Origin of the sequence: Nostoc sp. 106C (assembly GCF_002154725.1) — a bacterium.
Taxonomy (GTDB): Bacteria; Cyanobacteriota; Cyanobacteriia; order Cyanobacteriales; family Nostocaceae; genus Aulosira.
The window spans coordinates 1-57,671 of the sequence record NZ_MTAW01000129.1; the positions used below are offsets into that span (position 1 = coordinate 1).

At 40.4% G+C, this 57,671-nt stretch carries 47 protein-coding genes (1 of these 47 running past the window's edge); 26 read left to right on the top strand and 21 right to left on the bottom strand.

Translation table 11 applies throughout. From position 1 onward, the window contains the following. Positions 1–161 precede the first annotated feature (161 nt). The 4 genes from BV375_RS19715 (at position 162) to BV375_RS19730 (ending at position 5,649) form a co-directional block, all read left to right on the top strand. Positions 162–518, top strand: a complete 357-nt coding sequence (locus tag BV375_RS19715) for a Spx/MgsR family RNA polymerase-binding regulatory protein (RefSeq protein WP_086763418.1) — start codon at positions 162–164, stop codon at positions 516–518. A 384-nt stretch (positions 519–902) separates the two neighbouring features. Next, the gene (locus BV375_RS19720) at positions 903–2,423 is read left to right on the top strand and encodes a GUN4 domain-containing protein (RefSeq protein WP_086763420.1); all 1,521 of its coding nucleotides are present in this window, start codon (positions 903–905) and stop codon (positions 2,421–2,423) included. Positions 2,424–2,603: 180 nt separating this feature from the next. Continuing rightward, positions 2,604–4,076 (top strand): TldD/PmbA family protein, encoded by a 1,473-nt coding sequence (locus BV375_RS19725; RefSeq protein WP_086763421.1) that lies wholly within the window; start codon positions 2,604–2,606, stop codon positions 4,074–4,076. A 232-nt stretch (positions 4,077–4,308) separates the two neighbouring features. Next, complete coding sequence (locus tag BV375_RS19730; RefSeq protein WP_086763423.1) at positions 4,309–5,649, top strand: TldD/PmbA family protein; 1,341 nt, start codon at positions 4,309–4,311, stop codon at positions 5,647–5,649. Between the two features lie 174 nt (positions 5,650–5,823). Here BV375_RS19730 and BV375_RS19735 read toward each other — a convergent pair whose 3' ends face one another. Both BV375_RS19735 and BV375_RS19740 read right to left on the bottom strand, forming a co-directional pair. Further along, positions 5,824–6,267, bottom strand: a complete 444-nt coding sequence (locus tag BV375_RS19735) for a pentapeptide repeat-containing protein (RefSeq protein WP_086763425.1) — start codon at positions 6,265–6,267, stop codon at positions 5,824–5,826. 458 nt (positions 6,268–6,725) lie between these two features. After that, on the bottom strand, positions 6,726–7,229 hold the full coding sequence (locus BV375_RS19740) for a hypothetical protein (protein ID WP_086763427.1): 504 nt from the start codon (positions 7,227–7,229) through the stop codon (positions 6,726–6,728). Positions 7,230–7,805: 576 nt separating this feature from the next. Here BV375_RS19740 and BV375_RS19745 point away from each other — a divergent pair. The 4 genes from BV375_RS19745 (at position 7,806) to BV375_RS19760 (ending at position 13,678) form a co-directional block, all read left to right on the top strand. Beyond that, on the top strand, positions 7,806–7,988 hold the full coding sequence (locus BV375_RS19745; RefSeq protein ID WP_086763528.1) for a hypothetical protein: 183 nt from the start codon (positions 7,806–7,808) through the stop codon (positions 7,986–7,988). Positions 7,989–8,054: 66 nt separating this feature from the next. Further along, entirely contained in the window at positions 8,055–8,840 is a 786-nt protein-coding gene (locus tag BV375_RS19750) for a haloacid dehalogenase (RefSeq protein WP_086763429.1), read from the top strand. A gap of 450 nt (positions 8,841–9,290) precedes the next feature. Further along, positions 9,291–10,466, top strand: coding sequence for a DNA double-strand break repair nuclease NurA (locus tag BV375_RS19755; protein ID WP_086763431.1), 1,176 nt, complete (start codon positions 9,291–9,293; stop codon positions 10,464–10,466). 470 nt (positions 10,467–10,936) lie between these two features. Next, entirely contained in the window at positions 10,937–13,678 is a 2,742-nt protein-coding gene (locus BV375_RS19760) for a PAS domain S-box protein (RefSeq protein WP_086763433.1), read from the top strand. A gap of 212 nt (positions 13,679–13,890) precedes the next feature. Here BV375_RS19760 and dacB read toward each other — a convergent pair whose 3' ends face one another. The 3 genes from dacB to BV375_RS19775 form a co-directional block, all read right to left on the bottom strand. Then, positions 13,891–15,360 (bottom strand): D-alanyl-D-alanine carboxypeptidase/D-alanyl-D-alanine-endopeptidase, encoded by a 1,470-nt coding sequence (gene dacB / locus BV375_RS19765; RefSeq protein ID WP_086763435.1) that lies wholly within the window; start codon positions 15,358–15,360, stop codon positions 13,891–13,893. A 274-nt stretch (positions 15,361–15,634) separates the two neighbouring features. After that, entirely contained in the window at positions 15,635–16,033 is a 399-nt protein-coding gene (locus tag BV375_RS19770) for a TIGR02588 family protein (protein ID WP_086763438.1), read from the bottom strand. Continuing rightward, a complete protein-coding gene (locus BV375_RS19775) occupies positions 16,030–16,917 on the bottom strand; it encodes a TIGR02587 family membrane protein (RefSeq protein WP_208099152.1) in 888 nt (295 codons plus the stop codon). Before BV375_RS19775 ends, BV375_RS19770 begins: the two co-directional genes overlap by 4 nt. 263 nt (positions 16,918–17,180) lie before the next feature. Between BV375_RS19775 and BV375_RS19780 the strand changes: the two genes are divergently transcribed. Next, positions 17,181–17,363, top strand: coding sequence for a CsbD family protein (locus tag BV375_RS19780; RefSeq protein ID WP_086763442.1), 183 nt, complete (start codon positions 17,181–17,183; stop codon positions 17,361–17,363). Between the two features lie 135 nt (positions 17,364–17,498). Here BV375_RS19780 and BV375_RS19785 read toward each other — a convergent pair whose 3' ends face one another. Continuing rightward, complete coding sequence (locus tag BV375_RS19785; protein WP_086763444.1) at positions 17,499–17,771, bottom strand: GlsB/YeaQ/YmgE family stress response membrane protein; 273 nt, start codon at positions 17,769–17,771, stop codon at positions 17,499–17,501. A 311-nt stretch (positions 17,772–18,082) separates the two neighbouring features. Between BV375_RS19785 and BV375_RS19790 the strand changes: the two genes are divergently transcribed. The 8 genes from BV375_RS19790 to BV375_RS38230 all read left to right on the top strand — a co-directional run bounded on the left by BV375_RS19790 (position 18,083) and on the right by BV375_RS38230 (position 30,522). Continuing rightward, entirely contained in the window at positions 18,083–18,811 is a 729-nt protein-coding gene (locus BV375_RS19790; RefSeq protein WP_086763446.1) for a phytanoyl-CoA dioxygenase family protein, read from the top strand. A 677-nt stretch (positions 18,812–19,488) separates the two neighbouring features. Then, positions 19,489–20,754, top strand: a complete 1,266-nt coding sequence (locus BV375_RS19795; RefSeq protein WP_086763448.1) for a response regulator — start codon at positions 19,489–19,491, stop codon at positions 20,752–20,754. A 61-nt stretch (positions 20,755–20,815) separates the two neighbouring features. Next, positions 20,816–21,331 (top strand): chemotaxis protein CheW, encoded by a 516-nt coding sequence (locus BV375_RS19800; RefSeq protein WP_086763450.1) that lies wholly within the window; start codon positions 20,816–20,818, stop codon positions 21,329–21,331. A 177-nt stretch (positions 21,332–21,508) separates the two neighbouring features. Continuing rightward, on the top strand, positions 21,509–25,045 hold the full coding sequence (locus tag BV375_RS19805) for a GAF domain-containing protein (RefSeq protein WP_086763452.1): 3,537 nt from the start codon (positions 21,509–21,511) through the stop codon (positions 25,043–25,045). A gap of 323 nt (positions 25,046–25,368) precedes the next feature. Continuing rightward, complete coding sequence (locus tag BV375_RS19810; protein WP_086763454.1) at positions 25,369–28,359, top strand: hybrid sensor histidine kinase/response regulator; 2,991 nt, start codon at positions 25,369–25,371, stop codon at positions 28,357–28,359. A gap of 49 nt (positions 28,360–28,408) precedes the next feature. After that, on the top strand, positions 28,409–28,870 hold the full coding sequence (locus tag BV375_RS19815; RefSeq protein ID WP_086763456.1) for a chemotaxis protein CheW: 462 nt from the start codon (positions 28,409–28,411) through the stop codon (positions 28,868–28,870). 167 nt (positions 28,871–29,037) lie between these two features. Continuing rightward, positions 29,038–29,592 (top strand): retropepsin-like aspartic protease, encoded by a 555-nt coding sequence (locus tag BV375_RS19820; RefSeq protein WP_086763458.1) that lies wholly within the window; start codon positions 29,038–29,040, stop codon positions 29,590–29,592. Positions 29,593–29,703: 111 nt separating this feature from the next. Continuing rightward, positions 29,704–30,522 (top strand): GH25 family lysozyme, encoded by an 819-nt coding sequence (locus BV375_RS38230; protein WP_086763460.1) that lies wholly within the window; start codon positions 29,704–29,706, stop codon positions 30,520–30,522. Between the two features lie 64 nt (positions 30,523–30,586). Here the strand turns inward: BV375_RS38230 and BV375_RS19830 are convergent, their stop codons facing one another. The 3 genes from BV375_RS19830 to BV375_RS19840 all read right to left on the bottom strand — a co-directional run bounded on the left by BV375_RS19830 (position 30,587) and on the right by BV375_RS19840 (position 34,480). Continuing rightward, on the bottom strand, positions 30,587–31,714 hold the full coding sequence (locus BV375_RS19830; protein WP_086763462.1) for a Gfo/Idh/MocA family oxidoreductase: 1,128 nt from the start codon (positions 31,712–31,714) through the stop codon (positions 30,587–30,589). 516 nt (positions 31,715–32,230) lie between these two features. Beyond that, positions 32,231–32,932, bottom strand: coding sequence for a trypsin-like peptidase domain-containing protein (locus BV375_RS19835; RefSeq protein ID WP_243713988.1), 702 nt, complete (start codon positions 32,930–32,932; stop codon positions 32,231–32,233). A 273-nt stretch (positions 32,933–33,205) separates the two neighbouring features. Next, positions 33,206–34,480 (bottom strand): M28 family peptidase, encoded by a 1,275-nt coding sequence (locus tag BV375_RS19840; protein ID WP_086763466.1) that lies wholly within the window; start codon positions 34,478–34,480, stop codon positions 33,206–33,208. Positions 34,481–34,601: 121 nt separating this feature from the next. Here BV375_RS19840 and BV375_RS19845 point away from each other — a divergent pair, with 121 nt between their 5' ends. Then, positions 34,602–34,853 carry a hypothetical protein gene (locus BV375_RS19845; protein ID WP_086763468.1) on the top strand — a complete coding sequence of 84 codons (252 nt, stop codon included), beginning with the start codon at positions 34,602–34,604 and terminating at the stop codon, positions 34,851–34,853. A gap of 104 nt (positions 34,854–34,957) precedes the next feature. Here the strand turns inward: BV375_RS19845 and BV375_RS19850 are convergent, their stop codons facing one another. Continuing rightward, positions 34,958–35,449, bottom strand: a complete 492-nt coding sequence (locus tag BV375_RS19850) for a DUF6174 domain-containing protein (protein WP_086763469.1) — start codon at positions 35,447–35,449, stop codon at positions 34,958–34,960. A gap of 475 nt (positions 35,450–35,924) precedes the next feature. Between BV375_RS19850 and BV375_RS19855 the strand changes: the two genes are divergently transcribed. After that, on the top strand, positions 35,925–36,950 hold the full coding sequence (locus BV375_RS19855) for a tetratricopeptide repeat protein (protein WP_086763471.1): 1,026 nt from the start codon (positions 35,925–35,927) through the stop codon (positions 36,948–36,950). Positions 36,951–37,102: 152 nt separating this feature from the next. Here BV375_RS19855 and BV375_RS19860 read toward each other — a convergent pair whose 3' ends face one another. Together BV375_RS19860 and BV375_RS19865 are read right to left on the bottom strand one after the other, a co-directional pair. After that, positions 37,103–37,615: an outer membrane beta-barrel protein gene (locus BV375_RS19860; RefSeq protein ID WP_086763473.1), complete on the bottom strand. Its 513-nt coding sequence runs from the start codon at positions 37,613–37,615 to the stop codon at positions 37,103–37,105. 263 nt (positions 37,616–37,878) lie between these two features. Next, positions 37,879–38,361: a hypothetical protein gene (locus tag BV375_RS19865; protein ID WP_086763475.1), complete on the bottom strand. Its 483-nt coding sequence runs from the start codon at positions 38,359–38,361 to the stop codon at positions 37,879–37,881. A 696-nt stretch (positions 38,362–39,057) separates the two neighbouring features. Here BV375_RS19865 and BV375_RS19870 point away from each other — a divergent pair. Further along, complete coding sequence (locus BV375_RS19870) at positions 39,058–39,819, top strand: M48 family metallopeptidase (RefSeq protein WP_086763477.1); 762 nt, start codon at positions 39,058–39,060, stop codon at positions 39,817–39,819. A gap of 102 nt (positions 39,820–39,921) precedes the next feature. Here the strand turns inward: BV375_RS19870 and BV375_RS19875 are convergent, their stop codons facing one another. Next, positions 39,922–41,262, bottom strand: a complete 1,341-nt coding sequence (locus BV375_RS19875) for a dihydroorotase (protein ID WP_086763479.1) — start codon at positions 41,260–41,262, stop codon at positions 39,922–39,924. 84 nt (positions 41,263–41,346) lie between these two features. Beyond that, complete coding sequence (locus tag BV375_RS19880) at positions 41,347–42,699, bottom strand: histidine phosphatase family protein (RefSeq protein ID WP_086763481.1); 1,353 nt, start codon at positions 42,697–42,699, stop codon at positions 41,347–41,349. Positions 42,700–43,064: 365 nt separating this feature from the next. Here BV375_RS19880 and BV375_RS19885 point away from each other — a divergent pair, with 365 nt between their 5' ends. The 5 genes from BV375_RS19885 (at position 43,065) to BV375_RS19900 (ending at position 47,258) form a co-directional block, all read left to right on the top strand. Further along, entirely contained in the window at positions 43,065–43,676 is a 612-nt protein-coding gene (locus BV375_RS19885) for an NIL domain-containing protein (RefSeq protein ID WP_086763483.1), read from the top strand. Between the two features lie 114 nt (positions 43,677–43,790). Beyond that, complete coding sequence (locus BV375_RS19890; RefSeq protein WP_086763485.1) at positions 43,791–45,143, top strand: selenium-binding family protein; 1,353 nt, start codon at positions 43,791–43,793, stop codon at positions 45,141–45,143. A gap of 189 nt (positions 45,144–45,332) precedes the next feature. Further along, positions 45,333–45,482, top strand: a complete 150-nt coding sequence (locus BV375_RS37005; RefSeq protein WP_166507483.1) for a hypothetical protein — start codon at positions 45,333–45,335, stop codon at positions 45,480–45,482. Between the two features lie 69 nt (positions 45,483–45,551). Further along, positions 45,552–46,724 (top strand): alcohol dehydrogenase catalytic domain-containing protein, encoded by a 1,173-nt coding sequence (locus BV375_RS19895; RefSeq protein ID WP_086763487.1) that lies wholly within the window; start codon positions 45,552–45,554, stop codon positions 46,722–46,724. Between the two features lie 210 nt (positions 46,725–46,934). Further along, the gene (locus BV375_RS19900) at positions 46,935–47,258 is read left to right on the top strand and encodes a 2Fe-2S iron-sulfur cluster-binding protein (protein ID WP_086763488.1); all 324 of its coding nucleotides are present in this window, start codon (positions 46,935–46,937) and stop codon (positions 47,256–47,258) included. A gap of 42 nt (positions 47,259–47,300) precedes the next feature. Here BV375_RS19900 and BV375_RS19905 read toward each other — a convergent pair whose 3' ends face one another. The 4 genes from BV375_RS19905 to purE form a co-directional block, all read right to left on the bottom strand. After that, positions 47,301–47,708, bottom strand: a complete 408-nt coding sequence (locus BV375_RS19905) for a hypothetical protein (protein WP_166507484.1) — start codon at positions 47,706–47,708, stop codon at positions 47,301–47,303. A 262-nt stretch (positions 47,709–47,970) separates the two neighbouring features. Then, complete coding sequence (locus BV375_RS19910) at positions 47,971–49,389, bottom strand: ammonium transporter (protein ID WP_086763530.1); 1,419 nt, start codon at positions 49,387–49,389, stop codon at positions 47,971–47,973. 472 nt (positions 49,390–49,861) lie between these two features. Further along, positions 49,862–50,185 carry a YnfA family protein gene (locus BV375_RS19915; protein ID WP_086763492.1) on the bottom strand — a complete coding sequence of 108 codons (324 nt, stop codon included), beginning with the start codon at positions 50,183–50,185 and terminating at the stop codon, positions 49,862–49,864. Between the two features lie 688 nt (positions 50,186–50,873). Next, a complete protein-coding gene (purE, locus tag BV375_RS19920; RefSeq protein WP_086763494.1) occupies positions 50,874–51,392 on the bottom strand; it encodes a 5-(carboxyamino)imidazole ribonucleotide mutase in 519 nt (172 codons plus the stop codon). Between the two features lie 78 nt (positions 51,393–51,470). Between purE and nagA the strand changes: the two genes are divergently transcribed. Continuing rightward, a complete protein-coding gene (nagA, locus tag BV375_RS19925; protein WP_086763496.1) occupies positions 51,471–52,646 on the top strand; it encodes an N-acetylglucosamine-6-phosphate deacetylase in 1,176 nt (391 codons plus the stop codon). Between the two features lie 34 nt (positions 52,647–52,680). Here nagA and BV375_RS19930 read toward each other — a convergent pair whose 3' ends face one another. The 3 genes from BV375_RS19930 to BV375_RS19940 form a co-directional block, all read right to left on the bottom strand. Next, positions 52,681–54,783, bottom strand: coding sequence for a PAS domain S-box protein (locus BV375_RS19930; protein ID WP_086763498.1), 2,103 nt, complete (start codon positions 54,781–54,783; stop codon positions 52,681–52,683). A 233-nt stretch (positions 54,784–55,016) separates the two neighbouring features. After that, on the bottom strand, positions 55,017–56,294 hold the full coding sequence (locus BV375_RS19935; protein ID WP_086763500.1) for a hybrid sensor histidine kinase/response regulator: 1,278 nt from the start codon (positions 56,292–56,294) through the stop codon (positions 55,017–55,019). 30 nt (positions 56,295–56,324) lie between these two features. After that, on the bottom strand, positions 56,325–57,671 hold the 3' portion of the coding sequence (locus tag BV375_RS19940; protein WP_086763502.1) for an ATP-binding protein. 540 nt of this gene lie beyond the right edge of the window; the window shows 1,347 of its 1,887 coding nt (coding positions 541–1,887); its start codon lies off the right edge, out of view; the stop codon is at positions 56,325–56,327.

Genomic DNA, 57,671 nt, shown 5'->3' on the forward strand with positions numbered 1-57,671 from the left:
AGGGGGGAAAGAGGAAACTATAGTACCCAACGTATTAAATTTAACTGCAATTGCTTTGTTTAACTTTTCGTTACATATTTAGGAATTTTCCTGCCCACTTACTTATAGTCTCCTTTCCTATTAATAAAAGACACCTTCATCCGCTATTAATCAACTTTTTTATGCCCATTCAAATTTATGGAATTCCAAACTGCGGAACTTGTAAGAAAACTTTTAAATGGCTTCAAGAAAATAACATTGACTACGAGTTTATCAATACCAAAGAAACTCCCCCAAAGCGTGAGATGATTCAAAACTGGGTGGAGGTTTTGGGTTCTGCTGCTATGCGAAATACCTCTGGTCAATCCTACCGTGCTTTAGGTGATGAAAAGAAGACTTGGAACGATCAACAGTGGATTGACGCATTCACTAATGACGCAATGCTTCTGAAGCGACCCCTGTTTGTCAAGGATGCAAAGGCAGTGCTAGTAGGCTTCAAAGACAAAGAGGAACTAATTCGAGAAAAATTAGGGCTATAAGAAGCTGATACACATTTGACTTACATATTGTTGATTTTGGAGGAAAAGCGTTAATCGTTATCTTCTGCAACTTTCACCAGCCTCAACAGCTCAATTGACCTAACTGAACAGTATTGCGGGTCTTTGTATTACCGTGTCTTCATTATGGCTATTTTTAGTCCGGAAACATCTGACTAACAGCCGTAGAAGGAGTTGTTTGTATCGATATATGTAGCACGAAATACAAAGTGTTCCTATTCTCAGCCCTAAGATTTATGGAACCTAGATCGTGAATCTAGGATTTTTAATAACTGGCAGGGGTTGAACCACTTTCAGGAAAATTCCCGAAAGTACTGGGTTAGGAGCAATCAAACTCTACTTGCAGTGGCAACAATCTAAAGTGAGATGGTGAAAAACTGGGCGTTGGTTATCGGTATTAATCATTACGACTTCTTGCAACCGCTCAAGTATGCGAAGCGGGATGCAGAGTTGATGCAGAATTTGCTCCGCAATGAAGCAGGTTTCGAGCGGGTTTTCTTATTTTCGGATGACTCACCCAGTATTGGTGGTGAACTGACTCGTCCTTACCGCGCTAATTTATTACGATTCTTACAGCAGTTATTTGAACATCCTTTTCTAGAACCAGAAGATAACTTCTGGTTTTTCTTTAGCGGTCACGGGATAATACATGTTCATCAAGATTACCTCATGCCTGCTGATGGTAATCCAAATGACATCGAAAACACAGGAATTTCCCTGCAATATCTGACTGAATGCCTTCGCGGTTGTGGCGCTGAGAATATTGTGATGATGTTAGATGCTTCTCGCCATCAGCACAACCAGCTTGGTGAAAAAATTGGGCACCAAACACAACAGTTGGCAAGCCAAATCGGAGTCATCAGTATTTTGTCTTGTAGTCCTCATGAATTCTCTTCTGAAATCGATGCGTTGCAACAAGGTGTCTTTACCCATGCAATCTTAGAAGGTTTAGGGATTCAGGGACAATGCGCCACTGTGAAACGGTTGCACCAATATCTCAGTTTCCGTGTGCCAGAACTTTTGGGACACTACAATTATCCTCTGCAAACACCTTATATAAGTGCAGAGCCAGTTGCTAAGTCGCACCGAGTTATTATACAGAAGTACGCCAATTTACATGAGATTGCCAATGACCACATAAATTCCTTACCAGCAGAAGTTAATCATAGTAAGGAATTGGCAGAATTAGAGCAGCTATGGATACGAACAATTACAGCAGCTTCTAGTTCAGATACGAATGCAGTCAAGGACATCCATAGAATTGCTCAATATGTAGGAGGAGGTGAAAATTTTGCCCCAAAACCTGCTGTTTATGTTTCTCCTATAAATGCAATTGCACAACCTCAACATAAATCAACAGCAAAAATCCCAGAACCAGTTATTGATTACCTGAGTTCGGAACGGGGAGTAGACTATCAGCGATTATCCGAATTACTAGCAGCTGGTGATTGGAAAGCCGCAGAGCGGGAAACTCTCACCCTCATGCTGAAGGTGGCGAGGCGAGAAAAAGTAGGCTGGCTAGATATGGAAGCGATTAACAAATTTCCCTGTAGCGACTTTTGCACCATTGACCAACTTTGGGTCAAATATAGCAAAGGTCGTTTTGGTTTTAGCGTGCAAAAGCGCATTTGGGAAAGCATTGGTGGTCAACCTGATGCTGATTATGAAACATGGAGCAAATTTGGCGATCGCATCGGCTGGCGCATAAATAATCATTGGCTGTTCTACTCCGACCTGAATTTTACAGACAATGCACCTGCTGGCCATTTTCCGGCAGCTGCGTCTGTCGATCTCCTAAGCGTTCACCAAGGTTGGGTAGTGGGTTTATTTGGTTGTCTGGTGGGATTTTCGGGTCTCACCTCGCGATTAGCAATATGTAACCTATGAAGCAAATTAGCGATCGCACATCGGATCTAATTACGGTTTGCGATCGCCCAAGTTTAAGGGTAAAGGGTGAGGAAACCTCTACAGCCTAACTGGCGACTGCGGCTTTCACTGATTTGTTAGACTGAACACACTAGGAATTTTCGGTCAAATCTCTGAATACGCCGGCAGACGAGGCTATCCATGCTTACAAGTACGCTACTTCTCTCGAACCAACTCCCCAATCTCCAATACTCTTCCACATCGGAACGATTCGATGACACATGGGAAGCCCCATTGGCTACCCTTTTGGGATTAGGACGCGCCGCTGGTGCTGACTTTATCGAATTTTACTTAGAGCGTCGCAACTACATTAGTTGCCTTGCTGAAGATGACGCTATTACCAGTATTTCACCAAGTCTCGCTACAGGTGCGGGAGTTCGAGTATTTCGTGGCAAAGCTGATTGCTACGTCAGCACCAATAATCTTTCGTTTTCCGGTTTGAAAGCAGCCTTAGAAAAAGGGCTTTCTATCCTGGGATTGCAATTACCCGCACCCAACGCTTTTATCCCAGAAATCAATTTAGAATTACTCAGAGACTACGCCACAAAAAGAGGTAAAGATGGGTGGTTACCTCTGTGTAGCTCAATCCGCGAAATGGGAGAAGTTCTACTTGATGGTACTGCTCAACTAAAGAGAAAAGCTAACCATGTACAATCCCGCCGCGCTACTTATTTCCGCGATTGGCAAGAAGTATTAGTTGCAGCCAGTGATGGTACTTTTGCCCGTGATATTCGCCTCACCCAATCTGTAGGATTTAACCTTCTGTGTGCAGATGGAGCCAATCGCGCCTCCATTGGTGAACGTGCTGGTAATACCAGTGATGCTAACTTCCTGAGAACTTGGGATTACCAACAAGCCGCCGAGCAAATATCCGAATCTGCTGGTAAGATGCTCTACGCTGATTATGTAGAATCAGGCACTTACCCAATTATTATGGCCAATCACTTTGGCGGGGTAATCTTCCATGAAGCTTGCGGCCACTTATTAGAAACTACTCAAATTGAACGTAATACTTCTCCCTTTGCTGATAAAAAAGGTGAGAAAATTGCCCACGAAAGTCTCACAGCTTGGGATGAAGGGCGAGCCGAAAATGCCTTCGGAACAATTGACATGGATGACGAAGGTATGCCTGCTCAAAGAACTCTATTAATTGAAAAGGGCGTTCTTAAGAACTTCTTAGCAGACAGAACTGGTTCTTGGCGTACTGGACAACCCAGAACTGGAAGCGGACGCCGCCAAAATTATACCTTTGCCGCTGCTAGCCGGATGCGCAATACTTATATTGCTACTGGCGAATACAATTTTGATGATTTATTTGCCTCAATTGATAAAGGCATTTACTGCAAAAAAATGGGTGGTGGTAGCGTAGGTGCTACAGGTCAATTTAACTTTGGCGTTGATGAAGCTTATTTGATTGAAAATGGCAAAATCACCAAACCTTTAAAAGGAGCGATTCTAATTGGTGAAGCTAAGGAAATTATGAATAAAATTTCCATGTGTTCCCAAGACTTAGAACTTGCGCCTGGGTTCTGTGGTTCTGTTAGTGGCAGTATCTACACTACAGTAGGACAACCCCATATTAAGGTTGATTCTATTACTGTAGGCGGACGCTAATATTTACTACCTTATCGCTACAAGATTACTTTTTTATTTCTTTCTTAGTGGCCTTTGCGTCCTTTGTGGTTCGTTAAAGAATCTTTAAGTAGTCTTGCATGAGATAGCAGTAATTCGCATTTATTAGAACCACAGATGAACACAGATAAACACAGATGAAGATATTATCTATCTGCGTTCATCTGCGTTTATCGGCGGTTAGAAATCCAAAATCTAAAATTGACTATTGACTATGCCAACTATCAATGAGATTGCAAATTATGCCAAGGAAAATGCAGAAAAACTTGGCATTAAGAAATTTGACATTTATGGCTCGACTGTAGATGAAACTAGTGTACAAGTAGATCAAGGTGAGCCAAAACAAGTTAAAGCCTCTAATCGCTCTGGCGTTACTGTTCGTGTTTGGAATGAAGACAATACAATGGGTGTCACCAGCACTACAGATGTAGATCCTAAAGGATTAGAATTAGCTTTAAAAACTGCTTACGAAGCTAGTTTCTTTGGTGTTAAAGAAAATGTCCCTGATTTTAGTCCAGAAGCTACTGTTCCTATCGCCAATACACCTCACGATAAAGCACCCCAAGCACCTGTTGCTGAACTAATAGAAAAATTAGTGGTAGCTGAAAAAGAATTATTGTCAGCGCACCCAGCAATTAAAGGAGTGCCTTATAACGGCTTGGCGCAAAGAGATATTGACCGATTCTATCTCAATAGTGAGGGCGCGACCAGAACTGAATCTCACTCTTTAGCATCGGTATATCTTTACAGCAAAACAGAAGAAGAAGGGAAAAAACCACGCAGTGCTGGTGCTTTTAGAATCAACCGTGGTGTAAATAATTTAGACATTGATGGTTGTATTCAAGAAACTGCTGAGAAAACTATCAGTCACCTGAACTATGAAAAAGTCAAGTCTGGTAAATATTTAGTTGTTTTCTCTCCAGAAGCTTTCTTAAGTTTGTTGGGCGCTTTTTCTAACTTATACAATGCCCAAAGTATTTTGGACAATCAAAGCTTATCTACTCCTGATGACTTAGGTAAGCAAATTGCTTCCCCTCTACTTTCGGTAGTTGATGATGCACTACATCCAGCTAACGTAGGTGCAGAAAGTTTTGATGGTGAAGGAACTCCTACGCGTCAAGTTTCTCTAATTGAAAAGGGCGTTTTAACAGGCTTTCTGCACAGTGCGGGTACTGCTAAAAGAATGAATGCCCAGCCGACAGGTAATGCCAGTATTGGCGCAAAAGTTAGCGTTAGCCCTAACTTTTTTCATGTATTTAGAGCCGCAGAGCCAGAGCAAGAATTAAGCTTGGAAACTGCGGAAAATGTGATTTTAATTGATGATTTACAAGCTCTCCATGCAGGAGTTAAATCTTTACAAGGCTCGTTCTCTCTACCCTTTGATGGTTGGCTAATCAACAAAGGTGTGAAGACAAGTATTGAGTCAGCCACCGTTGCTGGCGATTTCTTGGAACTTCTAAAGTCGATTATTTGTGTAGAAAAAGAGGTTGAGTTAACACCAGGGGGAGTTTGTCCCCGAATTTGGGTTAATGAACTCTCTATTACCGGAGAGTAAAACTTAAACTTATGAGTTAGAAATTAGAGTTTTTTTTAGTAAACTTCTAATTTCTAACTTTTGACTAAGTACAGCTTTGCGTAAAATAATGGCGAATTGAGGGTTGAAATTTAAACGCAAAGGTGCGCAGAGGGACGCGAAGAATTCGCCAACGAGAAAGGACAGACCTACTTCTCATTCGCCGCCGCCGATACCAAGATTGATATCAAATCCATCAGCACCTGTAATATTAGTCCCAATCATGACAGCACCATCTACTTGAGCGTTATGTAAATGAGCTTCGGTTAAGTTGGCATTAGTTAAGTTAGCGTTATTGAAGGTAGTACCACTAGCGAAGACTTTTGTTAAATTAGCAGCCTCCAGATTAGCGCCTTCTAAATCAGCACCTTCTAAATTAGCACCTCTTAAATTAGCACCTCTTAAATTGGCATTTCTTAAATCCGCACCAATTAAGTGAGCACCGCTAAGATTTACACCTCTTAAATCACATCCAGAACATACTCCGGTTTCTAGAAGACGTTTGACTTGGGCTTGGTTTTGAGATGCTTGAGTGGGAATTGGAGCAGCTAGAGATAGGGTGCTGATTAAAGCTACTGCGGTCAACAATACCTGTCTCATAATTTTTTCCTCCCATGATTATCCAGAAGCTAATCAATCATTGGAACAGTGGTAGACCTAGTTAACTACTTCTAAGCTTTTGGCAAATGACTTTAGTTAGTCTACGCAAATGTAAGGTTTGATTGGTAGCATAATTAACTTACCACAATTTTATTGTCTCACATTCTGGATTTATTTCTTCATGCAATGGGAGTAATTTATTACTTAATTTATATTTAAGTGTTAATACTTGAGTTAGAGTCGAAAAACCATACTTTTGATATTTTACAAGTATTTGGGGTTAGGATTAGAAATTGCTGTCTATGTATTTACTCTGAGTAAAAAACAAAATATACACTTTACTTTAAAAGTATTTTATAGAGTTGGTATGTAATACAGAATGCTATTGCTAATAAAGCAGCAATGTAGGAATCGCTCAGTTTTGCCAGGACTAGCGATCGCTGCGATTTATAATTTGTCTATTGATTGTACAGACCATAAGATGACTTGACTTCCCATTCCTTCCCAGTTCTTTCCAGATAGAGTAGGCTACCATACTGAGGTGGCCCCGCTGGACAATGGGCCATTATCTGAACCAGTGCTTGGGAAAAGTCCTGCGAAAATCCTGGTCGAGTTAACCAATAAAAAATTGACCACCTCTGGCTGTGTTCATCATAAAGTTGGTCAAACTTTGCTTGGGAAATCAGCGTGACTTGAGGATTTGCAATCAATGGAGTTAATAAGCAGGATTGATTGTTACTCAATACCCAATTGTCATAAGTCTGTTTTTGGACGTTGTAGGAACCGTCAAAAAACGATCTACAGACTGAGAGTTTTGCAAAACTAATCTTGTCCCAGGAAATTACTTCCCCCATACCAGTTGGAGAAAAAATTTTACTAGAGCTTTCGATTAGATATTCTCCCTGTATCAGACAATCTTTAATTACAGCAGAGAAAACCTGTGATTCATGTTGCGATCGCATATTCTCATTTTTGAACTAAAATCTGCATACCAGATTTATAAACTATGCAAATATATATGACAATTAATGATTAGAAATGCTGTAATATGCTGCCAATGATATAAAAATGTCCCGTTACCCACCCTTCTCATTTTGAAGGCTTAAACCAAGTATTCATACGGAAAAATTTCAGTAACATCCGTATGTATTTTAGTAACTTATATAACTTTATTTTTGTGTCTTGGATTCTTTTATTATTGTCCGGATAATTTGTGTTGGCATTATTATCTATTTCTAGACATATTAGATTCACTTCTCATCCGAAAAAACTGATGTGAGCCAAGTAAACTAAACAACACTCAGTATAACTAAAAAATAGTTTAAATAGTTATAAACTATACCATTACACTTATTTCAAAACATCTATTTTTTTGATGAGAGGAAACTTGTAAATATCTCTTATTCCTTGCAGTCAAAGCGTTTGGGAGTTTACATTTTGGATAATTTGATGTTGAGCAGAATACTTTTCCAGCAACCTTTAGCACAGATAATCTAACATGGTACTAGACACCACAATCATTAATGGTAGAGGTATCGATGGACGCTTTAGTGGAAACCTTAGACACAAAATTGCGTCAGTGGCAGCCTGATGTTGCTGAACAGGTACGGCAATATGTAGCAGCAATCATTGAAATGGCAGACCAAGATGCGCTAGATATTCTTAGTTCAAAGGATGTTGAACAAGAAACTTTGGACTTTTCAGATAAATCTGAAAACTAGCGCTGATATAGAAAAATATTTGTAGGATCGGATAAGCTAGCCAAAGCAGTTTTCATCCTCAAAACCATGACCGCAAGTAGTCCCACAATTTTAGCCCTAGACTTTGATGGAGTGATTTGCGATGGATTAATTGAATATTTTGAGGTAGCATGGCGCACCTATTGTCAACTTTGGTCGCCTGCTAACAATACCCCAGCCAATGATTTAGCTTCGAGATTTTATCGGCTGCGACCTGTTATTGAAACAGGTTGGGAAATGCCTGTTTTAATCAAAGCTTTAGTAGACGGAACTTCTGACGAAAAGATTCTTCATGAATGGGTAACTATTGCCCCACAAATTTTGTTAGACCAAAAGCTACAAGCACGAGAAATTGCTGCAAAACTTGATAATTTACGAGATAAATGGATTGCTACAGATTTAGATGGGTGGCTAAGTCTGCATAGATTTTATCCAGGTGTGATAGACAAAATCAAAGCAACTTTTGCTAGTACAGCGAATTTATACATCGTTACCACTAAAGAAGGGCGTTTTGTTCAGCAACTATTGCAACAACAAGGAGTAGATTTACCATCAAAAGCAATTTTTGGGAAAGAAGAAAAGCGTCCTAAATATGAAATTCTGCGAGAATTAATCCAGACAGCAGATCAAAAACCAGTTAGTCTCTGGTTTGTAGAAGACAGACTCAAAACATTGCAGTTAGTTCAACAGCAACCAGACTTTACAAATGTGAAACTCTTCTTGGCAGACTGGGGCTATAATACCCAGCACGATCGGGAAACTGCCCAAAATGACCAGCAAATTCAGCTATTATCACTTTCTCAGTTTGCTCAAGATTTCTCTGCTTGGTATTAAAAAGCGATTTGGAAAGTCAACAGTTAGTTTGGGCTAACACCTTGGATATAATTAGCTGAAACCCTTGTTTTGCAAGGGTTTTTCTGAATATTATTAATATAATTTTGATGCTACAGATACATCCTTTGGAATTTTATTCAAATGTTTTATAATGACGCGTAGGCGTAGCCCGTTGTAGGCATCGCTAACCCCAGAATTATGTTTTCCTACCCTGATTTTGGGAAAATTTTAAGCACTATTACTTATTAATCAATTGTTACTCACTTTAACTGAAAATTGGTGAGACTGATTCCACAAAGCCTTGCTTATGCTTTCTGCAATAATTGTTTACCAGTCCTTAGTTCCTTAAACTTGAAAATATGCATAATTTTATCACCCGCAACTTAAGTTATTAGTAAGCTGGTCTTTTTGAAATTTACAATTTTCGCTTAAGATGATATTTAAAATCCTATGCTTGACTTAACAAAACTAGCGCGGCAAATGCAAGGTTTAAGCCAGCATCTTACCTTAGAAGCCAGTGCAAGCCGCCAGCGTTTAGAATTAGCGCAACAACATCTTAAAAAAGCTTACGAATCTCAAAAAGATTTAATCGACCGTCAAGAGAAATGGCGCGATCGCATTCTCTTTGCTAATGCTACCCCGATTGAACCACTCCAAACCTGCATTGATATCCCAGTTCCCCCGAAAATTCATACTGTAATTGCAACTGATGGTTCCCAAATTGCGCCTAACCACCACGAAATTGCTTACTGCTATCTGCTAAATATTGGCAGAGTTGTTTTGCACTACGGACAAAACCTCCATCCACTGCTAGATAGTTTGCCAGAGGTATTTTACCGCCCAGAAGATTTATATATGTCTCGGCAGTGGGGAATTAGAACCGAGGAATGGATGGGTTATCGCCGCACCGCTAGTGAAGCCACAGTGTTGGCAGAATTGGCTTGTACTGTGAAAACAGAAGCGCCAACTCTAGCAATGGTAGATGGTTCCTTAATTTACTGGTTTTTGGAACAGTTACCCATTGATGCCCGCGATCGCATCTTACCACCCATCCTCGAAGCTTGGCAGCAGATGCGTGATGCTCAAATTCCTCTGATGGGTTATCTTAGCGCCTCTCGCAACGTTGAAGGCATGAACTTTTTACGCTTGTTAGCTTGTCCCCATGCAGTACCAGACTGTATAAGTTATTGCCCCAATCAATTAGAAAAGATACCTTGTAAAATCTTTGAACCTTTGCGTGATACTTCTCTATGGGCAACTCAACTCAAACCAGGACAGCGGGGCCCATTGTGGCGGAGTAATGCCCGGATTTTAGATTTGTATGAAGGCCAAACTATCTACTTTTGCTACATCCATGTAGGCACTGAAATTGCTCGGATAGAAGTCCCGCAATGGGTAGCAGAAAATACATCTATGTTTGACCAAGCCTTAGGACTGATGCTAGCACAGGTGCAAAAAGGATATGGTTATCCGGTAGCGATCGCAGAAGCGCATAATCAGGCTGTAGTACGCGGCGGCGATAAAGCACGCTTTTTTGCTCTCTTAGAAAAGCAAATGATTAGAGCAGGCTTGAAAAATGTCGGCACTTCTTACAAAGAAGCGAGAAAGCGAGGAAGTATAGCATAATTACCGACAACTCAATATTTATTAATGAAAAATTTACGGTTTTTCCACATTAGTGCTGATTAAATTAATACAAACTCAGCTAGTAGTGGCTTTGATGAATTGCTAGTTTGATTTAGTTAAATCTTTAAAATCAAAAATTTTGAGTTGGACTGCATAACACCACATTCAAGCTAAGTTGCGTAACACTTCTTATCTTAAATACCCAAATTCAACGTTTGCTTGAAGGTTTTTTAGGGAAATATATATTTATATAGAAGATTAGGTGCATAGCAAGCTAGTCCATTGGGTAGGACATAAGCTGATTTTTAACTACAACATCAAATTTATTGCGTACTTGGTAGCATAAAAAAGTTTTTCGGCAAATAGACAAATATCTCATAAATAAAGCTGGTGCAGGAATAGATAACCTATTACCTGTTCACCTCTCGATATTGACAAAATTCAAAATATAAATCCTGGACAATTTTAATATGATAAAAGAATTGGAAAAACAACACTCTCGATTTTTTTCACTTTCTTTAGATTTACTTTGTATTGCTGGCTTTGATGGTTATTTTAAGCATTTAAACCCAGCTTGGGAAAAAACTCTAGGCTGGTCAAATAAAAAGTTATTAAGCCAAGCATTTCTTGAATTTGTTCACCCAGAAGACCGCGAAAATACTATTATAGCAGCTCAAAAAATTGCTACTTCTGGAGATGCAATTTACTTTGAAAATCGCTATGCTTGTGCCGATGGCTCTTATAAATGGTTGTCATGGAATGCAACTTCTTTCGGTGAAGAAAATTTGATTTATGCAGTAGCTCGTGACATTACCATTTATAAAGAAAATGAAATAGCATTACGGAAATCTATTCAAGAATTAGAAACTTTAAAGTTTGCGTTAAATGCTCATTCTTTGGTAGCGATCACTGACAAAAAAGGAATTATAACCTATGCAAATGATAAATTTTGTGAAATCTCTAAGTACTCTAGAGAAGAACTATTAGGACAAGATCATCGTATTATCAATTCTGGGTATCAGACTAAAGAATTTTTTGCTCAATTGTGGAGGACTATTGCTCAAGGAAAAATCTGGAGGGGAGAAATTAAAAACAAAGCCAAAGACGGCTCTTTTTATTGGGTAGACACTCTGATAGTACCAACATTGTCACCAGAAGGTAAACCAGAGCAATATGTAGCGATTCGTACAGATATTACCCAGCGAAAGCTTTCGGAGTTAGCTATTTTAGAGCGATCGCGTCTATCTCTCTTAAGCGCAGAAGTTAGTCTAGCCTTAGCTCAAAGCGGTACCCTTACAGAAATTATTCAACATTGTACAAATACAATATCGCAATATATTGATATTGCCTTTGTAGGTATATGGACTTGTGATAAACAAGCAACAAACCTGCAATTTCAAGCTGGGGTGAATTGTACGGATACTACCTGTAATACCTTAAGTACGATTCAAGATTTTCCTAATCAAATGGTAGTAGTCAATGGCGTTATTGACACAATCGCTAAAAACAATCAAGCTATTTTTAACCAAGAGATTAAAACTAAATATCAGCAAAACTTCTTTGATAATACATTTCCAATATTATATTTTTCTGCCTATCCTTTGATAGTAGAACAAGAATTGATTGGGATAATGGCTTTGTTTTGCAAGCAAGTTTTGACCGAAACTACTCATAATCTTTTAAATTGGATTGCTAATAATATTGCTGTGGCTATTGACAGAATATGGGCCAGAGAACAACTACTCAGCCGTCGAGAAGCCTTACTGCTGCGTTTAGCTAGCCAAATCCGCAGTTCTCTTGAACTCGATACTATCCTGGAAACTGCGGTCAATGAAATCCGTAGCTTATTGCAAATTGATCGTTGCTACTTTCTGCGTTACCAGCCATATTCTTCTCAACCTAGCTTGACTATTACCCATGAAGCGCGTCACTCTGACATACCTAGTATGTTAGGCATCATACCGCTACAAAAATGCAGGTTTATGGCAGAAACACTGCTTAATCAAGAACTATTTTGTATCCACAATATTCATAGTGATTTTCATCTCGATCAAAATATCCAAGAACTCTTAACTGAGTTTGGCATTACTTCTCAACTGCTGCTACCGGTTAAAAGTCATTCTGGGGAATTAGGCGCAATTGTTTGTAGCCATTGTAGTGGTGAACGGGTTTGGAGTAACAGTGAAATTGGATTGCTGCAAGCTGTTACAGATCAACTAGCAATTGCCATAGACCATGCACAACTTTATACCCAAAGTCGATCTGCTACCTTAGAAGCTCAAACTCATGCAGAAAAACTCACTGAAGCATTGCACAAATTACAAGAAACCCAAGCTCAACTAATTCAGCAAGAAAAGATGTCTAGTTTAGGGCAGTTAGTGGCTGGTGTTGCTCATGAAATTAATAATCCAATTAATTTTATTCATGGCAATCTATCCCCTGCTGACGAATATGTTCAAGAATTGTTAGAGCTATTAAAACTGTATCAAGAGCATTATCCTCATCCCGATTTAGAAATTCAGGATTTCTCGGAAGCAATTGACTTGGAATTTATTGCTGGTGACCTAACAAAACTTCTATCTTCTATGAAAATTGGTACTAATCGTATCCGTGAGATTGTTTTGAGTTTACGCAATTTCTCACGCCTAGATGAAGCAGATATGAAAGAAGTTGATATTCATGAAGGTATTGACAGTACGCTACTCATTTTACAGAATCGCTTGAAAGCTAAGCCAGAGTTTGTAGGAATTGAAATTATCAAAGAGTATGGTAATTTACCTTTAGTAGAGTGCTATCCAGGACAGATAAATCAGGTATTTATGAATATTATTAATAATGCCATTGATGCCCTAGACAATTACAATACTCAGCATAATCAGCAAGATAATTTCAGAAATACCAGCCAGATTATAATTCGTACCGAACTTGCCAACCATAATCGCGTAATAGTAAGAATTGCTGATAATGGACCAGGTATAACGCAAGAGGTAATAGGAAAGCTATTTGACCCATTTTTTACAACTAAGCCTGTAGGTAAGGGAACAGGCCTAGGTTTATCGATTAGTTACCAAATTGTTGTGGAGAAACATTGTGGAGTTCTCAGATGTGAGTCAGAACTAGGGAAAGGTACAGAATTTTGGATTGAAATTCCTTTGCAACAGAAGGAAAACCAGGTTTTATCTCCAACTAAATCAGCCATGCAGATAGCTTGAAGCTGATACGAAGAGTCGGTGAAATTTTATCGGTTGTTTGCAAAAATCAGAATTAGAGTAAAAGGAACCACAGGTAAACACCAATGCACACAGATAAATATCGGTGTTTATATGTCTTGAAAAGTTCTGAGCAGCAGAAGCCTCCGCTCAGAACTTTTGGCTGTGTTTATCTATGGTGTAATATCTAAAAAACCTGCCTCTTAGTCGATAAGTTAACAACGCTGCAACTGCGTTAATAAAACCACAACTTCATCAATTGCTTGTCGTAAATTGCTTGCTGGCTGTTCGCTTTGATTTACCATAATACTGAAAACTAACGGTTCATACTTAGGTCCGTTCACGTATCCAGCAAGGGAAACTGCACCACTCAATGTGCCTGTTTTTGCTTGCACAATCCCCTCAGCCGGAGTGTTGCGAAAGCGATTTTTCAAAGTACCGCTTTTCCCTGCAACAGGTAAAGATGCTCGATAAATAGCTGCGGCTGGTGTTTTCGCCATTAAGCGCAAAGTTTGTACTAAACCTTCTGGAGATACTAAGTTACGACGTGATAATCCAGAACCATCTACTAAAATATAAGTTGCTGGATCAACTCCTAATTGAGTTAAACTCGCCTTCATAACTTCTAACCCAATATCAGCAGTATTTTTATTTTGCACTCTCGGTTGTTTAATAGCTAATGCTCTCAGTAGTGCCTCGGCATAGAGATTATTACTATTTTGAAGAGTTTCCATTAACAATTCAGATAAAGGAGGCGAATCTATAGCTGCTATTTCTTGTTGATTATTACCACCATTTAATACTAATGTTTGTCCTAAAGTAATTTTCTCGGTTGTTAAAGCAGTACGGAAGCGGCGCAAAAAGTAATAGTTAGGGTCAACTACAGGTAAGGTTACTAAATAGGGTTCAGAATTCTCTACTAGTTGCCCTTGAATTCGCAAAACTGTTCCTGTTAAATCACGGGTAATATTAATGTAGCTTGGTTGATTTTTACTAACTGTTCTAGATTGATTAATTATCCGCCACTGTCCCACCTCGTTGGCATCATTCCAGGCAATTTGTAAAGGTTTACTTACAGCTTGTGGCACAAGCTTGAAGCTAAAAACATTTTGATTCAAAATAAAACTGCCAACGGGTGCGCCATAATCTGACTGCACATCTTCCCATTGCCAGGTAGAGTTAACTATATCTCCTTGAATATAACTATCATCAACAATTAATTGTTTAATTTGACTAATCCCTTTCTGTTGCAATCGCTGTGCTAATTTTTGCAACTGAGTATCACTTAAGCTCGGATCTCCTCTACCAACAACACGTAAAACTTCATTAGGATTCTGATAAATAGAGGTGCGAATGCGAAAATTTGCTCCTAACTGCTGCAATGCAGCAGCTGTGGTTAGCAGTTTTGCATTAGAAGCTGGAGTAAAGTATTTGTTAGCATCTCGACTGTAAAGAGTTTGCCCAGATGATACAGGTTGCACTAATATTCCCCAGCGCACTCGACTGAATAGGGGACGATTAATGACAGCATCTATAGATGCTCCCAATTGTGCGGGGCAAATTGCTTTTGCGGTAGTGGCTGGTGCTACTGCTGTTGGTAGTTGTGCTTTAGCTGTTTGCTGGGTAAGACTAATATGGCTACCGAGAAATAATAGCATCAAACCAACAGTAAATTTTTGAGTCATCATATAGTGCTAAAAACTACTCGATGATAATAACTTGCGGTTGTGCTTTTTGTGTTTTCAATATCCCATCAGAGTAGAGTTACATAAACCAAGCCCCAGTATGATTACATATCGTTGCGCTCTTGCAAAAATCCTAGCTTATTATTTAGAAATATAAATATTTATCTATGTAATCTGCACGAAGTGGCTACGCGTTTACATCTGTGTTGTGAATTTTATCAAATTAATTTTTGCAAGACATTGAATCAAAATCTATTTTTAACTAAGCTCTAATCTAGGGCAATTTATAACTAGCAACTCGTATAGTCAACTGACCTTGGTTGGGATTATGGCTAAACACAAATGCGCCTTCTTCCTTTTCACCACCAGATAAAAAGTCAATCTGTTGTTCCCCTGTTTCCGTCATGTCGTCAATTTGTAACTCAGCCATTATTTGAACTGACTCAGCTGTATCTCCACCAGTATTAACGACTTCAAATGGAACATAAAATTGTCCATCGATTTCGCGAATTGTTTGTTTCTTAGTAACAGATACGATGGGAGGTTGATTTTTGTCGTTTAGCCAAGTGTATCCTACTAAGCCAACAATCACTACTAGGATAAAAGAAGCAGCAGTGAATGTCACCCATTCAGCAAGCGATCGCTCTTGATGTTGATTTTCTGTATTGTTCATATTGCTAACCTACCAGCTGCACCGCCAATAGTTGCAGGTAATCCCAGCATCAAGGTGTGATCCAACCACATAGTCCAAGGATCGCTAAGAGTCAACTTTTGAAAGAACCACAGCATCATCGCGGCTGCTAGCAGTGATACCAAGTAGGACATAATGGTTTCGCTTGATGGTCGTTGAAAAATTCCTTTTTGCTGTCTGCGCTTTTGCTGGTCTGAAAAGCCTGCTTGAAATACTATCCCATAGGAAATTACTAAAGATGTAGCAATAATTCCTAATTGCCAAGGAGGCGAAACCGTAGCTGCTAGCATGGAAACTTCATCTGTGGGCGCAATGTTAAAAGCAATTACAGTCGCACCAATAACCGTTGCACCCAAATCCGCGAAGGTTGCTTGTAAATCATTGCATTGTTTCTTAGTTATACTGTTTCCTTGAGGAGCAGTTTGCCCTTGTGCGTTGGTGCTGTCAGCATCTCCCAGAAATTGATTGGCTAATGCTACACCGAGTGCAAAAGGTACACTTTCAAAGATAATTTTGCCCAAGGCTTCTTTGAGGGGGGAGTCAAGTTTTAGTTCTTGTAATAAGAACAGTACAAAGGTAGAGCAAGCTAGCCCAATCGCTATTGCTTCTACAGTATCTATTGCAGCTTCATAAGGCCGCTTCTGATGTCTGCTTTTGCGAAAGCCTTCCGTCTGATTGAGTAAGAACACCCCAATAAACATCAAGGCGATCGCCAACATCATCAGTTGTGGTTTTGCCAGTGACCCAATCCACCATACCTCCATTGTGTACAGCAACGGAATCCCAAACAGAAACCCTCCACATGCACCTCGGATAATGTCGTTAATTTCACTTTTCCATATATTTTTTTGAAGTTTTTTTTGCACTTCTATACTGTCCTTATACTTAAAATTAATTGTTACTGATAATTTAAAATAACTAATTTTCTTCTAATTTAGAATTGAGATTATATTTTATTAAAACTTATTAATATGAAATTATAATATTCTGTATAATATCAATCAGATTTTAGCATCTATCTTAAGTAGATAAATAAGATATCTCATGATAGATCCTAAATATTAAAGTATGTAGTATACTTTTGCTGTGAGGCAATAATTATACCAATTAAGATTGAAACTAAAAAACTATGAGTATTGAAAAAAGAGTAGAAGCTACAGCAAAAAATATTGAAGGTAAGGTTCAAGAAGTTATAGGTGAAATAACTGGTAATCCGGGAGATAAGGCTGAAGGTAAAGCCAAGCAAGCTGAAGCCCAAATTATCCACACTACCGAAAATATTAAAGATGAACTCAAAAAAGCTTTAGATTAGTTCTCCAGGTCAAATATTTGGGTTTGATTTCTCAAATTTAGAACTCCACCTCTATCAAGAAGTGGAGTTCTTTTAGTTTTATTACCAGAATAAAAGGTTAGCTTTGTGTCTAACCATGAATCTGATTATATTCAACTAATAACTGCTACGACCAGTCACTAATCCCCACAAGAAAATAGCAATTATGGCACCTATTACAGCAATAATTAAACTAGGAATACTGAGAGTTCCAGCAGCAAAGGTTGCTCCGCCTTTACCTAAAAGAGAAACTAAGCTTCCCCCAATTAAAGCACCAATGATACCTAAAACCATTGTTGCAATAATTCCGCCACCCTGACGACCAGGGTAAATAGCTTTAGCTATAGCTCCAGCAATAATACCTAAAACTATCCAAGCAAGAAGATTCATAATATTCTGTTAAAAACTTAACAACTAGTTTATTTATTTCCAGCTATATTGCCTTCTACCGCAGGAGATAAGTATAAAATGTTAAGAAAAATTATTGCTAGTTCGTTTTAAAAACAAATATTAACAATTAGGCAATGTTTAACGATAACGCAATTTGCTTCTAACAACTACCTAAGTATAAATTCTCTGGAGGAAGATTAGAGATGTAAAAGATATAAACTCTACCAAGGGATGTATAAATTCGGTCTCTGCTTTGAAGTTTAATCAATAAAATGTTTTAATGTGTAACTTCTCAGCCAATAACAATTTCCATGACTGACTTGGAACGCTATCTATTTGACTTACAAGGATTCTTGATTATTGAGAATGCGCTCAACAGTGACCAGATTGCAGCCCTTCAAGCACTATTGAATCGGCAAATTGCACGCCAAGATAACCCAAAAGCGCCATTCTTGCGCTTCGATGGTTTGTTACCTTGGGGTCAACCTTTTCGGGAACTGATTGATAATCCAGCGATCACTCCCTATCTATCTGAGTTACTAGGAAAGCAGTTTCGCTTAGATCACGACTATGTTCACATCATTCGTCAAGGTCTTGGCCCCATTGGTTGTCACTTACATGGGGGTGGAACACCCTACGATCCCTGCCAGTATTATCTTTTCAACAATGGTAGAATCTACAACGGATTGACTGCTGTTGCTTACGAGCTAAATGATGTGCATCCTGGCGATGGTGGATTTGCTTGCATTCCTGGGAGTCATAAAAGTAATCTACCTTTACCACAGGAATGGCGAAATCTGCAATTTCCTAATGCTTGCGTACAAGCTGTAACTCTTAAGGCGGGTAGTGCCATCATTTTTACTGAGGCTTTAACTCACGGTACTCTTCCTTGGCTGGGAACAAATGAGCGCCGTACGCTCTTTTATAAGTATTCTCCCCATCCCTCGGCTTGGTCAAGAAACTCATATAATGCTGATAATTATCCTGATTTGACTGCATCTCAGCAACAAATTTTAAGCAAGCCAGGTGTCTATCCTTAAATTAGTAAAAATGTAGTTAGTTTGCCTAAAACTGAAATTTAGACTAATAGCGATCGCACAATCATCTGACTGCTGCTTGTTTCCGGTAGATTACACAAAGGTTCTGAGAAAACGAAGACCTTTTAATATATTTTTTTGAAGGCTTTACCTATATGGGTAAAGCTTTTTTGTGGGGTTTTTGGTCTGCACGATCTCTAATTGAATGTCTAATACTTGCTAGCGATCGCATAACTGAGTAACGCCAAAATAATGACTATTTAACAAGATTTTTTTGCGTATACTGACTTATTTGCTACTAAATATTTTTGTTAGATTTTTTAGCTTATCTAAATAAATTTACTGAAAACATTTGCTTTTTAATTCAAGTAGCGTTTATTTAAAAATACAAACAGAATTTATACTGATGTTTACACAAATAATTATAAAAATTTTCTGTAATTATCCTGTAGTAGACCTTATATTATTTAGCTAATATGTAACTTGATATAACAATTTTTATATAGCATTAATTGGTCTAATTTTAGATAGTTTTTATTAGAATAGTAGCTATAAAATAGCAAATGTTCGGTTATGTTAACAGTAAATATTCTATTAAGGCTCTGCTTTATTCATACTTGTTAATAAAGATTATTACTTAATAGATTTATTATCCGAGCTATAGAAAACAGAATTTATACATGGTAGAAACACAAGAAACGCAAATTTTAATAGTTGATGATAGTCCTACCAATGCAACTGCTTTATTAGGAATTTTACAACAAGCTGGTTTTAGCGTTGTGGTTACTAATAATGGTGAATGTGCATTAAAGAAAGTCAAGGAAAACCCACCAAATTTGATTTTATTAGATGTAATGCTACCAGAGATGGATGGATTTGAAATATGTCTTCGTCTCAAAAAAATAAAAGAAGCTCAAGATATTCCAGTAATTTTCATGACTGCATTATCGAGGATAGAAGATAAAGTGAAAGGTTTGAGCATGGGTGCCGTAGATTATGTAACTAAACCCTTACAAAAAGAAGAAGTGATAGCGCGAGTTAATGTCCATTTAAAATTGAGTAATTTAAATAAGCAGTTAGAAGCACAAAGTCAAGAATTAAAAGTAACTTTAAAGCAACTCCAAGAATCTCAAATTCAGCTGATTCAAAATGAAAAAATGTCTACACTTGGCCAATTAGTTGCAGGAGTTGCTCACGAAATTAATAATCCGGTTGGAGCGATTAGCGCTAATTCTATTTATGCAACAAGTTATGTTAAAGACTTAGTTGAACATTTGCGTCTTTATCAACAAAAAGTTACTGATGAAGAGATCAGAACCCATGCAGAAGAGATAGAGTTGGAATTTTTGATTGAAGATTTGTCTAATATACTGACTACAATGCAAACAAGTGCCATCCGCATTAAAGATATTAGCGAATCATTTAGAATTTTCTCACGTAATGATACCGAAGATAAAGTTAACTTTGATATTCATGAAGGTTTGGAAAGCACATTATTAATTATCAAACATAGACTTAAAAAAACTGACAAGCATCCAGAAATTGAAGTCATAAAAGATTATGCAACCCTACCAATGATTAATTGTTTGCCTGGACCTTTAAATCAAGTATTTATGAATTTGTTAATAAATGCAGTAGATGCTTTAAGAGATTGTCATCACCATCATTTACTAAGTCAGAATAAACCTCTAATTCATATAAAAACTACCTTAAATTATGAAAAAACACATGCCCTAATTTATATTAGTGATAATGGAATGGGAATTCCCGAAGAAATCAAAGAAAAGATTTTTGGGTATGCTTTTACAACAAAACCTGTTGGTAAAGGAACTGGTTTGGGATTAGCTATCGCCCGCCAAATAATTATTGAAAAGCATGGTGGATCTTTAGAAGTTAATTCTTTACCAGGTAAAGGGGCAGAATTCATAATAAATCTTCCATTGTAAGAATTTTTAGATTTTGTATTAACCTGTGGCTAGCCGCTAAATAATAACACTACTAACCAAAATGTTACCTTCACTTGATTCAGTTTTAAAAACAACTAACTTGGCCCATTCGCTACTTGATGTACCTATAGAAGACAATCGAAAACGCTTACTAAGTTTTCCTATTGGAAGTTTTGGAAATAGTTTGATTTCGCTCGAACAAATTACAGAAATTATGCGGATATCCTTAGATGAAGTTTTAATTGTTCCAGAAACTCCTAGTAGTGTTTTGGGTTCTTATAATTGGCGGGGAGAAATGTTATGGTTAATCGATTTGGAGCATATGATTGGTGGTACCCCCCTTTTTGAGCAAGTGCCACAATTGCGGCAACCGATAGCTATTGTTATTCAAGTCGATCACTATTGTTTTGGTATGGTAGTAAAATCTGTGAATGAAATTGAACTCCATGATATTAGGCAAATTTTACCTGCAAAGCTCGGTTCGTTTCCAGCACAGTTACTTCCTTTTATCACAGGATATTTACCGAAAGGTTCAACCGTTTTCAATCCAAAAGCAGTTGTTCAATTTTTTCTATGATTTTGAAATTATTAACTCGTAATTGCTGATCATAGGCTATTTAGCTATGAGAAAACTGCTAACTGATTCTTGATTTTTAATACTGTTAATAAATCAGCGAATATAAAGTTATTCTTCGTGATGATTACTTAATTATTCCTGAGCAATTGAATAAAAAACTTTGTTAGAGGACTTTTTATGAATAATGAATTAGATTTGACTCAAAATATTAATGGCAAATCTCAAAATAGAACCCAGAGAGCTTCAAATTCTACAAATCCAAACAGAAAGCAAACAGATCCTAAGAGCCTCGATCTGACTGTTGAAATTACTCAGCCAAAACAGTCTCAAATAAAAGAAATTACCTCAGAAGATATGCTCGCTGTTCTCAACCAGCAAGCTACAGCAATTGCTCAACAAATACAACAAGCATCTTCAGTTACAGAACTTTATCAAATAGTAGTCAAGGCTATCCGTGAAGCTTTAGTAGCTGAACGTGTATTAATTTATCAATTTAATGGAGAAGCATCTGGTGTTGTTATTGCAGAGTCAGTGGCGCGAGGATTTACGCCTGCAATGCGCGATGAAATGCCGATTGTAGCCTTTGGTTTTGAGCAAGTTACAGACTATGATAAATATTCTACAATTCGCTACGATGATTTAGAAACTGGGCCTCTAACTCCAGATCAACGGAAAATCTGGCAACAGTTCCAAATTCAAGCCAGTTTAAATATATCCTTATATCTTAATGGTAATATTTGGGGATTATTAGCGGTTCAACAATGCTCTGATTCGCGAATTTGGCAAGAGCAAGAAATTACTCTTCTCAATCAAGTTGTGCGCGATTTCTTGTTATGTTTTCAACCTTTGCAATTTCAAAGATTGCTGCAAGAACGCTCAGAGCAAGAGCAATTAGTGGCTCGGATTACGCAAAAAATCGGACAGTCGCCAAATTTTGAAAATCTTTTCCGCTTTGCTACAGTGGAAATTCGTCGCCTTTTAAAGTGCGATCGCGTGGGTATTTACTGCTTTCATGAAGATTGGAGTGGTGAATTTATTGCTGAGTCTGTTGGTGCTGGTTGGATATCAGTGGTAGACCAACAGGCGCATAACACTAGCTTACGCGCAAACCTAATTGAATACGATCGCTGTACTATTAGCAAGCTTACTGCTTCCTCCGCAGATGTAGATACCTATCTACGAGATACCAAGGGTGGTCAATATGCGCGGGGAGAGCGATTTAAATGTGTCAACGACATCTACGAGATGGCCTATTCCTCTTGCTACCTGGAAGTTTTGGAGAAATACCAATGTCGTGCCTACATGATTGTACCCTTGTTTGTCGATAGCAAATTGTGGGGATTGTTGGCAGCATATCAAAACTCTGGCCCCCGCATTTGGCACGATTCTGAAATTAACTTCATGCTCCAGTTAAGTTCACCTCTAGCTGTGACGATACAGCAGATGGAGACACAGTTCAAAATTGAGGCATCCTCCAAACAAATTGAGCGTTCCGCAGCTCGCGAACAAGCGCTGGCTCGAATTACCACCCGTCTGTCACGCACAATGGACTTGGAAGCGATTTTTCGCTCATCGGTGCAGGTGCGGGAGAATTTGGCAAATGAACGCATCGATACGATTTTTAAAATTGCTACCCAAGAAACCCGCCAAATGCTCACTTGTAACCGTGTAGCGCTGTATCAATTTAATCCAGATTGGACGGGACATTTTATTGCCGAATCTGCTGCTAGTGGCTGGAATCGTTTATTAGACATTATTCCTATTATTGAAGATTCACATTTACAAGAAACCCAAGGTGGCCGCTATAAAGACAACGGTTCTATTACTGTCAATGATATCTACACTAGCGGCCACGCACCTTGTCACATCGAACTCTTAGAGCAGATGGAAGCTAGGGCATACATGATTGTGCCAGTGTTTACGGGTGATCAATTATGGGGCTTGTTGGGGGCCTATCAAAACGACAAGCCCAGAGTTTGGGAGAAAGGAGAATTAAGCTCACTCATCCAAGTTGGAATTCAAGTGGGGATGGCTCTCAAACAAGTAAAATACTTGGAAGACGTACGGCAACAATCAGAACAGCTTTCCAAATTGGCAGAACGAGAAACTAATTTTGTGCAGTTTATCTTCAAAATTGGACAACGAATTGTTGAACGTCTGCAACAAAAAAACTTTAACCCTGACTCACTTTTCCGTTCAATCACTCAAGAACTACGCCAATTATTGAATGTAGACCGCGTTGCCATTTATCGCTTTAGTCCCGATTGGAGTGGTGAATTTATCATTGAAGATGTTGGTAGCGGCTACCTCAAACTTGCTGGTAGTGATATGGCGGTAATTGCTGACCCCGTTTTACAAGAAAGTTCTGGTGGTCGCTATCGCAAAAATGAACCGAGTGCCATTAATAATATCAATCACTCATCTGACCTGACCTTCAGCCGCGAAATTTTAGAACAATGGGGAGCCAAAGCCTACATTGCTGCACCTTTATTTAAAGGTGAACAGCAACTTTGGGGCTTATTGTTGACTTATCAAAATACAGCGCCTCGCCATTGGGAAGAAGGCGAAGTCAATCTATTGATTCAAGTTGCAACGCAGTTGGGCATTGTGTTGCAACAGTCCGAGTATTTGGAACAACTCGAAATCCAGTCGCAACAACTCAGCGAAGCCGCGCAACGAGAAAAGCAAGCCAACGAAGCATTACAACAAGAAGTTGCTCAGCTGCTGTCTGCGGTACAACCAGCGCTGCAAGGCGATTTAACAGTCCGCGCCCCAGTTACGGGTGATGAAGTCGGGAAAATTGCTGACACTTACAACAACACCCTAGAAAACCTACGCCAGTTAGTTACCCAAGTACAGCAAGCCTCGCAAGCAGTTGCTAGTACCTCACAAAATAGCGAGTCCTCAATTGTGGAACTCGCCAACCAAGCACAGCAGCAGTTCCAAGCTCTTTCCCAAGCAGTCGAGCAAATTCAAGAAATGGTAGCTTCTACCGAAGCCGTTGCTACTAGTGCCAGACTGGTGGAAGAAGCAGTGCAGAAGACAAACCAGACTGTCAAAGCAGGTGAGAGTGCCATGAATAAAACCGTAGATGGCATTACTGGAATTAGAGAAACTGTGGCAGAAACCAGCAAACGGATCAAACGCCTCAGCGAATCTGGTCAAAAAGTCTCGCGCGTAGTCAGTCTGATTAGTAGTTTCACAACCCAAACCCAAATCTTGGCACTTAACGCGGCAATTGAAGCGACCAAAGCTGGAGAACACGGACGAGGATTTGCTGTAGTTGCAGATGAAGTACGTTCTTTAGCTGGACAATCTGCGGAAGCAACCGCCGAAATTGAAGAACTGGTGCAAGAAATTCAAGCTGGTACTACCGAAGTAGCGGCAGCAATGGATACAGGGATTCAGCAGGTTGTTGAAGGTACTAAGTTAGTCACAGAAGTTCGTCAGCAGTTGAATGCGATTGTTGAAGCGACGACTCAAATCAGCGAATTGGTAGAAAGAATTACCCATACTACCCAAGTCCAAAATCAGCAGTCCCAGTCAATTACCCAAACCATGACTGATGTCGCGGGAATTGCCAATAAAACTTCTGCTGATTCGATTAAGTTATCTGCTTCTTTTAAAGAACTGTTGACAATGGCGCAAGATTTGCAACTCAGCGCTAGCCAATTTAAGGTCACTCGTAGTTCTCAAGCAGAAGGTAACGACTAACCCAACTGCTACGGTGTACACACAAGTCTTAAAATGCTTACCTAGCCTTAGTAGGGTGCGTTATGAAAGCTAATACCAAATCAAATAATGTTTGCGATACATCAATAATATTCTAGAGGTCACGGCAGTGCCGTGCCCCTACAATCTGTCGCATTCTTTTTTCAAATTGGTATAACCCTAACGCACCGAGAATTTGGATAGTGCGGGGCTTGACGACAACACACCCTACTTTTTTGTTTCACGCGGCGCATTCGGTGGAGTCGTTCTCGTAGGGTAGGCGCAAAGAAGAATGCAAGATTAAAATTCAAAACTATCTCAACAAAATGCCCGACTCAAACTATCAAGCACAGCTTTTTCATCACTTTTCTTTAGAAGCTCCAGAACTTCTCAGTATGCTTGAGGAGGCATTACTGAGTTTACAACCAGAGGCTAATAATGTTGAGCAGGTTCGTATTTTGATGCGAGCAACTCATACGCTGAAAAGTATTGCAGCAACTTTGGGATTAGAGACTATTAAAAATATTACCCACTCCCTTGAAGATGTGTTTCGGGCGATTCAAATACCAGAAGTAATTATTGATAGAGAACTGCAAGGATTATTCTTTGAAAGTTATGAGTGTTTGCGTGACCCGTTGATGGCAGAGTTAACTGGTTCCTATGTGGATATAGATAACGTTATAGAGACTTTTGCTAACGTTTTATCGCGGTTGCAGGCAAAATTGGGAAATTTTTTAATTGAAGAGCAGGAGCAGGAAGTAGAGACAACGAACGAAATTAGCTTCGACAGTATTAAAATGCTGCTTGAGAGTAGCATAATCCCTGAAGTTGAGAAAAGTGCTAATGCGATCGCATCCACTAAACCCAAAGATACTGAAGCTATTCTCCGTCAGACAGCAGAACTGTTTCGCGGTTATGGACAGGCTATAGGGCTGACTGGTTGTTTAACTATTGCCCAGACAACAATAGCTGCTCTCGATTGTAATCCGCGAGCAGTCCGCAAAATTGCGCGATTGGCACTAGAAGATTTTCGCTCCTGTTGCATAGAAATTATTGAGTATAAAAATCCTCAAGCTGGATGTCCTAGTCCAGCTTTAGTGCAACTCTCTTCTTTAGGTAGCAGTGAAATACAAGAGGAGATTGTTGTAGGAGTTTCAATTGCAGATAGTGAACAAGATACTCAAACCACCAGCAAGATAGATAAAAAAATTACTGCTCTTCTTAAGGATTCAAGTCAAACCCCACCAATAACCCAGTCAGTGGAATCTGTACCCATGACGGAAGAAACTAATACTACTTCTACTGCACCTTTCCCTAAAATTGTGCGAGTCAATGTCGATCATCTCGAACAATTAAATTACTTGAATGCAGAACTACTCACAAATCAAAATCGGCAATTTTTGCAAGATGGCAGAATGCGAAATTCTCTCCGCAAACTTCTGAGTCGCTTGCGACAATTCCAACAAATGTTAGGTGATTTACAGGATTGGTCAAATCCCTTACTGATAGATTATGAGCTAGAAAATAATGATACTTTAAGTCTAGTACGATCTTTTTTCTCTAGCAAAAATTCTGAGAATTTTGATGTCTTGGAACTTGACTCTTATAGTAAATTTCAAGTATTTAGCCAAAGTTTAATTGAAGAAGCCGCAGCACTCGAACAAGAAATTGATACTCTTGAGCAAGTCAATCGCCAAACAACACAACTTTTAAAAAAACAACAAAAACTACTTACCAATTCTCGTGATGTTCTTTTAGAAGCACGAATGCTGCCTTTAGGTAATATTTTAAATCGTCTACATCCAGTTTTGGAACAATTACAAAAAAAACATAATAAACTTATTGAATTAAATATTAAAGGATCAGATGTACTAGTTGAGAAAGCAGTTGCTGAACGTCTTTATGAGCCACTGTTACATCTTGTTCGTAATGCCTTCGATCACGGAATTGAAGCTGCACAGATGAGAAATTTTCGTGGAAAATCGGCAAAAGGCCTAATTGAAATTCGCGCTTACTACCAAGGCAGCCAATTAATTATCGATGTTCATGATGATGGTGAAGGTCTAGATTTTGAAGGCATACGAAAACATGCAATTGAGCGCGGATTGATTACTATTGAAACAAGCCGTAATAAAACCGAATCTCAGCTAGCAGAATTGCTTTTTGAACCCGGTTTTTCTACGGCAAAACAAGTTAATGATATTTCAGGGCGTGGTGTTGGACTTGATGTGGTCAAAGTACAACTTCATGCAATTCAAGGTTCTGTCGATGTACATACTGAAGCTCAAAAGGGTACAACATTCTCTTTACAAATTCCTTTAAGTCTTAGTATTAATAAACTTTTAGTTTGTCAAGCTGGTACAAAAGTCTATGCTTTAGCCGCTGATACCATCGACCAAATTCTTTTACCCAAAACCGGACAAATTCAATATTCAGAACATGGTAGAGTTTTACGTTTAGCGAAAAATTCTATGAATAGTAAGCTCGATGAAGGCGAACTTATCCGCATTTATCGACTGGAAGAAATTCTAGATTACTCCAACCATCAAACTACACTACATCCTTCAGGAATTCAAACAAGAGAAAGCAATATAGTATTGCCATTACTAATTGTGCTTTGCCAAGAGCAATTACTAGCATTGGAAGTAGATAGAATTATATGGGAACAAGAATTAGTAATTCGTCCTTTTAGCAAGTTAGTACCAACTCCCGGATATGTTTACGGCGGGACAATTTTAGCTGATGGTAGGCTGACACTGGTAATTAACGGTGCTGCATTGTTAGATCATGTTCTTCATCAGGAAATACAGGGAATCGAATCTTGGAAACAAACATCGACAACTACACATTCTCGATTCTTAGCAGCAAATTCACAATCAAAACCAATATTGCCAGCCAAATTAGAAGATAAAAAGCTTACAGTGATGATTGTTGATGATTCGGTCACGCTGCGCCAAGCGTTAATTTATACTCTACAAAAAGCTGGGTATCACACTTTACAAGCTCGTGATGGTTATGAAGCAATATCCTATTCTCAAGCACATCCTGAAGTCGATTTAATTATCTGCGATATCGAAATGCCCCGAATGAATGGTTTTGAATTTCTCGCTCATTGTAGATCAGACAAATATTTATCTCAAATTCCAGTTTTTATTTTAAGTTCGCGCACTGCTATTAAACACCGTCAATTAGCACTTAAGCTAGGAGCTTCTGCTTACTTAACTAAACCTTACGCCGAACCACAGTTACTCTTAACAATATCGCAAGTGCTTAGTTCCAAAAAAGCAAATTTTGTTTTTTATAGTAAAACTCACTAGATATTGTTAAATATAAGCTAAGCATTAAGAATTGAAATTAAGTTGGATTATGAATAAATTTATAGCTCAAGAAAAGTATATTACATTTAAAGTTTATACATACATATTGTCATTACCAATTGATAGTATTTTTAAAGTTATTACTTGTCCTGTTCAGCTTAGCCAAACACTTCGAGCAGCAAAACTTGCTCAAATGGGTCAGCGTACACTGATGCTTGTTAATCTCCACTCTCACCTTAATCCTAACTATAGTGAGCAACAAGAAAACGATAATTCGGGACGTTTTCTGATCATTGCTCAAGGACGTGCTGGAGAATTATATGGGATTCAGGTAGATGCACCTCCTAACATGCTTTCAATAGATGAAACAAGTATTCAACCCGTACCACAATCGTTCCACAATATTGGCCTACCAACTTGGGTTAGTCGCATTGCTATTCTTAATCAGAAAGGTGAACCAACTACTATTTTGATGCTGGATATTAACCAAACCCTTCCTAATAGAGCTTAAGAGCCGATCGCAGCACTATATCCTAAGTAAATTAAATTCATGCGATCGCACTTATTACAGGTGTTTAACTGTAGTTAGATATTGCTGTTTTTGACAAGTAAATTTTGGGGCAAATTTGGGTAATCTAAAGAATAAAAGGTCTTAGCAAATGTGGAGCATAAAAGCACATGAAGAATGCTAAAAGGCGTTGGATGCTGACGATCAACCTAGCTGTCATGGCAGTAATGCCAACGCTGATATTTTTAGCATTCTTGCATCAAGCAATAGCTGACGATCCTGGAAGCTGTTTTATGGTAACTTCTTCTGGAAGAACTATCAGTTTAGGAAAGCTTTGCGGTGTAACACCCATAGACAGCAGAGTTTTTCGGGTTCCCATTAAACGTCGTGTTGGTAAAACTCCTGTCCTTGATGTCACCTTCAATCAGCAACAAACTTTTGAGATGATTTTAGATACTGGTGCTAGCAGCACCCTGATTACACTCAAAATGGCAAATGCTCTCAAACTTCAGCCTACAGGTAAGATAAACGCCCAAATTGCAGATGGTACTGAAGTTCAATTTTTTACTAGTCAAGTAAAATACATGACTGTAGGCTCAGCTGTAGCTAACAATATTGAGGTAGCGATCGCTCCTAAAGCTGCGATCGGTCTACTCGGTCACGATTTCTTTGACAACTACGATATCAAGATTTTAGAAAAAGAAGTAGAATTTCGTCACCGCTAAGTAGCATTGCTCTTTGTAAATATTTTATTCACTAGTTGAAACAATTTCCGTAAGCGTCTGCTATTTATTGGTAGATGAGTGCAGTCTGATTACATTCAAGGACAACTACCTATGGCAATCGAAGGTATTGACATCGCGGAATTTAGCGGAAATATCAATTGGGAAAAAGTCAGAAGTCAAGGCATTCGCTTTGCTTTTGCTAGAGTCAATGATGGCACCATTCATACGGATACTCTATTTTCTTCTTACTGGCCCGCTATGAAGAAAGCTGGTATAATCCGAGGGGCATATTTTTTCTTTCGTCCCACCCAGGACATTGACGCGCAGGTAAAAATTTTCGCCCAAAATCTAGAAATAGAACCAGGTGACCTTCCCCCGGTTGTAGATATTGAAACGGCTAACAGTTGGTATGATTTGAGTCTAACCCAAAGACTGGAGCGTGTGGCTGAGGTATTAAACGCTGTAGAACTGGCTACAGGCTACAAACCAATCATTTATACAGGCCCTAGTTTTTGGCGGGACACGATGGGAAACACCAAACGCTTTGCTGACTATGACTTGTGGATTGCACATTATGAAACCGATACTCCCAGTATTCCAGGTGGCTGGGAAATTCACAGTTTCCACCAGTACATAGGGGATCAAACTGGTTTTCCTGGTATACCAGGTGATGTAGACCGCAATAGATTTAATGGTACTTTGGATCGTCTCCAAGCAGAAACTGTTAAGGCAGTTGCGCTTGTGCAAGGACGTATCGGTCCTAAGGTGAAGAAGTTACAACAAAATCTCAAAAAACTCGGTTTTGATCCAGGAGTACCAGATGGAATTTTTGGACCAGGTACTAAAAAGGCTGTTACAGCCTATCAGCAAGCTAACAAACTCACTGTTACAGCCAGTGTTCCACCTGGAGACAAATTGCTGGTCGCTTGATATTTAGTTAGCGTTATTAAATTTTTACTAGAAAAGCATTTTTGTAACACAAATACTTATATTTTTAGTTGTCAATAAAACTTTCCAAGCTGGGTACATCCACCCAGCTTGCTGTTTTATGAGATTCATGGGATAAATCCATCAATAACTGAGAATAAACTCCTTCGCGCAGTGATGGAACTATTTGTTGCTGGTGATTAATTCCTTGCACCCATTGGTCTAGTACACGCATAAATGCAGAAATTCGTCCATCAGCATGATTTTGAGAAAACATCAGGTGTGCTGGGATTTCGATTTCAGTTAAGGCTTTACCTGGTTGAGAACCCCAAACACGAAAACCGTGGATGTAATCTTTTTGATTTTCACTACCTAAAACTAAAGTACCGCGATCGCCATATACTTCTACCCAGTGCGTTCTCGGTGCATGAACAACTGCACTGATTGTCAGTTGGCAAGGTGTACCATCTGCTAATTCCAAGGTCAGTATGCAGGTGTCATCTGTATTTACCAGCTTGCTTTCGCCGCTAGCAGGATCAATGCGTGTGGGAATAGCAGTACTCAAATGGGCACTTAATCTGCGCACTGGGCCAAATAGCCAGTAAATATAATCGAAGGCGTGGGAACCTAAAGACCCCAATGCACCACCTCCCTTGTCTTGCGAAGAATACCAGTTCCAAGAGCGGGAAGCATCTGCACGTGAAGAACCTAACCAATCAATTCTAATCAGACGCTTGTCGCCCACATAGCCTTCTGATAATAGTTGTGAAAACCTCTGCCATCCTGGCACAAAGCGAAATTCAAAATCTACAGTAGCAGTGATGCCTTTTTGTTGAGCTAATTGATAAAGTTCTTTAGCCTCGGCTGCGTTTAAGGCTGTCGGTTTTTCCAGTAACAAATGCTTTCCTGCTTGCAGCACTATTTTTGCCATTTCATAGTGCAAAAATGGTGGTGTAGCGATAGTGACTGCTTGCACTGTTGGCAACTTCACAATGTCTGCAATTGTATCGTAGGCATGGGGAATCTGCTGAGATTGAGCGATCGCTTTGGCTTTATTAATATCTCGATGATAAACAGCTACTACCTCAGTTTGAGGATGTGCTTGCAATCCGGGAATGTGGACTTTCTGACCAAAACCTGTACCAATAACCGCCACGCCAACTTTTTGTAGATTTGTCTGTAATGTCGAAACCATATATAAATTAAGGGAAAATACGCAAGGATAAAATGATAATAAACCAGCATTTACAAGACGCGATCGCTGGAACCCTAATAATTTGCTGAGTCTGCGCGAGAATCATCCCTTCATATCATGTTCGGTGAAATACTTATTATTAAGACCTAGGCGGAAAGAGCATTTTCCGGTTTTTGCACAGATGGGGGAATTATCACTAATTAGGCGGACATGATATCAGTTGTTTTTGCATTGACCACTGATAAGCTAATAATCATTAAAATTGCATCTTTGCGTCTCCCTTTCTCCGCGTCTTTCTGAGGCTAAGGATTCTGCAACTTAAAGGCGGGTTAGCTTATCATGTGACCGTCATTACGACCTTTGGGAAGCAATCCCAAAAATCATTGCGATTGCGTCGTTTCAATCGCAATGACAATATTAAGGGTGATTTGCTGGATATTATATGACTCTTGTGGTGGAGCTCGTTCTTCGCTAACACTAACGTCATTTATCAGCAAGCCAGAAATTAGAACAGTTTTAACCAGCCTGGGCAATCAATTGAGTAGCAATCTGCTGTGCTTGGTTGATCGGAATGGCAAATCCTAATCCTTGGGCACCTTGAATAATGGCAGTATTAATGCCGATGACCTGTCCGCTTTGATTTAACAGCGGTCCACCGGAGTTACCAGGGTTAATAGCTGCATCTGTCTGAATAAAACTCACTTCCCTGCTACGTGAGCCAATCGCTCGACTAGAACGCTGTGTACCACTGATAATCCCAACTGTTACGGTGTTGTCTAAACCGAGAGGATTACCAATTGCGATCGCCCATTCCCCAGGTTTTAACTGATCGGAATTACCCAGGCTGACTGTTGGTAAATTGTTGGCTTGAATTTGAATAACTGCCACATCTGTGGCGCTATCTGCCCCCAATACTTGACCTGTGAAGCGACGGCCGTCTTTCAATGTTACTGTGACTCTGTCTGCACCAGAAACTACGTGAGCGTTAGTCAAAATCACACCATTTGACTTAATGATAAACCCTGAACCAGTTCCCCGTGCAACGCGCGTACCAGATTGTGTATATCGACTAGGAGTTGTACGGGTGGAGTCAATGCGAACTACGGCTGAACCAGTTTTTGCTACCGCATCAGCAATAAAGTTATTATTTGTATTTACCGATGAAGTAGAAGGCAACTGCGCAGTGATTTGTTGAGATAGTACTGGATTTGTAGGCATCAAGTGCGCTCCAATAAGAGCTGACACAGCCCCTACAGACACTAAAGATACATTAACTAGAGATTTTTTCAAGGAAAAATTAGCAGACATTGCAGATTTCTAAGTTAAAGAATGGGTTTTAACACAATCAGCAAAAGACAAAAGAGTTCTGAGTGCTGAGTTCTGAGTATTAGTTACCGTCTTCAGTTGGAAAAAGAACTTTCGTCTTTGCTCAATCACAAAAATTTAACTGTACAATCCAACTCAGCACTCACTACTTTCAACTCAGCACTGTTATTTAGCTTGCACTAACTGCTTGACGATACCTACCCCTACTTGAGTGGCTTCATTCAGTAGTTTTGGATCTACCGTTTTATCGTTCTGGCTGTGATAATTCGGTTCCTGACCCCGGTAGAAAAATAGGATGGGCACGTCTTTATTAGCAAACGGTGCATGGTCGCTACCACCATAGCCATAGGAACCCAAGGTTTTTATATCTGAGTCAACAGCTTTGGCGATCGCGGTTAATGATGATGTACCACCAATCAAAAGCTCGTTGTTAACGCCAACCATGTCAAAATTCAGCATTCCTTTCAACCTTGAGAGGAACTCTGGTTTAGCAGCATCAACAAAAGCCCTTGAACCATGCAAACCGTCTTCCTCGCCATCAAAGGCGACGAACCAGGCTTGATGAGCCAGATTTGTGTTCGATAAGTTACGAGCAATCCCCAGTACAACTGCTGTTCCAGAAGCGTTATCGTTTGCCCCTGGGGAACCTGGCACAGAGTCGTAGTGTCCACCAAGTATCAGTTTTGGCGCTCCTACCCCTGGTAGATGAGCAATAACATTACGTCCGGTCACTGTCTGCCGTTGAGCATTAACATTGAGGCTGACATTAACTGGTGCGGTTTGCGCTTGTTGAAGCAAGGAATTACCGCGATCGCCCGAAAGTCCCAAGACTGGGATTTTCACTGACTTGCCTAATGCAGCACCGTTTAAATTGCCTGGTTCGTTGTTGACAATTACTAAACCAATTGCTCCCGCCGCCTCAGCATTGCTAGCTTTTTGGGAAAAGCGGATTTCACCACGCCGGACAATCGCGATCGCACTTTTGACATTCACTTTTGCAAAGTCGTCGGTTCGTCCAAAATTGGGAACTACTATCAGTGGTGCATTCAACTTTCCTGGAATTGTGCCATTGAGTGCCCTACCCTCAACAATCGCACCATTGATCGTGAGGTTTGAACCTAAATCTACAAACTTTTGATAATTAAAAGTCTGAATTTCGGCAACATAACCAGCTTGACGGTACTTATCGATTAAATAAGCGCTGGCCTTTTCCATAACTGGTGTACCAGCTACTCGCGGACCCAGATTTACCAAAGCTTGTACATCGGCATAAGTTGCATTAGTGCGATCGCTCTCTTGCGCCTCAGCTTTTGATAGAGATTCAACAATATTATTTAAACGAGTTGGTTGTAAAGCGCAAGCGGTCGGTAGTGAAGCTAGGACAGCCACTAGTACCGCATTGAACCAAGCATTTGTTTGCTTTCTCTTTAAGGGAGTCATTAACTCTGTATGAGATGAATCATCTACTGATTAGCTCCTGTTATCTTTATTGTGATAGGTAAGAATGACAAGAAAATGTCAACCACAGTCGTCATCAACTGCGTATACTCTTGGGTGACGCTTGCTTCCAGCAAGCATTGAAAATTTCATTCCCCGCGTTTATTTTCAAGCTAGAGCTAATCCCGACCTAGGATGTCCAACTGATTTAGGAGTGTTCCAAACAATAAATGATCCAAAACCTGTCATTGCGAATGAAGCAAAGCGGAATGTAGCAATCGCAGAGTTTGAGATTGCTTCGCTACACTCCGTTTCGCTCGCAATGACAATTGGGCATTTTTTTACTTGGAGTACTCTAGAAGCTTGTGAGTGGTAATCTTTGTGCGCCACTATTCCATATTATTTTCGCCCCGCTACACTACTGTAACGGGGCGAAAATAGCGAGCTAACTAACCCTATCTGGGTATGAGCTTCAATGAGTTATTTAATTTTTTGAAACTTCTCAATTGTGAGATAGATTTCTTCATCAGCTATCTGACTGTTGTAATCGATATTAATTTGGGTTGGGTAGCCAAGTTTAGGATCGTACTGCACAGTCAGGTTGGATGCTTTCTTGGCGATCGCGTCCTCAATTACATTGAACAGCTTGGGAATCGTATCGTATTGTTTGAATAGTTCTTGATTTACTGATTGACCTGCCGCATCAGTAATAGAAGTGTTTTTCCCTTTACGGACTTTCACAACTATTGGACCGCTAGCTTTGGGTGCGCAGAAGCAACTCCGGCTAAGTTGATAGCGATAGTTACGGATATTTTGCTTTTTCCATAACTGGCGATTAATAGTTAATTGGTTCAACTGTGACTTAGCGATCGCCGGAGATTGTGCCGCTGGACTGGGCGGTTGCGATATGACGGGTGCATTTAAACTAAGAGTTAGCAATAATCCCGTAGTAATAAAGATAGGTAAGCGCATATAACTCGATTGAAATTATAAGTTATGAGAATTTGACAAACTTCTCAAAGTTCCTGCTTTGCTTGCCAACACAAAATTTCAGTTTTTAGGTTAAATTTGCTACCCTATACCCTGTATATCCTCTGTATCCCAAGCTGCACTACAGAGGCAGTATTTGGAAGCGATCGTTAATTAACAGTTATATTCAGGTTAAAACTCTTGGATTTTAGTAGCTTTAAATGACTTTGCCTTAAAGACTAGCTTGCATAACCCTAGACTATACTGCGTCACGACCTCAGCCGTTTGGGTAGGGTATAGTTAGGCAACTCAACAATAAGTATGGAATTATACTATAGCAACTCTATTTACGTCTTATATCTAAAGATAGAGAATAAAGGTTAACTTAAATTTGGGAATTATTACCTGAGAGGGTTTTTTCCCAAATCTATCCGCCCAAGAAAAACAGCCTATCTATCTTTAGTGCAACCGAGGTCAGATGACGCAATCTTTAAATCAAGTCACCGAGTGGGAACAACGTCGTGATGAGGCAACCCGCTACTACAAGCGGGGAGAATTTCAAGAATATCTCGCGCTGGCAACTGAAAATTTAAAGTTGGCTAGAGTCATCCCAGACCGAGCCAGAGAAGGTTATGCATTGAACGACATTGGTTTAGCTCACCTCGGTTGCTGGCAACCTCAAAGAGCATTAGACTGTTTTTATCAGGCACTTGCGGTTGCTCAAGAATTTGGTAATGTACGAGCAGAAGCAACTGCACTGAGCAATTTAGGTTCTACCTACAGCCGCCTAGGAAAGTTTTCGCAAGCTCTAGAGTATTTGGACAAAGCACTTCAAATTTTCCGTAAATTAGAGGACGCTCAAGGCGAAGTTTCCACTCTTAATGATGTGGCACTGATTTATACCAGATTGGGTGAACCAAAACGAGCGCTGCTGCTGCAAAACCAAATTTTGACCATGCGGCGATTGCTAGGAGACTTTTCTGGTGAAGCAACTACGTTCAATGGTATTGGGTTTGCCTATAGTGCTTTGGGACAGTATGAACAAGCTCTAGAATATTTTCAAGCAGCATTGCCAATTCAACGGGCTGTTAAAAGTTTAGTTGGCGAAGCCACTACCTTGAATAATATTGCCTCTATCTATAGTGATTTAGGACAACCTAAACAAGCACTATTGCTCTACCATCAAGTACTATTAACTCGGCGGGTGCTAAAAGATCGTGCCGGCGAAGCAACTACGTTGAACAACCTCGGTTTTACTTACAATAGTCTGGCAAATCACTGGCAAGCACTGAAATTATACAAGCAAGCTGTGGCAATTTATAAAGATTTAGGCGATAGCCTGGGAGAAAGTTCAACTTTCTTGAATATGGGTAGCCTTTACGCCAAAAGAAGACGCAAAAAATTGGCGCTATCATGCTACCGCAATGCTCAAGAATTAGCGACGCAAATCCAATATCAACCACTTGTGGAAAAGGTACAACAGTTCATTGATGCATTGTCGTGAGATTCCAGGCTGTATAAATAACATTAAACTCAAAATTTGTCCCTGAGCGTGCTTCTTTTGTAACTCATCATCAGCAGCCAACTCAGGGACTTTGTTTATGATTTATCTATGTAGCAGCGGCTAGAAGCCGCTTAACAGGAGATATGAGTTAACTAGAAACGATAACCTAATCCTGTCTGGAAACTGACAGCATCAGCATCACTATTTCTGTAGGCGTCAATACCCCATTTAGCATCGCCATAGACAATGACGTTGTTCGCCACCTGTGATTCAGCACCCAAAGTTACTACAGGTGAACTTTGATTACCTAACGGTGTGTTTTTACCTTCATCAGTGACAAAAGAATAACCGCCACCGAAGTAGACGTTAGTATTTTTGGCAATGGGCGCATCATAAGTCACTATGGGCATAATTGCAGTGGCATCACCACCAAACAGAACCGAACCCCGAAGTGAAACAGGGGTTTTCGGCATAGTAACCCGTGCTTGGACATTACCACCAAATTGAGCATCATCATTTCCTTGTCCACCACTGGTTGCACCAGCAGCAATACCAACACCAATATAGTTGCTGTCAGTACCAGATGGTTGAGCCGCAGCAATTCCAGCGGAGAGGACAATAGAAGAAACAGCAAGCGCAGAAGCTGCCAAAGCTCTAAGTTTCATAAGTTTATCAGCACTAGAGTTCAGTGCAATCAATGTTCTCTAGTACTAGAATCCTCTTTTTAAAAGATTTCACCCTCCTACACTGAGGTCATCCACATGGTTGAATTGTTTTTCATTCCTTTGGGTGAACCTATTTTGAAAAAATGCCGAGGTATTAAGTGAATTTTTATCTATACTATTATTTATGAAGCGATCGCTGCCGCAATTTTACGCGAAAATGGCTGGCTTTGTATATGTTAGCGATCGCCGTTGATATTAAATTTTTAAACACTTGCTAATATGGGGTTCGCCATAAAAATTCTCTTGATATTTTCTGGACTTGTCACGGCTTTATATTGAGCCGTCATGTCTGGTGTAAGCAGTTCTAACATGACTTTGTTCTCTAACCAGAATTCAATCACATCAAAGAAAGAATCACGGTTACAACGTAAAACCCGCCAACCTTCGCGTTTGCCAATTTCCTCAATTTCTTCCTGACTGCTAGGAACAGAGATGGCTGCATGGGTAGCTGTCATACCATTAGCGGTATTAGACTGTACAAACTGACACTGATCATCGCCTTCACCCGGTATTAGCTTAGTTTCTAACGGATAAACTTCAATTGCTGTGCCTTGTTCGTCCATAGCAAACACCATATAACTACCTGGATGAGGGAAAAAGGGAAAAGCCTGTCCTTTCAGAACTTCTGCGATGACTTGGGCAACACGTAGAGGGTTTTGAGCAGCAATAGAAATGTGATGAATCATAAAATAAATTTCCTTAGATAAAAATTAAGCTTGTAAGTAAGCAGATTGTGCAAAAATCTTGCTTTGAACCATTAAGTTACTAAAAGTTTGATTATTCTAAGCTTCAAATCCAAGTTGCAAGGTTTCGGAATTTTGGACAAAAAGTTTTATTGCGTATTTAACTCACGTTGAGCCATTTTTCAATCGAATGACTAAACTTACGTTTGCTTCAACCAGACCGCGCCAATTGATCACTTTTTAACGCTAGATGACTTCATGATCGCTGTCTCCTTACCCCTTGTACTGTATTCGCTCAACCGAGAAAGACTATATGTCTTCATGTAGTAAAAAACACTTTATCCTAGCAAAGTGATGAAACTGCTGTAGATGCGATCGCTTATTTATTAAAGTAATTACTAGCCTGCACTGACTAAGGTTTGAAACTTTTTCTCGTTAGCAACTTGCTGACGACTGATACTGCGACTATTGATTTCTCAGTTAAATTCCTCCTTTATGCTGGCTTTATTTACCATTTTTTTAGTTAAAATATTATATGTACATTAGTAAGTAAGTAAATTACTTAGCAGCTAGTAGCCTGTTATTACCATAATTTTAATAACTATATTTTAAGTAATTACTAATAAAAACATCTAAGCTTTAGACAGTATAAAATCTAAATTTTCCTTTTTATCACTTTGAAATTTGTTGTTTTTAGCTATGATTTCGAGAATGCGTAAAGGTTTTTCTGTAGTACTTGGTATGGGAACTGCTGTAGGTGTAGGATTAACATCGCTTGCACCAGCCAATGCAATTCCTTGGGGTCAGCTAATATTTAATGGTGTTCAGTTGTTGCAACTTTCCAACGTTTCACCACAGCAAACAGTCACCTTGGGGCAAAATATTCACCAGCAAGTAAAACAAAATTACAGATTTGATACCAGCTCTCAAACCAATACTTACGTTAACCGTGTTGGTCAACGGTTGGCTAGAGCTAGTAACTGCTCTCAAATCCCTTTTCACTTTTATGTAGTTCGAGACTCTAGTATTAATGCCTTTTCAACCACAGGTGGTTATGTATACGTTAATACTGGGCTATTAAATACTGTGGATAATGAAGACCAATTGGCAGCTGTTATGGGACATGAAATTGGTCATATTTGCAACAACGACCTCATCAACAAGTTAAAACAAACACAACTTGCTCAAGGTGCAGCCTCGCTTGCTGGTTTAAACCAAAGTGCTGTAACCGCCATAGCTTATAAGCTGGCTGTAGATTTACCTAATAGCCGTGAAGCAGAATTTAATGCTGATGACAAGGGATTGCAGTATATGAAACGCGCTGGCTATAACCCAAAAGCTATGCCTGCATTTCTCAAGAAATTACTTCGGCAATCTTCTCAACCGTCATTTTTGAGCGATCACCCAGGAACCCAAGAGCGGATTTCTGTTATAGAAAGAAAAATTGCTAATGGTAGGTGATACTGATTCAAAAAATGTTTGCGACAGATACCTTAGATTACTAAAAAATTTGGTAGTAATGGTGAGTGACGCGATCGCGTCACTCACTTTAAATGATGCTGTTCAACACCAAATCTGGACAACACGACCTTGCAACTGTTGCCCTAGCCAAGGTGTATTACTAGAAAGGGTGTGAAGATTTTTTCTTTCAACTTTCCAGTTTTGTTGAGGGTCAAATAACACCAATTCTGCTTTTTGATTTGGTTCCAACGCACTCACTTTTTGTCTCAAACACTCTGCTGGTCGAGTACTCAAAGCACGCCATAATTCTAAAGCTGTAAATTCCCCAGTTTCTACAAGATGTTGCCATAACAAAGGTAATGCCAACTCTAAACCAATTGCTCCTGGTGGTGCTTCAGCAAAGGCTTGGACTTTTTCTTCGTAGGTGTAGGGTGCGTGGTCAATGGCGATCGCATCGATAATTCCTCTACGTACACCCTCACGTAAAGCTACCACATCGCTGGGATTACCTAACGGTGGATCTAAATGCAAGCTGGTATTATAACTTTTAACTGCTTTGGTATCTAGTAACAAATGCATCCAAGTAGTACTGGCGGTGATCGGTAAACCAGCAGCCTTAGCTGAAGCAATTAATTCCACACTGCGGGCTGTGGAGACACGCATAATATGTACATGAGAATTGCCTGTGGCGGCTACCAATTCTAATAAAGCTGCGATCGCAGATGTTTCTGCGCTTTGGGGTATCGGTGGTAATCCCAGACGAATCGCATCTGACCCTTCTCGGATTACCCCATTGGCGGCTAATTGCTGGTCACAAGGCCAAAAAGCTACTGGTTTACCCAAAGGTAACAGATATTCTAATACCCGCCTCAACAACCCCAAATTTTCCCTCGGTTGACCATCGGTAAAGCCAACTACTCCAGCTGCTGCTAAATCTGCTAATTCTGTTAATTGCTTTCCTGCTAGATCCAAGGTGATAGCACCCCAGATATGAAGACGAGGGAGAGGGAAAGACGCGGGAATGTTGTTAATAACCTCTCCGCATCCCCTTGTCTCTGCCTGCTGTTGTCCTCTCCTCTTCTGCAACTGTGCCACAAGCGCCGGGTTATCGATTGCTGGAGATGTGCTGGGTAAGATGCTGACTCTGGTAAAACCGCCAGCCGCAGCCGCTTGTAACAAAGATAAGAGAGTTTCTCGCTCTTCAAACCCCGGTTCGCCAGAGTGGCTGTACAAATCCACCAATCCCGGTCCTAGAACTAATCCCCGACAATCTCTGATTTGAGTTTCGGAATTAATATCGGTAATGTGCGCGGCGTCGATGCTATGCTGCTTGTCGGCAGACATCGCTTGAATGTAACCATCACTAATTAGCACATCAGCTAGTTGGTCAGTTCCAGAAACCGGGTCAATCACCCGTACTTGTTGTAGCAATTCAGTTGTCATGTGAGCTATCAGCTATTACCTATCAGTGCTTCAACTGTTTGTCTATTGTGATTTATCTGTTGACCGACAGCTTAACACTGACCTCTACAATGCCCCGGCTGCGGTTTTATCTAATACGCCTTCACCTAAGTGAGTTGTGATGTTCATTGCTTGCAGCACTGGTAAACCATCAGGACCAGATGGGTAATCAATGACGCTGACTGCGCCATTACCCTGGCGAAAATTCCAGAAATTTTCTGATGGTAAACCCAGAATATGGCATAGCAAAGTCTTGTTAGTAGCGTCGTGAGCCACTACTAATCCAGTTTTAAGTTGACTTTTTGATGCTGCTTGCACAATTGACTGCCAAGCTGCAACGCTACGTTCCCACACTTGCTGTAAATTTTCCCCTTCGGGCATTTGTACTTCTGCTGGTGTTATTCGCCAGCGTTCCAACTCTCCTGGAAACTCTTGCTCTATTTCTGTTTCTAATTTTCCTTCCCAAAGTCCGTGACTGATTTCCCTTAAACCATCTTGCAATTCCAACTTTACACTAGGATGGTGCTGCAAAATAATCTCTGCTGTTTCTTTGGGACGAAGCATTGAGCTGCTAATAGCAAAGTCAATGGCGACATCTTGGAGAAATTCTCCGGCTTTTTGCGCCTGTTTTCTACCGTTGTCGTTGAGCGGAACGTCAATTTGCCCTTGAAACCTAGTTTGGCGATTCCATTCTGTTTCTCCATGACGTACCAGCAACAATCGTACTCCTTGGTGTTCTGGTCGTAATGTAGGGAGAGTTTCTCCTGCATGTTGGGTCTGATTCAACGACTCTAGTTGGACTGGATCTCCTAAACCCCCAACAAAATTTAAAACAGTGATACCACAGTTAGATTGTTGTATGGAATGGTAGCGGCTTGGGGGAATGCCTAGTGCCGTGCTAATCAGGGCACGATTAATACCGTTATGCCCAACTATCAGAATAGTTTCACCTTGATGATGAGGTAAAATTTCTTCCCAAAACTGCCGCGCCTGCTCATACAAAGCCAGAACAGGAAAATGTTCTCTGCTACCCTCTGCATCATTAAGCAGCATCCGCAGCTTGTGAGGGCTTTCTTTCCAGGTGCGATAGTCTTCGGCAAACTTCTGCTTGACATCAGCAGTCAACATTTCTGCCCACAAAGGCAGGTCTATTTCCAGCAGCTTATCGAAAGTTTGGGGAACAGCGGAGGTTCCAGTATGAGTTGCCAACTCACTGTGGATAATCTCTGCTGTTTGTTTCGCTCGCTGTAAGGGGCTGCTGTAAATCGCGTTAAATAGAATATTGCTGAGGGCCTTGCCTACTTTAGTGGCATCGTTGCGACCTTTTTCTGTTAATCTTGACACGTCAGTGCGCCCTTGGATGCGCTTTTCCGTGTTATAGCTACTTTGACCGTGGCGTACAATGATGACACGAGTCACTGGTCTTCCCTCCTCTATCTAAAGGACTAATTTTACTGCAAACTGGGTTGGCAGAATTATCAATTACAGCGATGACCATGTATAGGGTTTCTAAAATGTATAAAAATTAACTTTTATTATTTTAGTACTGTGCGCCTTGATCTTCTTCAGAAACGATTGCAAAAATCAGCGTCAATTTTGACGACCGAGCAAAGCTCAGTTATGATAAACTACGGTAAAACGATAGATTTATCGACTATTTAGTTATGCCACCATCAATCATGTAATTTTTAGGAAAAAATTTCAAGGTGGCGCTGGGATTTATAGGTATCTTTGCGTTGTATCAGATAGAGAGTGAAATTCTCATAGTTTGAGGAATTAGGGTCATGGCTTTATCTACAATTGTTGATTCTATGGTGAGCTATATCTGCATTCGCGTTCCTCTGCAATGTCATACCCAACCTGTTCTTTCACAATTAATTTCTCGTTATGGCTTAACAGTTAATATTACCGCAGCTTTTTTAGAAGGAAATACTCAAGACAACGGTTGGTTTAATTTGGAGATTCAAGGTAGTTTTCAACAAATAGAAGCAGGACTTGCCTATCTACAATCACTAAATATAGATATTGAGCAGCTAAATATTAAAATTTTAGCGGCAGAAGACAGAGAAAAGCTCAAACTATTATGTACCAATACCAATATTTGTGGGCAGGTACAGTCAAATCAGCAAATACAAAGCAATACACAAGAAGTTAATTTAACTAGTAAAAAAAATCGCGCCAAATTTCAAGTCTGCATTCCCAAAAATTACCATTATTCTCCGATAATTGCCGGGCTAGTTGCTTGCTATGGTTTAACGGTGAACATTGCCAGGGCTTATTTGGATATAGATACTGAAAATGATGGAAGGTTTGATTTAGAAATTTGGGGCAGTTCACAACAAATTATCTTTGGCTTGAGGTATCTAAAACAACTAGGTTTACAAATTTGGTTGTAAAACGATACAAAACTTTCATTAAGTTGTGAGATTTTTTGTAAAGGCTGTCATTTAGAACTGCTACACAAAAAATAGGACGTGTAAATTATTCATAGCTTTTAGAGGAATTCAACTATGACTCATGCTTGCTGTGGCCCTGGTTATGCTTCTCCAGAGGCAGCCATCAAGGCAGAACCGGAAAAGGTACTTTATGCGATCGCTCTTTATACTGGTACGGGAATAGAAGAGCCTGATTATCTCGCCACCGTAGATGTTGATCCAACATCCCCTACTTATTCCCAAGTGATTCATCGCTTATCTATGCCTTACATTGGGGATGAGTTACATCATTTTGGCTGGAATGCGTGTAGCTCTTGTCACGGCGACATTAGTAGATCCCGGCGATTTACCATTATCCCAGGACAACGCTCTAGCAGGATTTATATTGTTGATACAGCAGACACCAAAGCGCCAAAACTGCACAAAGTCATTGAACCTGAAGAAATTAAAGAAAAAACTAACTTAACAGCTCCTCACACAGTACACTGCCTAGCAGATGGTCATGTGATGATTTCCATGCTGGGTGATAGCCAGGGAAATGGCCCCGGTGGCTTTTTATTATTAGATGAGAATTTTGACATTGCTGGGCGTTGGGAACACAATGCCAATGGCATGAACTTTAACTATGACTTCTGGTATCAGCCGCGTCATAACATTATGGTGAGTAGCGAATGGGGCGCACCCAAAACCTATTATCCTGGTTTTGACCTCAACGATGTCACAGCTGGTAATTATGGTCAGCACATACATTTTTGGGATTGGTCAAAACGCGAGATTATTCAAAGTTTTGATTTGGGACAAGAAGGGTTAATTCCTTTAGAAGTGCGGTTTTACCATCACCCTGATAGCACTCATGGATTCGTCGCAGCTGCACTCAGCAGTAATGTTTGGCATTGGTCTAAGCCCAATGGTCATTGGCAAGTAGAGAAAGTAATTGATATACCATCAGTGGAAGTAGAAGGCTGGCCTATACCGGTGCCATCCTTAATCACTGATATCCTGATATCAATAGACGATCGCTATGTTTACTTCTCTAACTGGCTGCATGGGGATATTCGCCAATATGATATTAGCGATCCTTCCCATCCCAAACTTACCGGACAGGTTTGGTGTGGTGGTTTGCTAGGTAAAAGTGGCGAAGTTCAGGGGCATAAATTAGCTGGTGGTCCCCAGATGCTACAGCTGAGTCTGGATGGTAAGCGGCTTTACGTGACCAATTCTTTATTTAGCACTTGGGATAATCAGTTTTATCCTGACTTATCTAAGAACGGCTCATATTTATTGCAGATTGACTGCGATACAGAAAACGGTGGACTGAAAATCAACGAAAATTTTTACGTTGACTTTGGTAAAGAACCAGCCGGGCCATCTCGTGCTCATGAGATGCGTTATCCTGGCGGTGATTGCACCTCAGATATTTGGGTGTAATTTACTATCAAGCATGGGGGTATCTATAGCGGTTCTCGTTTGGATGCAATACACAATAGGGCACAGCATTGCTGTACCTCTACGAATGATCTGTATTCTATGCAATTGAGAACCGCTATATAGTGAATATTTGTCAAAGAATGCCACAAATGTATTTGTAGGGATGGGGTTTCCCCGTCCTTTACGACAGTGAGTAAATCGCAAAGTTTTCCCAAGGAGCGATCGCACTTTTATTCATGGACAAAAGCTGTCTGGCTTCAAGGAGCATTAGAATCTGGACTCAACGCTGCTAAAGAAATTCACTTTGCTGGCTCTACCGTTTCCTTTATGAAAAGGTGAGTGAGACTTCATACAGCCATTATCACAAGTCACCCACAGTGTTCATAAGTTTACATTTTAGGATTTAATATGAACCATTTGACATCGAAAACCTCAAGTATGAAAGCGATGGTATTAAGCGACATCGCTAAGCTAGAGTTGCGTGAAGTACCGCGCCCTGGAGTGCAGCAATATGAGGTTTTGGTACGTGTGTCAGCAGTAGGATTGTGTGGCACGGACTTTCACATCTTTTCTGGGCAAGCCAACTACAACATTAATCAGCGAGGAAAGGTTATTCCACTGGTAGAACAGCCGCAGATTCTAGGTCACGAACTTGTTGGTATCGTTGAAGAAGTAGGAAGCCTAGTTAAAGATTTGCATATAGGCGATCGCGTCGTTATCGATCAGGGGTTGAACTGCCTTAGCCGACGGCGACAACCGAAGTGCGAATACTGTGTCAGTGGCGACTCCCATCAATGTCAGTTTTTCTCCGAACATGGCATCACTGGCTTACCGGGAGGACTTGCTGAATATATAGCGGTTCCTGCTGTAAATGCCATACCCATTAATTCTGACTTGGAAACTATTGCCGCTGTTCTCACAGAACCCCTTGGTTGTATCAGCCATGCCTTAGATAGGGGAACACGCTCCCGCACCCGTTATGTAATTAATACTGAAGATATCGATCAACGCGTGCGGTCAATTCTAATTTTTGGTGCTGGCCCAGCGGGGCTATTATTTATTCAATATCTGTACAAAGTCCTAAACTATGATGGCTTGATTCTAGTTAGCGAACCAAATCAGCAAAAGCGGGAATTAGCCTCTTGCTTTGGTGCAGAGGTAATTGACCCTCAAGTAGTTGATTTAGTCGATGTTGTGCAGGAAAAAACTGGTGGACGGCGAGTAGAGTATTTAATTGATGCTTGCGGTGCTGGTTCAGTCTTCAAAGATATTCCTGCTTTAATCCGCAGACAAGCTACAGTTCTACTCTACGGGTTAGGTCATGCAGGTGTAGATTTGAGCGTACTGAATAACTTACAATTCATGGAACCAACGCTGGTTGCTGCCATTGGTGCGTCAGGAGGATTCCGCAGCGACGGACGTCCATGTACCTACGATAGAGCACTTGGCTTGCTAACAGCCAAGCAGATCGAGGTAACTTCGTGGATTACCCATTGTTACCAATCCCTGGAATCTGTGCCTCAAGCCTTTACTAGCGATCATTTAGAACCCGACTATATCAAAGGTGTACTAGTACTATAGGGGTGATTCATCGGTTACCAATTCAAATGGAGTGATCGCTTACTTTAAGCTGCGTACACTATTTAAAATCTTAATTACAGCAGCGAGTAGTGGAGATAGTATTGAAAACATAACCAAAATCTTAAATCAAAGTCCATGTGGGAGCGATCTCAGATATCACCTGGAAAAAACTTTGCGATTTACTCACAGTGACTGTGTCACAACTAGATGATGAATAAAACTTACAAAATTGAACTCGTAAATCGTAGTCACTTTTGTGTTGAAGTGTCGGAAAATCAATACATCTTAAATGCAGCAGAAGCAGCGGGGTTGCGTTTACCAGTTGGTTGTCGATATGGTGTTTGTATTACCTGTGCTGCACGTTTGATTGAGGGCAAAGTCGATCAATCTCAGGCGGTTGCACTCAAACCTACCCAAGAAAGTATGGGTTATGTTTTACTTTGTATTGCTTATCCGCGCTCAGATTGCAAATTTGAAGTGGGTGTAGAATGCCAAGATGAATTGTATATTAATCCGTTTAAAGGTTGTCGTTGAGTTTTATCTGTATTGTTAGTTTTGAAAACTCTAACCGGAAAATTATATTAATGCTTGCACTTGCCATACTTTCACTGTTCGGTCATCGCTACCACTAACTAATGTTCTGCCTGTGGGTGCAAAACTCAGAGCAATTACTGCATTAGTATGTCCTGTCAAGGTTTTCAATTCTTTGCCTGTATGAGTATCCCATAGGTGAATGCTGCCATCCTTACCGCCACTAGCAAGGATGCGGTTATCTGAGCTGAATGCTAAGGCGTGAATCCCTCCGGTTTGACTGGGAACGGAGAGTGTCTGCAAGAGTTTGCCTGTTTGCCAATCCCACAGCTTGATTGCACTTACTGAAGTATCCGCTCCACAACCTTCGGATTGCGCTTCTGCCAGTACTTGTCCATTTGGGTTAAAGGCGATCGCTACAATGTTAGTTCTTCCAGTAGTCAGCGATCGCACAATTTTTCCTGTGTTGGCATTCCACAGGCGAATGACTTCGTTATTTATTGCTTTTGCGAAGGTTTGGCGGTCAGCACTTTTGACGCAGATACAAATTCAGGAATTACGTCCAAGGAATCATGCAAAAACGCAACTGCCCTCTAACCATTGCCTGGTATGTAAGGCAAACAGTCAGAAGGCATGGAGTTGCTAAGATACCATTCCTCGCGCTTCATAGTCCATAGGACTTGCAGGGGAGATTGATGGCAAAATTTTCTAATTACTAGGAAACGTTAATGCGATCGCTAAATTCGGAATTGTAACCTTCTTCCCCGTGTTCGTTAATATCTAGACCTTGGTATTCAGCTTCCTCCTTAACGCGCAGACCGACTGTAGCATCGATAATCTTCAGAATGATGAAAGTCCCAACCGCGGCAATAATATAAGCGATAACAATGGCTGCTAGTTCTACTCCTAGTTCGCCAAAATTACCTTTCAGTACACCATTTTTACCGCCTGCGTTGACTTCTACGGTTGCAAAAATTGCTGTTAGAATAGCGCCAACTGTACCACCAACACCATGCACGGGGTAAGTATCTAAGGCATCGTCAATTTGTAGCTTGTGCTTGAAACTCACAGCATAGAAGCAAACGAAAGCAGTGATAAAGCCAATGAAAATCGCTGATAGAGGGGTGACAAACCCTGCTGCTGGTGTAATCCCTACTAAACCAGCAACGGCTCCTGTAGCTGCGCCCACTGCGGTGGGTTTACCGCGTAAAGCTGCTTCCAAAATCAGCCACATTAAAGCAGCGGCGGCGGCGGCTGTATTAGTAGCAACAAAGGCTGTTGTTGCAACATTTGTTACTAAGTTCCCTGAAGTTCCGCCAGCAGCAGATAAAGCACTCCCAGCATTGAAGCCGAACCAACCAAACCAGAGTAAGCCAGCACCTAGCAAAATGAAGGGAACGTTGTGCGGAGGGCTAAGACGATCGGGATGGCTTTTGCGGGGACCAAGAACGATCGCGGCTACGAGGGCAGAAACACCCGAACTGATATGAACTACTGTACCACCAGCAAAGTCAAGGGCACCCAAACCACCATACAAACCTAAAAATCCACCTTTTGCCCATACCATGTGGGCCAGAGGCGTGTAAACAAAGGTTGACCACAGCAGCACAAATAGGGCATAAGCTTTAAAGCTAATCCGCTCAACTATTGCCCCGGAAATTAAGGCTGGGGTGATGATGGCAAACATGGCTTGATAAATCATGAATGCCTGGTGAGGAATTGTCCCGGCATAGGAAGCAACTTCAGGTGGGTTGGAACCGTTGAGATAACCAGTGACATCTAACCCAACGCCATTTAAACCTAGCCATTGCAATCCACCGATAAACGGTAAACCTGGTGCAAAGGAAAGGCTATAGCCCCAAAGAATCCAGGTAACTCCCACGATCGCCATCAACACAAAGCTCATCATCAATGTGTTTAGGACGTTGCGCGATCGCACAAATCCACCATAGAAGAACGCCAATCCTGGTGTCATTAGCAGAACTAGCGCTGCTGAAATCAGCATAAATGCTGTATCTCCAGTATCGGCAGTAGGTGGAGGTGTGGCAGCTGCTTGGGCTAACGCATTGCCCATCAGCGGTCCTCCTAGCAGCAATAGGGTCATAGCCCCAATAATTACAACTTTCTTCAACACTTTTTTGTCCCCGAGCACCAAAATTGTTGTGTTTCTTTAAGAACAATTAGAGTATAAAAAAATACTCTATTTTGTTTTTTCAATTAATCAACCTTAGTTGTTTAGAAAGGTTTATCAAAATATAATACTAAACTAATAGCAGATACCAAAAGTTGAATGATTCTATAAAGATGCAATAATTACATTTTTAGATTGGTGTAATACTATTTTCTTGAAACGATACAAAATCATTATTTTTTCAATTACTAACCATGACAAAAAAACACACTTGTGGTAATTAGTGAGGTTGACAAAGTTTTTACCAGCTTCAACAGTCAAGTTGTAAATTAATGTAATAATTCTTATTTCTATTTTCTGTAAATAAGATCTAACACATTAAGTTTAGGTAATCCAGTATATGCCCTCTAGCTACCTGCTTTACTATTACTTATTAACAGCCTCTACGAGTAAGTTCACAAATCAAATAGAAGCACTATATTCTGGGTGCGTACATAATAACGAAAACACTCAACAAAGCTAAACAGGCTCCTATGAAGTCGTAGTGGTCTGGAATTACACCGTCTACTTTCCATCCCCAAAGCATAGCCATTGTTATAAAAACACCACCATAAGCAGCATAGACTCTACCAAAGTTTGCAGGTTGGCGGGTAGCTATTACTCCATAGGTAGCTAAAGTAATTCCACCCAATATCCCCCACCAAATAGGTTTACCTTCCCGCAACCACAACCATATCAAGTAACCACCTCCTATTTCAAATAAACCAGCCCATAAAAAATAGAATAAGGACTTAATCATTTGAGCAATTAAGCAATTTCTTCGCCAACCATAAAATAAAATAACCTAAATAAAAGTTTAAGAACTTTTGCTACTTTTGTAAATATTTTTGGAGTAACTCTTCAAAAAAAATTTTTATTTCGTTTTGCAAACAGTCTAGTTTTGTTCACTGAATCTTTAATTTTTCACTATGATACTTTTACAATCAACCTCAATCCTCATTCCAAACTTAAAAATATCGTAGAAATCAGAGATACATTTCCACAACACAACTTTGAATTCTACAAAATTCAGGTTTTGAACTCTTAAAAGCTTCTTTACAGGAATCATATAAAGTTATCCCCGTAGAGAAATATTTGATGAACTCACTAATAAATTTGATTGATTGTCTATGTTCCCAAATTCATAATTCTGTATCAGAAGCTACGGTTTGTTTGTTTGAGCTTTTCTATTAGCCTGTAATACTTGAGTTCAACAAACTGAAATCTCTACATTGTCTGCATTTATCAACATCAAAATCAAACAACCAAAAAAATATTAAATTTTTATACAAAAAATTAATCACATCTTGGCACGTAAAAAATGTTGTAATGTTTACATTGCATAATTACGGGCAAAAAGAAATACATACAGTATTTTTGCGATTTAAATTGTTACTACAATAACACTGGTGAATGCTAATAAAATCTCGCCTGTTCTTGTGAAGAGATTACAATTGGATTTTTAAATATTCTTCATAGCCGAGTTGCTCTAGTTTGGCTTGCTTTGCCATGACTGATTCAGCCAGCGTTTGACGATATTGTTGTACTTTTTCTAGCAGTTCAGGTTGGTGGGTAGCGAGAATTTGCACTGCTAACAGACCAGCATTTTTGGCGTTACCTATAGCTACCGTTGCTACAGGAATACCAGCAGGCATCTGTACAATTGAATACAAAGAATCAACGCCTTGTAAGTTACGCGTAGCTACGGGAACACCGATTACAGGAAGTGGTGTTAAAGAAGCTACCATTCCCGGAAGATGGGCAGCACCACCAGCACCAGCGATAATTACCTTAATGCTGCGTTGGTGTGCTTGCTGGGCATATTGCACCATGCGTTCTGGAGTACGATGAGCAGAAACGATCGCCACTTCGCGTTCAATGCCAAATTCGTCACAAACTGCGATCGCGTCTTTCATGGTGGGCAAGTCTGAATCACTGCCCATGATAATACCGACAAGGGGAGCCATAGAATTGAGATTTTTGATTTTGGTTTATTGCCGACTGTTCTATCTAAAATCAGACTTAGCTATTTTCCCGCCAATGTGATGAATAAAGCAACACCAAGCGCGATCGCCGCAAATGTAGATATTATCAATGCACAAGTACCTGGTTACAAAGACTTGCAGATGCTCTTGATTAATCAAGAAGGCATGATTGAGCAAATCTTACCAATGGGTACTGTCTTTAAACGAGTTCCTGGGCCAGATTTGCAAGTGTTAGATGTTGCAGGTGATTGGATTTCTTTGGGTGGTGTCGATTTGCAGATTAACGGCGCGTTGGGTTTAGCATTTCCTGATTTAAAAACTGAAAATGCTCACTTACTGCCAAAAATCTCCCAATTTTTATGGGATGTAGGAGTAGATGGATATTTACCTACATTGGTGACAACTTCATTAGAAAATATACAGCGATCGCTAGCTGTCATCGCTAATTTTATCCAAACTCAGAAAGCAGGTGCCCAGATTCTCGGCGTACATTTAGAGGGGCCATTTTTAAATTCTCAAAAACGCGGCGCACATCCTGCAGAATATTTGTTACCCCTAACAATTGAGCAAGTAAAAAGGGTTTTGGGTGATTATGCTGGTGTTGTGAAAATCATTACCCTAGCACCAGAGTTAGATCCTAGTGATGAAGTTATCCCATATTTGCGTTCCTTGGGTATTACCGTCAGTTTAGGACATTCTCAAGCTACAACCGCCCAAGCACAACGTGCTTTTGAACTTGGTGCCACAATGGTAACCCACGCTTTCAACGCCATGCCACCATTACATCACCGCGAACCAGGGTTATTAGGAGTAGCAATTACTAATCCTAATGTGATGTGTGGTTTTATTGCCGATGGACAGCATCTTGTACCAACGATGCTGCAAATTCTCAATCGTGCTACTGAAGGACTGTTTGTTGTCAGCGATGCGCTTGCACCTCTGGGGCTACCTGATGGAGTGTATCCTTGGGACAGTCGGCAAATAGAAGTGAGAAACGGCACAGCACGACTACCCGATGGAACTTTATCAGGAACGACGTTACCTTTACTGGTAGGTGTACAGAATTTGGTGCAGTGGGAGATTTGCGATGTGGAAAGAGCGATCGCCCTAGCCACAGATGCACCTAGACAGGCAATTAATTTACCAGGAATTTCTCCTAATCAATCCGCCAATTTATTGCGCTGGCATTTGGATGAAACGACAAAAAAACTCACCTGGCAGCGATTATTTAGCTAGATTTCTACCCAAAAAGCTGAAAAAGTTGACAGAGTCAGTCTTCTGGCTCAAAACAATGCTGATCAAAAATATGAAGGTAACTGTGTTTACTGGCTGTCTGCTGAGATTGTCGAATCGGAATTTCAATTACAAACTCGGCTCCTTGACCAGGTATAGAATGGCACTGCAATGAGCCACCATGCTTCTCGGTGACAATCTGGTAGCTGATCGACATTCCCAATCCTGTCCCTTTACCAACTGGCTTAGTGGTAAAAAATGGATCGCACAATCGCTTTTGAACAGATTCCGGGATACCAGGACCGTTATCCAAAATCCGGATCTGTACATGGTCTGAACCTACCATCTGTGTACAAATCCGAATTTCATTGGTCTTTTGCTCAATCTCCTGAAACCTGCGCAATTGGTCTGCTTCTTCGAGGGCATCAATTGCGTTGCTAATGATATTCATAAACGCTTGGTTGAGTTGTCCGGCGTAGCACTCAACTAACGGCAGGTTAGCATATTCCTTAACCACTTCAATTCCTGGATGATCTTGCTTGGCTTTCAACCGATTCTGTAAGATGATCAGCGTACTATCAATGCCCTCATGGATATTCACCGCTTTCATCTCGGCTTCGTCCATACGCGAGAAGTTCCGTAAAGAGAGGACAATCTTTTTAATTCGGTCTGCGCCAGATTCCATTGAACAGAGCAACTTGGGCAAATCTTCTACCAAAAATTCTAGGTCGATCTCCTCGCTTTTGACCTGGATTTCCGGTGCTGGGCTGGGATAATGCTGTTGATACAATTGCAGCAGTCCTAGCAGATGTTGAATATACTCATTGGCAGGCTTGAAGTTGGCATAGATAAAGTTGACTGGGTTATTTATTTCATGGGCTACCCCAGCGACTAACTGCCCCAAACTAGACATTTTCTCATTCTGCACTAGCTGAGTCTGCGTTCGCTTCAGTTCAAGCAAGGTAGTTTCCAAATCAGTTGCTTTCTGCCGCAAAGCTTCTTGGGCTTGTTTACGAGCACTGATATCGCGAGCAATTTTAGAGGCACCGATGATTTTGCCTGTCGAATCTTTAACTGGAGAAATCGTCAGCGAAAGATCAATCATCATCCCATCTTTACGTTGGCGCACGGTTTCAAAGTGATCGACCCGTTCTCCTTGCCTGAGTTTGAGCAAAATTTGGGGTTCCTCATTAATGCGATCGCCAGGAACAAGCATTGCCATAGGTTGACCGATGACTTCTTGTGCTTTATATCCAAACAGTGTTTCTGCCCCACGATTCCAGCTGACAATCACTCCGTCCAAGGTTTTGCTGATAATGGCATCATCCGAGGACTCGACAATTGCCGCTAGACGAAACATAGCTTCTTGGGCTTGTTTGTGTTCTGTAATATCTATATGAACTCCAATCCATTCCCGAATACTGCTATCAAGATTCAATATTGGGATAGCTCGAACGCTGATGTGGCAATAGCCACCGTCATGGCGGCGTAAACGGTGTTCCACCTTGTACAAGGTTCGGCTTGCAACTGCTTGTGACCACACTTTTTCTGTGTGCGACTGATCGTCTGGGTGAACCGCATTTAGCCAGCCCCAACCCTTTAGTTCCTCGAAGGTTTGTCCGGTATAGGCACTCCAAGCGGGCTGCTTGCTGACAAACTCACCTTCAGCTTTGGTGTCCCAAATAATTTCAGATGTGGCTGTTATCAAGAAGCGGTAGCGTTCTTCGCTGTGGCGTAATGCCAATTCTGCCTGTTTGCGCTCTGTGACATCTTCAGCCACAAGCATCACCCCGTTCACAACCCCCGCGCTGCTGCACCACGGGCAAAGCGTCCACTGACGCCAGCCTGTTAAACCATCAACCTGCTGAAATCTCTCCTCTACACACAATTCAACCGCTGCCATCAAACAGTACTGGTATGCCTCTGTCAATGGTTCACAAAACTGCCGAAATAACTCTTTGTGCGATCGCCCAATAATATCTTGTTCATCCAGCCCTAACTCACTCAACCATCGTTGGCTGGTCAGCAAATACTTCATTTCGCGGTCTACAATTGCTGCCGCAATTGGTAGGTTTTCTAAAAACGCACAGTAGAGATCATCTCGTTGGAAATCATTATTTATCAGAGAATTTTGGCTCATGGTATACCCTGAATATCTAATTACTATTTCAGCGCTTAAAAAATTTTGTATTATTTATGTAATTCTATTGCTTGCGGTTTTCTATTGCGATGTTACTACTACCTCGTTTAATCAAGGTTGATGAAGATATATATTCCGCATTTTATGTTGCTCAAATTCTGATAGCATTAACATGAGCTTGAACTCCTTATAAGTACTCGGTGATACTTGCTTATAGTTATTAGCAAGCTAATCTAGACTGTATTACTCACACTTGGAATTGCAATCTTAAACTCGGTTCCTATACCCGGCTGAGAATTTACTTCCATTGTGCCTTTGTGTTTTTCCACGACAATTTGATGAGCTATCGACAAGCCAAGCCCAGTACCCTTGCCAACTGGTTTCGTGGTAAACAAAGGCTCAAAAAGCCGTTGTTTAAGTCTCTCAGGAACACCAATTCCATTGTCAGCAATCCGAATTACAACCCAATGTTGAGAATTTATTTCTGTTGTAATTTTAATTTGAGGAATTTTATTGCTCATTTTGCCTTGGTTTATGGCTTCATCAAGGGCATCAATTGCATTAGCAATAATGTTTATAAATACTTGATTCATCTGACCTAAATAGCAGTTTACCTCTGGCAATGTTCCATATTTCTTAATCACTTCAATGCCAGGACGATCGCCATTACCCTTGAGGCGGTGTTGCAAAATCATTAATGTACTATCTAGCCCTTGGTGCAAATCCGCAGGTATTTTGGTATCACTATCCGAACGGCAGAAGGTACGGAGTGAAGTAGAAACTTGACGAATTCGTTCAGTTCCCAGTTTGAATGAGTCCAAAATTTTGACCAGATCTTGAAGAATGAATTCTAAATCCCAATCTTCAAGAGCAGCGGTAATTTTGGCTGTCGGGTTTGGATACTCTTGTTGATACAGTCGGAGAATTTCGCTTACTCCGGCAATATATTCCTCCAAAGGTGGAATATTGCTAGTGATAAAGTTGATGGGGTTGTTCATTTCATGGGCAATACCAGCGATTAACTCTCCTAGTGTTGATAATTTCTCTTGCTGTACCAGTTGGACTTGGGCTTGTTGCAAAGCATCAGTGCGATCGCGCACTTGTTGTTCTAAAGATTCATTAAGTTGTTTAAGCCGTAAATGCACGCGGACTCTGGCAATAACTTCCTCCTGAGCAAATGGTTTGGGTATGTAGTCTACCGCACCCAGAGAAAATCCCTTAGTTTTACTATCTATATCCGCTAAAGCAGTGGTAAAAATAATCGGAATGTTCTGGGTAACAGGATTGGCTTTGAGACGACGACAGGTTTCAAATCCGTTAATACCTGGCATTTGTACATCCAGCAAAATTAACTCTGGTTGATTGCGTTCGGCTTGAGCGATCGCACTTTCGCCATCGATTGCAACACGGAAACGCAACCCCTCACCCGTGAGTGCTTCGGACAGGACAGACAAATTGGTGGGATTATCATCGACAATCAAAATAAATCCGTTATTTGAAATCTTGGTCATAATGCATATAAAAATGAAATTTACGCCGAATTAATTAATTTGTTGTTGAATAAAAGTTTCCAAACGTTTGAGTTGGAAGTTGCTAGCCAACTGGATGAGTTGTTGAGTAAAACCACTTAACTGCTCATCAGATTTAGAAAGTTGTTGAGCTATTTCTAAAATTTTTTGAATATCGCCGTCTTGTACCAGTTCCAATAATTGTTGTAGAACTTCCTGGGAAGGAGGAATTATATCAACTGAAAGGTTTGAGCTATTTACATCGGTTTTTTTGATTATGTTTGTCTTGTTTTCATACAACCATTCCAGTTGCAAAAATTGCCGCAGCAGTTCTAGCAACATTTCAGCTTCTATCGGCTTAGGGAGAAATGCATCTGCACCAACATCAATACTCTTGTATTGGTCAATTGCAAACACACTGGCTGACGAAGCGATAATAGCCATCTCCTTAAATTGGCCAGACTGACGTAAACTTTTAATAAACTCAAATCCATCCATCACAGGCATAACTAAGTCAGTGATAATCAAGTCTGGTTTGTAGGTTTTTACCTGTTCCCATCCTTCTTGACCCTGACTAGCTTCTACAACAGTAAACCCCACTGGCTCTAGTAAATTGACAATCACCGAGCGGTTTTCCCATTTGTCATCCACAATCAAAATGGTGCGCCTTTGTCCTTGATAACCAATAATGCTTCCCTTCTCAACTACTCTAGAAACCCTTGCCCAGTCTTTAGATTCTGGCAATTCCACTTCAAACCAGAAAGTGCTACCTGCGCCAAACTGACTTTCTACTTGAATTTGACTACCCATCAACGAAATAATTTTTTGGCTGATTGCTAGTCCTAAACCTGTACCTTCAGTTTGTCGTTTCTGACTTCCCACTTGCTCAAAAGGTAGAAATATTTTCTCGGCTTGCTCAGGGGTGATACCTGTGCCAGTATCTATTACTTCAAAGCGAATTTTATATGTAATTTGTTTATTGCCATTTGAGGCTTGATTAATAACTTTAACCTTGAAGGTAACGCTGCCTTGATTAGTAAATTTGATTGCATTCCCAAGCAAGTTGAGCAATACTTGCCGCAAGCGTTTTTCATCAGCACGAATCCCTGTTGGTAAATCGGGGTCAAGTTGCAGATGAAATGCGATCACCTTTTGTTCGGCACGGATGCGACAAATTTCACTTACACTGTCTAGAAATGCAGGCAAGTAAAAATCAATTGGATTCAATTCCAACTTTCGGGCTTCAATTTTGGAGAGATCCAAGACATCATTAATCAAGGTTAATAAATGAGAACCACATTGGTAAATGATGCTGATTCCTTTGCTACCTTTCTCACTTAAAGCTTCTGTGCGTTGGAGGATTTGTGTATAGCCAAGGAT

What these genes read in the sequence shown, in the direction of transcription:
- BV375_RS19715 (WP_086763418.1), top strand. Translation starts at nt 162, where the DNA reads ATGCCCATTCAAATTTATGGAATTCCAAACTGCGGAACTTGTAAGAAA.
- BV375_RS19720 (WP_086763420.1), top strand. Translation starts at nt 903, where the DNA reads ATGGTGAAAAACTGGGCGTTGGTTATCGGTATTAATCATTACGACTTC.
- BV375_RS19725 (WP_086763421.1), top strand. Translation starts at nt 2,604, where the DNA reads ATGCTTACAAGTACGCTACTTCTCTCGAACCAACTCCCCAATCTCCAA.
- BV375_RS19730 (WP_086763423.1), top strand. Translation starts at nt 4,309, where the DNA reads ATGCCAACTATCAATGAGATTGCAAATTATGCCAAGGAAAATGCAGAA.
- BV375_RS19735 (WP_086763425.1), bottom strand. Translation starts at nt 6,267, where the DNA reads ATGAGACAGGTATTGTTGACCGCAGTAGCTTTAATCAGCACCCTATCT.
- BV375_RS19740 (WP_086763427.1), bottom strand. Translation starts at nt 7,229, where the DNA reads ATGCGATCGCAACATGAATCACAGGTTTTCTCTGCTGTAATTAAAGAT.
- BV375_RS19745 (WP_086763528.1), top strand. Translation starts at nt 7,806, where the DNA reads ATGGACGCTTTAGTGGAAACCTTAGACACAAAATTGCGTCAGTGGCAG.
- BV375_RS19750 (WP_086763429.1), top strand. Translation starts at nt 8,055, where the DNA reads ATGACCGCAAGTAGTCCCACAATTTTAGCCCTAGACTTTGATGGAGTG.
- BV375_RS19755 (WP_086763431.1), top strand. Translation starts at nt 9,291, where the DNA reads ATGCTTGACTTAACAAAACTAGCGCGGCAAATGCAAGGTTTAAGCCAG.
- BV375_RS19760 (WP_086763433.1), top strand. Translation starts at nt 10,937, where the DNA reads ATGATAAAAGAATTGGAAAAACAACACTCTCGATTTTTTTCACTTTCT.
- dacB (WP_086763435.1), bottom strand. Translation starts at nt 15,360, where the DNA reads ATGACTCAAAAATTTACTGTTGGTTTGATGCTATTATTTCTCGGTAGC.
- BV375_RS19770 (WP_086763438.1), bottom strand. Translation starts at nt 16,033, where the DNA reads ATGAACAATACAGAAAATCAACATCAAGAGCGATCGCTTGCTGAATGG.
- BV375_RS19780 (WP_086763442.1), top strand. Translation starts at nt 17,181, where the DNA reads ATGAGTATTGAAAAAAGAGTAGAAGCTACAGCAAAAAATATTGAAGGT.
- BV375_RS19785 (WP_086763444.1), bottom strand. Translation starts at nt 17,771, where the DNA reads ATGAATCTTCTTGCTTGGATAGTTTTAGGTATTATTGCTGGAGCTATA.
- BV375_RS19790 (WP_086763446.1), top strand. Translation starts at nt 18,083, where the DNA reads ATGACTGACTTGGAACGCTATCTATTTGACTTACAAGGATTCTTGATT.
- BV375_RS19795 (WP_086763448.1), top strand. Translation starts at nt 19,489, where the DNA reads ATGGTAGAAACACAAGAAACGCAAATTTTAATAGTTGATGATAGTCCT.
- BV375_RS19800 (WP_086763450.1), top strand. Translation starts at nt 20,816, where the DNA reads ATGTTACCTTCACTTGATTCAGTTTTAAAAACAACTAACTTGGCCCAT.
- BV375_RS19805 (WP_086763452.1), top strand. Translation starts at nt 21,509, where the DNA reads ATGAATAATGAATTAGATTTGACTCAAAATATTAATGGCAAATCTCAA.
- BV375_RS19810 (WP_086763454.1), top strand. Translation starts at nt 25,369, where the DNA reads ATGCCCGACTCAAACTATCAAGCACAGCTTTTTCATCACTTTTCTTTA.
- BV375_RS19815 (WP_086763456.1), top strand. Translation starts at nt 28,409, where the DNA reads ATGAATAAATTTATAGCTCAAGAAAAGTATATTACATTTAAAGTTTAT.
- BV375_RS19820 (WP_086763458.1), top strand. Translation starts at nt 29,038, where the DNA reads ATGAAGAATGCTAAAAGGCGTTGGATGCTGACGATCAACCTAGCTGTC.
- BV375_RS38230 (WP_086763460.1), top strand. Translation starts at nt 29,704, where the DNA reads ATGGCAATCGAAGGTATTGACATCGCGGAATTTAGCGGAAATATCAAT.
- BV375_RS19830 (WP_086763462.1), bottom strand. Translation starts at nt 31,714, where the DNA reads ATGGTTTCGACATTACAGACAAATCTACAAAAAGTTGGCGTGGCGGTT.
- BV375_RS19835 (WP_243713988.1), bottom strand. Translation starts at nt 32,932, where the DNA reads ATGCCTACAAATCCAGTACTATCTCAACAAATCACTGCGCAGTTGCCT.
- BV375_RS19840 (WP_086763466.1), bottom strand. Translation starts at nt 34,480, where the DNA reads ATGACTCCCTTAAAGAGAAAGCAAACAAATGCTTGGTTCAATGCGGTA.
- BV375_RS19850 (WP_086763469.1), bottom strand. Translation starts at nt 35,449, where the DNA reads ATGCGCTTACCTATCTTTATTACTACGGGATTATTGCTAACTCTTAGT.
- BV375_RS19855 (WP_086763471.1), top strand. Translation starts at nt 35,925, where the DNA reads ATGACGCAATCTTTAAATCAAGTCACCGAGTGGGAACAACGTCGTGAT.
- BV375_RS19860 (WP_086763473.1), bottom strand. Translation starts at nt 37,615, where the DNA reads ATGAAACTTAGAGCTTTGGCAGCTTCTGCGCTTGCTGTTTCTTCTATT.
- BV375_RS19865 (WP_086763475.1), bottom strand. Translation starts at nt 38,361, where the DNA reads ATGATTCATCACATTTCTATTGCTGCTCAAAACCCTCTACGTGTTGCC.
- BV375_RS19870 (WP_086763477.1), top strand. Translation starts at nt 39,058, where the DNA reads ATGATTTCGAGAATGCGTAAAGGTTTTTCTGTAGTACTTGGTATGGGA.
- BV375_RS19875 (WP_086763479.1), bottom strand. Translation starts at nt 41,262, where the DNA reads ATGACAACTGAATTGCTACAACAAGTACGGGTGATTGACCCGGTTTCT.
- BV375_RS19885 (WP_086763483.1), top strand. Translation starts at nt 43,065, where the DNA reads ATGGCTTTATCTACAATTGTTGATTCTATGGTGAGCTATATCTGCATT.
- BV375_RS19890 (WP_086763485.1), top strand. Translation starts at nt 43,791, where the DNA reads ATGACTCATGCTTGCTGTGGCCCTGGTTATGCTTCTCCAGAGGCAGCC.
- BV375_RS19895 (WP_086763487.1), top strand. Translation starts at nt 45,552, where the DNA reads ATGAACCATTTGACATCGAAAACCTCAAGTATGAAAGCGATGGTATTA.
- BV375_RS19900 (WP_086763488.1), top strand. Translation starts at nt 46,935, where the DNA reads ATGAATAAAACTTACAAAATTGAACTCGTAAATCGTAGTCACTTTTGT.
- BV375_RS19915 (WP_086763492.1), bottom strand. Translation starts at nt 50,185, where the DNA reads ATGATTAAGTCCTTATTCTATTTTTTATGGGCTGGTTTATTTGAAATA.
- purE (WP_086763494.1), bottom strand. Translation starts at nt 51,392, where the DNA reads ATGGCTCCCCTTGTCGGTATTATCATGGGCAGTGATTCAGACTTGCCC.
- nagA (WP_086763496.1), top strand. Translation starts at nt 51,471, where the DNA reads ATGAATAAAGCAACACCAAGCGCGATCGCCGCAAATGTAGATATTATC.
- BV375_RS19930 (WP_086763498.1), bottom strand. Translation starts at nt 54,783, where the DNA reads ATGAGCCAAAATTCTCTGATAAATAATGATTTCCAACGAGATGATCTC.
- BV375_RS19935 (WP_086763500.1), bottom strand. Translation starts at nt 56,294, where the DNA reads ATGACCAAGATTTCAAATAACGGATTTATTTTGATTGTCGATGATAAT.